General features: G+C 72.1%; 48 protein-coding genes (1 of these 48 running past the window's edge). 22 read left to right on the forward strand and 26 right to left on the reverse strand.

Translation table 11 applies throughout. From position 1 onward, the window contains the following. From ON36_RS19375 to ON36_RS19385, 3 genes are all read right to left on the reverse strand, one after another. The coding region (locus ON36_RS19375) for an aminoglycoside phosphotransferase family protein (protein ID WP_043655588.1) at positions 1–831 on the reverse strand (831 nt) is incomplete at its 3' end. A gap of 147 nt (positions 832–978) precedes the next feature. After that, positions 979–1,935, reverse strand: a complete 957-nt coding sequence (locus ON36_RS19380; RefSeq protein ID WP_043655457.1) for an electron transfer flavoprotein subunit alpha/FixB family protein — start codon at positions 1,933–1,935, stop codon at positions 979–981. Positions 1,936–1,977: 42 nt separating this feature from the next. Next, positions 1,978–2,763 carry an electron transfer flavoprotein subunit beta/FixA family protein gene (locus tag ON36_RS19385; RefSeq protein WP_043655459.1) on the reverse strand — a complete coding sequence of 262 codons (786 nt, stop codon included), beginning with the start codon at positions 2,761–2,763 and terminating at the stop codon, positions 1,978–1,980. A 192-nt stretch (positions 2,764–2,955) separates the two neighbouring features. Here ON36_RS19385 and ON36_RS19390 point away from each other — a divergent pair, with 192 nt between their 5' ends. Genes ON36_RS19390 through ON36_RS19400 form a run of 3 tightly spaced genes read left to right on the forward strand, consistent with a single transcriptional unit; the run spans position 2,956 to position 6,541 of the window. Beyond that, positions 2,956–3,744, forward strand: coding sequence for a class I SAM-dependent methyltransferase (locus ON36_RS19390; RefSeq protein WP_043655461.1), 789 nt, complete (start codon positions 2,956–2,958; stop codon positions 3,742–3,744). Then, on the forward strand, positions 3,741–5,291 hold the full coding sequence (locus ON36_RS19395) for a 1,4-alpha-glucan branching protein domain-containing protein (RefSeq protein ID WP_043655463.1): 1,551 nt from the start codon (positions 3,741–3,743) through the stop codon (positions 5,289–5,291). Before ON36_RS19390 ends, ON36_RS19395 begins: the two co-directional genes overlap by 4 nt. Further along, positions 5,288–6,541 carry a glycosyltransferase family 4 protein gene (locus ON36_RS19400; protein WP_043655464.1) on the forward strand — a complete coding sequence of 418 codons (1,254 nt, stop codon included), beginning with the start codon at positions 5,288–5,290 and terminating at the stop codon, positions 6,539–6,541. Before ON36_RS19395 ends, ON36_RS19400 begins: the two co-directional genes overlap by 4 nt. Before the next feature lies 1 nt (position 6,542). On the opposite strand, the gene ON36_RS19405 is transcribed toward ON36_RS19400, so the two are convergent. After that, positions 6,543–7,844 (reverse strand): outer membrane protein assembly factor BamB family protein, encoded by a 1,302-nt coding sequence (locus ON36_RS19405; RefSeq protein WP_043655467.1) that lies wholly within the window; start codon positions 7,842–7,844, stop codon positions 6,543–6,545. 148 nt (positions 7,845–7,992) lie between these two features. On the opposite strand from ON36_RS19405, the gene ON36_RS19410 reads away from it, so the two are divergent. Both ON36_RS19410 and ON36_RS19415 read left to right on the forward strand, forming a co-directional pair. Continuing rightward, entirely contained in the window at positions 7,993–8,733 is a 741-nt protein-coding gene (locus ON36_RS19410) for an acyltransferase (protein ID WP_043655469.1), read from the forward strand. Between the two features lie 52 nt (positions 8,734–8,785). Continuing rightward, positions 8,786–9,322 carry a DUF1697 domain-containing protein gene (locus ON36_RS19415; RefSeq protein WP_043655472.1) on the forward strand — a complete coding sequence of 179 codons (537 nt, stop codon included), beginning with the start codon at positions 8,786–8,788 and terminating at the stop codon, positions 9,320–9,322. A 10-nt stretch (positions 9,323–9,332) separates the two neighbouring features. Here ON36_RS19415 and ON36_RS19420 read toward each other — a convergent pair whose 3' ends face one another. The 8 genes from ON36_RS19420 to ON36_RS19455 all read right to left on the reverse strand — a co-directional run bounded on the left by ON36_RS19420 (position 9,333) and on the right by ON36_RS19455 (position 15,802). Continuing rightward, a complete protein-coding gene (locus tag ON36_RS19420; RefSeq protein WP_043655475.1) occupies positions 9,333–9,542 on the reverse strand; it encodes a helix-hairpin-helix domain-containing protein in 210 nt (69 codons plus the stop codon). Positions 9,543–9,568: 26 nt separating this feature from the next. Then, positions 9,569–10,768 (reverse strand): class I SAM-dependent methyltransferase, encoded by a 1,200-nt coding sequence (locus tag ON36_RS19425; RefSeq protein WP_043655477.1) that lies wholly within the window; start codon positions 10,766–10,768, stop codon positions 9,569–9,571. Continuing rightward, positions 10,769–11,746, reverse strand: coding sequence for a class I SAM-dependent methyltransferase (locus ON36_RS19430; protein ID WP_043655480.1), 978 nt, complete (start codon positions 11,744–11,746; stop codon positions 10,769–10,771). Between the two features lie 147 nt (positions 11,747–11,893). Further along, the gene (locus tag ON36_RS19435) at positions 11,894–12,670 is read right to left on the reverse strand and encodes an enoyl-CoA hydratase-related protein (protein WP_043655483.1); all 777 of its coding nucleotides are present in this window, start codon (positions 12,668–12,670) and stop codon (positions 11,894–11,896) included. 10 nt (positions 12,671–12,680) lie between these two features. After that, the gene (locus tag ON36_RS19440; protein ID WP_052314146.1) at positions 12,681–13,544 is read right to left on the reverse strand and encodes an NUDIX hydrolase; all 864 of its coding nucleotides are present in this window, start codon (positions 13,542–13,544) and stop codon (positions 12,681–12,683) included. A 119-nt stretch (positions 13,545–13,663) separates the two neighbouring features. Continuing rightward, positions 13,664–14,506 (reverse strand): ABC transporter ATP-binding protein, encoded by an 843-nt coding sequence (locus ON36_RS19445; RefSeq protein ID WP_043655593.1) that lies wholly within the window; start codon positions 14,504–14,506, stop codon positions 13,664–13,666. A 56-nt stretch (positions 14,507–14,562) separates the two neighbouring features. Next, on the reverse strand, positions 14,563–15,336 hold the full coding sequence (locus ON36_RS19450; RefSeq protein WP_043655486.1) for a peptidyl-tRNA hydrolase: 774 nt from the start codon (positions 15,334–15,336) through the stop codon (positions 14,563–14,565). 16 nt (positions 15,337–15,352) lie between these two features. Further along, positions 15,353–15,802, reverse strand: a complete 450-nt coding sequence (locus ON36_RS19455; protein WP_043655489.1) for a protease inhibitor I42 family protein — start codon at positions 15,800–15,802, stop codon at positions 15,353–15,355. 586 nt (positions 15,803–16,388) lie between these two features. Between ON36_RS19455 and ON36_RS19460 the strand changes: the two genes are divergently transcribed. Both ON36_RS19460 and ON36_RS19465 read left to right on the forward strand, forming a co-directional pair. Continuing rightward, on the forward strand, positions 16,389–17,216 hold the full coding sequence (locus tag ON36_RS19460; RefSeq protein ID WP_043655491.1) for an MHYT domain-containing protein: 828 nt from the start codon (positions 16,389–16,391) through the stop codon (positions 17,214–17,216). Positions 17,217–17,410: 194 nt separating this feature from the next. Further along, complete coding sequence (locus tag ON36_RS19465) at positions 17,411–18,166, forward strand: dienelactone hydrolase family protein (RefSeq protein WP_043655493.1); 756 nt, start codon at positions 17,411–17,413, stop codon at positions 18,164–18,166. Between the two features lie 3 nt (positions 18,167–18,169). On the opposite strand, the gene serB is transcribed toward ON36_RS19465, so the two are convergent. Continuing rightward, complete coding sequence (serB, locus tag ON36_RS19470) at positions 18,170–19,396, reverse strand: phosphoserine phosphatase SerB (RefSeq protein ID WP_043655496.1); 1,227 nt, start codon at positions 19,394–19,396, stop codon at positions 18,170–18,172. 121 nt (positions 19,397–19,517) lie between these two features. Beyond that, on the reverse strand, positions 19,518–21,260 hold the full coding sequence (ctaD, locus tag ON36_RS19475) for an aa3-type cytochrome oxidase subunit I (RefSeq protein ID WP_083885243.1): 1,743 nt from the start codon (positions 21,258–21,260) through the stop codon (positions 19,518–19,520). 257 nt (positions 21,261–21,517) lie between these two features. Between ctaD and ON36_RS19480 the strand changes: the two genes are divergently transcribed. The 7 genes from ON36_RS19480 (at position 21,518) to ON36_RS19510 (ending at position 39,965) form a co-directional block, all read left to right on the forward strand. Next, positions 21,518–22,318 (forward strand): VOC family protein, encoded by an 801-nt coding sequence (locus tag ON36_RS19480; RefSeq protein ID WP_043655502.1) that lies wholly within the window; start codon positions 21,518–21,520, stop codon positions 22,316–22,318. Positions 22,319–22,465: 147 nt separating this feature from the next. Beyond that, positions 22,466–22,873: an AMP-binding protein gene (locus tag ON36_RS19485; protein ID WP_043655506.1), complete on the forward strand. Its 408-nt coding sequence runs from the start codon at positions 22,466–22,468 to the stop codon at positions 22,871–22,873. A 147-nt stretch (positions 22,874–23,020) separates the two neighbouring features. Then, the gene (locus ON36_RS19490) at positions 23,021–36,187 is read left to right on the forward strand and encodes a non-ribosomal peptide synthetase (protein ID WP_043655507.1); all 13,167 of its coding nucleotides are present in this window, start codon (positions 23,021–23,023) and stop codon (positions 36,185–36,187) included. After that, positions 36,184–37,185, forward strand: a complete 1,002-nt coding sequence (locus ON36_RS19495) for a daunorubicin/doxorubicin resistance ABC transporter ATP-binding protein DrrA (protein ID WP_052314147.1) — start codon at positions 36,184–36,186, stop codon at positions 37,183–37,185. Before ON36_RS19490 ends, ON36_RS19495 begins: the two co-directional genes overlap by 4 nt. Next, positions 37,182–38,000 carry an ABC transporter permease gene (locus ON36_RS19500; protein WP_043655509.1) on the forward strand — a complete coding sequence of 273 codons (819 nt, stop codon included), beginning with the start codon at positions 37,182–37,184 and terminating at the stop codon, positions 37,998–38,000. Before ON36_RS19495 ends, ON36_RS19500 begins: the two co-directional genes overlap by 4 nt. After that, positions 38,000–38,788, forward strand: a complete 789-nt coding sequence (locus ON36_RS19505; protein WP_043655511.1) for an ABC transporter permease — start codon at positions 38,000–38,002, stop codon at positions 38,786–38,788. Before ON36_RS19500 ends, ON36_RS19505 begins: the two co-directional genes overlap by 1 nt. Before the next feature lie 103 nt (positions 38,789–38,891). Then, entirely contained in the window at positions 38,892–39,965 is a 1,074-nt protein-coding gene (locus ON36_RS19510) for an ABC transporter substrate-binding protein (RefSeq protein ID WP_043655514.1), read from the forward strand. An 18-nt stretch (positions 39,966–39,983) separates the two neighbouring features. On the opposite strand, the gene ON36_RS19515 is transcribed toward ON36_RS19510, so the two are convergent. Further along, entirely contained in the window at positions 39,984–40,553 is a 570-nt protein-coding gene (locus ON36_RS19515) for a TetR/AcrR family transcriptional regulator (protein ID WP_043655517.1), read from the reverse strand. Positions 40,554–40,635: 82 nt separating this feature from the next. On the opposite strand from ON36_RS19515, the gene ON36_RS19520 reads away from it, so the two are divergent. Continuing rightward, on the forward strand, positions 40,636–41,073 hold the full coding sequence (locus tag ON36_RS19520) for a DoxX family protein (RefSeq protein ID WP_043655519.1): 438 nt from the start codon (positions 40,636–40,638) through the stop codon (positions 41,071–41,073). Between the two features lies 1 nt (position 41,074). Here ON36_RS19520 and ON36_RS19525 read toward each other — a convergent pair whose 3' ends face one another. From ON36_RS19525 to ON36_RS19535, 3 genes are all read right to left on the reverse strand, one after another. After that, positions 41,075–41,701 carry an ABC-2 transporter permease gene (locus tag ON36_RS19525; protein ID WP_043655521.1) on the reverse strand — a complete coding sequence of 209 codons (627 nt, stop codon included), beginning with the start codon at positions 41,699–41,701 and terminating at the stop codon, positions 41,075–41,077. A gap of 161 nt (positions 41,702–41,862) precedes the next feature. Then, complete coding sequence (gene nrdF / locus ON36_RS19530) at positions 41,863–42,825, reverse strand: class 1b ribonucleoside-diphosphate reductase subunit beta (protein WP_043655524.1); 963 nt, start codon at positions 42,823–42,825, stop codon at positions 41,863–41,865. Positions 42,826–43,435: 610 nt separating this feature from the next. Further along, entirely contained in the window at positions 43,436–43,894 is a 459-nt protein-coding gene (locus ON36_RS19535; RefSeq protein ID WP_043655526.1) for a hypothetical protein, read from the reverse strand. 210 nt (positions 43,895–44,104) lie between these two features. On the opposite strand from ON36_RS19535, the gene ON36_RS19540 reads away from it, so the two are divergent. Together ON36_RS19540 and ON36_RS19545 are read left to right on the forward strand one after the other, a co-directional pair. Beyond that, a complete protein-coding gene (locus ON36_RS19540; RefSeq protein ID WP_043655529.1) occupies positions 44,105–45,055 on the forward strand; it encodes a hypothetical protein in 951 nt (316 codons plus the stop codon). A gap of 82 nt (positions 45,056–45,137) precedes the next feature. Next, positions 45,138–46,082 carry a hypothetical protein gene (locus ON36_RS19545; RefSeq protein ID WP_043655531.1) on the forward strand — a complete coding sequence of 315 codons (945 nt, stop codon included), beginning with the start codon at positions 45,138–45,140 and terminating at the stop codon, positions 46,080–46,082. Between the two features lie 3 nt (positions 46,083–46,085). Here ON36_RS19545 and mgtE read toward each other — a convergent pair whose 3' ends face one another. Both mgtE and ON36_RS19555 read right to left on the reverse strand, forming a co-directional pair. Then, positions 46,086–47,555, reverse strand: coding sequence for a magnesium transporter (mgtE, locus tag ON36_RS19550; RefSeq protein WP_083885244.1), 1,470 nt, complete (start codon positions 47,553–47,555; stop codon positions 46,086–46,088). Positions 47,556–47,911: 356 nt separating this feature from the next. Further along, positions 47,912–48,418, reverse strand: a complete 507-nt coding sequence (locus ON36_RS19555; RefSeq protein WP_043655534.1) for a hypothetical protein — start codon at positions 48,416–48,418, stop codon at positions 47,912–47,914. A gap of 149 nt (positions 48,419–48,567) precedes the next feature. Here ON36_RS19555 and ON36_RS19560 point away from each other — a divergent pair, with 149 nt between their 5' ends. From ON36_RS19560 to ON36_RS19570, 3 genes are all read left to right on the forward strand, one after another. Continuing rightward, entirely contained in the window at positions 48,568–49,560 is a 993-nt protein-coding gene (locus ON36_RS19560) for an LLM class F420-dependent oxidoreductase (protein WP_043655536.1), read from the forward strand. A 175-nt stretch (positions 49,561–49,735) separates the two neighbouring features. Beyond that, positions 49,736–51,253, forward strand: a complete 1,518-nt coding sequence (locus ON36_RS19565) for an endoglycoceramidase I (protein ID WP_083885245.1) — start codon at positions 49,736–49,738, stop codon at positions 51,251–51,253. Between the two features lie 96 nt (positions 51,254–51,349). Beyond that, positions 51,350–51,823 carry an RDD family protein gene (locus ON36_RS19570; RefSeq protein ID WP_043655539.1) on the forward strand — a complete coding sequence of 158 codons (474 nt, stop codon included), beginning with the start codon at positions 51,350–51,352 and terminating at the stop codon, positions 51,821–51,823. A gap of 63 nt (positions 51,824–51,886) precedes the next feature. Here the strand turns inward: ON36_RS19570 and nrdE are convergent, their stop codons facing one another. The 4 genes from nrdE to ON36_RS19590 form a co-directional block, all read right to left on the reverse strand. Continuing rightward, on the reverse strand, positions 51,887–53,992 hold the full coding sequence (gene nrdE / locus ON36_RS19575) for a class 1b ribonucleoside-diphosphate reductase subunit alpha (RefSeq protein WP_043655542.1): 2,106 nt from the start codon (positions 53,990–53,992) through the stop codon (positions 51,887–51,889). 35 nt (positions 53,993–54,027) lie between these two features. After that, the gene (gene nrdI, locus ON36_RS19580; protein WP_043655605.1) at positions 54,028–54,495 is read right to left on the reverse strand and encodes a class Ib ribonucleoside-diphosphate reductase assembly flavoprotein NrdI; all 468 of its coding nucleotides are present in this window, start codon (positions 54,493–54,495) and stop codon (positions 54,028–54,030) included. Positions 54,496–54,536: 41 nt separating this feature from the next. Beyond that, positions 54,537–54,770: a glutaredoxin-like protein NrdH gene (nrdH, locus tag ON36_RS19585; protein ID WP_043655546.1), complete on the reverse strand. Its 234-nt coding sequence runs from the start codon at positions 54,768–54,770 to the stop codon at positions 54,537–54,539. Positions 54,771–55,166: 396 nt separating this feature from the next. After that, a complete protein-coding gene (locus tag ON36_RS19590; RefSeq protein WP_043655548.1) occupies positions 55,167–55,733 on the reverse strand; it encodes an NAD(P)H-dependent oxidoreductase in 567 nt (188 codons plus the stop codon). Positions 55,734–55,830: 97 nt separating this feature from the next. On the opposite strand from ON36_RS19590, the gene ON36_RS19595 reads away from it, so the two are divergent. Both ON36_RS19595 and nadE read left to right on the forward strand, forming a co-directional pair. Beyond that, on the forward strand, positions 55,831–56,481 hold the full coding sequence (locus tag ON36_RS19595; RefSeq protein WP_083885247.1) for a TetR/AcrR family transcriptional regulator: 651 nt from the start codon (positions 55,831–55,833) through the stop codon (positions 56,479–56,481). A gap of 4 nt (positions 56,482–56,485) precedes the next feature. Then, positions 56,486–57,310 carry an NAD(+) synthase gene (gene nadE, locus ON36_RS19600; protein WP_043655551.1) on the forward strand — a complete coding sequence of 275 codons (825 nt, stop codon included), beginning with the start codon at positions 56,486–56,488 and terminating at the stop codon, positions 57,308–57,310. 68 nt (positions 57,311–57,378) lie between these two features. On the opposite strand, the gene ON36_RS19605 is transcribed toward nadE, so the two are convergent. Beyond that, positions 57,379–57,621 (reverse strand): MoaD/ThiS family protein, encoded by a 243-nt coding sequence (locus ON36_RS19605; RefSeq protein ID WP_043655555.1) that lies wholly within the window; start codon positions 57,619–57,621, stop codon positions 57,379–57,381. Then, positions 57,614–57,671, reverse strand: partial view of a GTP 3',8-cyclase MoaA gene (gene moaA / locus ON36_RS19610; protein ID WP_043655559.1) — the end only. 1,001 nt of this gene lie beyond the right edge of the window; 58 of the gene's 1,059 nt are visible here — the last part of the coding sequence; the start codon falls outside the window, past its right edge — the gene reads right to left on this strand; it ends in the stop codon at positions 57,614–57,616. The genes ON36_RS19605 and moaA overlap by 8 nt, the downstream gene beginning before the upstream one ends.

A 57,671-nucleotide genomic window follows, 5' to 3' on the forward strand; every position in this document is an offset into this window, starting at 1 on the left:
CCGCGCCCGCGCCGGATCGACGCCGAGCGCCGCGGCCGTGCGCTCGACCACCGCGGCGGCGTGCGCGGGCGCCGGATCGGACTGGACCTGGATCATCACCAGGAACCCGGCGTCGAACGCGGCCTCGCCCAGGTAGGGCTTGGGATCGATGAGCAGCCACGGTTCCCGGCGCGCGGCGAGGATGTTGCCGAGATGGGTGTCGCGGTTGACCACCAGGCCGGGCCCGGCCGGGGACCGCAGCAGCGCGCGAGCCTGCCGCACGCGCGCCCGCAGGGACGCGTCGACGACGGCGCCGACGCCGGGCGCGGCCAGGCCCGCGACGACCTGGTCCAGGATCGACACCGCCGCGGGGAACGCGGGGAATCCGGCGGGCAGCGCGCCGGGCGGCCGCCGCAACCTGCGGTACAGCGAGCAGCCGAGTTCGACGAGCCCGGCGTTCTCGGGGCGGCCCTCCAGGCTCGGGAAACCGGGCTGCCGCAACAGCTCCGGGCCGCACGCCCGTTCGATCAGCATCGCCCCCGTGCCCGGGTCGTAGGCGTACAGCCGCACCGCGCCGTCGCCGCCGTAGACGTACAGCGCCGACGCCTCCGCCCGGTTCTCCTCGTCCACCAGCGGCACCTTCAGCACCGCCTCGGACCCGCCGGACCGCCGGACCGGCGCCACGTACGCGTGCGTACCGCCCGAGAACGGTGCGCCCCGCGCCACCAGATCCCACCGGACGCACAGCGCGTCGACGATCGCGGGCAGCTCCTCGATCCACCGTTCCCCCGCCGGACCGAACGCCGCGCGGATCGTCTCGGCCACTGCGGACGGCAGGCACACCGGCGACATCGACACACCCCCATCCTGCCGGGTGGCCGAGTTCCGGGATGTAGACGCGCAATGCGGCGACACCGCTCAGGTCCAGAACCCGCCCGGTCCCACAACGAGCACCGCCCCGGCTTCGCGGGGAAGCCGGGGCGGTCGGTCCGTGCGGGATCAGCCCTTGTGGGCCTTGACCGCCTCGGTCAGCTGCGGGGCGACGTTGAACAGGTCGCCGACGATGCCGTAGTCCGCGATCTCGAAGATCGGGGCCTCTTCGTCCTTGTTGACCGCGACGATGGTCTTCGAGGTCTGCATACCGGCGCGGTGCTGGATGGCGCCGGAGATGCCGAGGGCGATGTAGAGCTGCGGGGAGACCGTCTTACCGGTCTGACCGACCTGGAACTGGCCCGGGTAGTAGCCCGAGTCGACGGCGGCACGCGAGGCGCCGACGGCGGCACCGAGCGAGTCGGCCAGCTCCTCGACGACCGAGAACTTGTCGGCGGAACCGACACCACGGCCACCGGAGACGACGATGCTTGCCTCGGTCAGCTCCGGACGGTCGCCACCGACGACCGGCTCACGGGAGACGACCTTGACGACGCCCTCTTCCTGGGCGGGCACGGCCACGGCGACCTGCTCGCCCGCGCCGGCGGCCGGAGCCGCCTCGATGGCGCCCGGGCGCACCGAGATCACCGGCACGTCGCCGGTGGCCTTGGCGTCGACGGTGAACGCGCCACCGAAGATCGAGTGCACGGCCGAGCCGTCGCCGTTGACGCCGATGACGTCGACGAGCAGACCGGAGCCGATGCGCGCGGCGAGGCGGCCCGACACCTCCTTGCCCTCGGCGGTGGCGGCCACGATCACGGCGGCGGGGCCTGCGGTCTCGACCAGGCCGGCCAGGACGTCGACCTTCGGGGTGACCAGGAAGTTCTCGACCTCGTCGGACTCGGCGACGTAGATCTTCTCGGCGCCGGCGGCGGCCAGCGCGGCGGCCAGCTTCTCGGCGGTGCCGGGGGCACCGGTCACGACGGCGGCCGGGGTGCCCAGGCTGCGGGCAGCGGTGAGCAGTTCGGTGCTGACCTTCTTCACGGCACCGTCGGCGTGCTCGACGAGCACAAGTACTTCAGCCATTGTTCTTTCTCCTTGAACGGGCGCGGCAGTTCGTGGGCCGGATCAGATGATCTTCTGACCGATGAGGTAGGTGGCGATCTGGTTGCCGCCCTCGCCCTCGTCAGCGATCTTCTCGCCCGCGGTGCGCGCAGGCTTCGGGGTCGCGGCGGTGACCGCGGTGCCGGCGTTGGCGACGCCCACGGTCGACGGGTCGATGCCCAGGTCGGCCAGGGTGAAGACCTGAACTTCCTTCTTCTTGGCGGCCATGATGCCCTTGAAGGAGGGGAAGCGCGGCTCGTTGATCTTCTCGTTGACCGAGACGATGGCGGGCAGGCTCGCCTCGAGCTTGAAGACACCCTCGTCGGTCTCGCGCTCGCCGGTGATCTTCTCGCCGTCGACGGTCAGCTTGCGCAGGTGGGTCAGCTGGGGGATGCCCAGGTACTCGGCGATGATCGCCGGCACGGCGCCCGCGCGGCCGTCGGTGGACTCGTTGCCCGCGATGACCAGCTCCACGCCCTCGACCTGGCCCAGCGCGCCGGCCAGCACCCACGCGGTCTGCACGGCGTCGGAGCCGTGGATCGCCGGGTCGTTGATGTGGATGGCCTTGTCGGCGCCCATCGACAGCGCCTTGCGGATGGCCTCGGTGGCGCGGTCGGGACCCGCGGCCAGCACGGTGACCTCGCCGCCCTGCGCCTCCTTGATCAGCAGCGCTTCCTCGACGGCGCGCTCGTTGATCTCGTCGAGGACGGCGTCGGCGGCCTCGCGGTCGAGGGTGTAGTCACCATCGGTGAGCTTGCGCTCGGACCAGGTGTCGGGAACCTGCTTGATGAGTACGACGATGTTCGGCATCGGTCTTCGTCGACCTCCTTCTGAGTACACGTGGTGGCGGGCCGCACGAGCGGGGCTCGGACGTCCGGGTGGATGCTCAGTGCGAGACACTACCCTACGTTAAGTTACTCGTGGGTAACTTGAATGGCCAGTGCCGTGCGGAACCAATCCCTGACGACACGACAGACCACCGGTACCAGTAACGTCGGACGAATGAGCGAGGCTGTGATCCCTGCCGCATCTGTGGACGACACCACATCGGAACCCCTGCCGCTGACCGGTGAGCGCACCGTGCCCGGCATCGCCGAGGAGAACTACTGGTTCCGGCGGCACGAGATCGCCTACGCGCGCCTGCTCGACCGCTGCACGGGAAAGACTGTGCTGGAAGCGGGTTCGGGCGAGGGCTACGGCGCGGACATGATCGCCGGCGTCGCGGAGCGGGTCGTCGGCCTCGACTACGACGCGGGCGCGGTCGCGCACGTACGCGCGCGCTACCCGCGCGTGGAGATGATCGAGGGCAACCTCGCCGACCTGCCGCTGGACGACGCCTCGGTCGACATGGTGGTGAACTTCCAGGTCATCGAGCATCTCTGGGATCAGGGCCAGTTCCTGCGCGAATGCCTGCGCGTGCTGCGCCCGGGCGGGCAGCTGCTCATCAGCACCCCGAACCGGATCACCTTCTCCCCCGGCCGCGACACCCCGCTGAACCCGTTCCACACCCGCGAGCTCGACGCGGCCGAACTGACCGAGCTGCTCGTCGAGGCGGGCTTCGCCGTCGAGGAGATGCTCGGCGTGTTCCACGGGGAGACCCTGCGCGCCCTGGACGCGAAGCACGGCGGCTCGTTCATCGACGCCCAGATCGAGCGCGCGCTGGCCGGCGAGCCGTGGCCGGCCGACCTGACCGCCGACGTGGCCGGGATCGGGATCGACGACTTCGAGCTGCGCGCGGGCGACATCGACGCCAGCCTCGACCTGGTGGCGATCGCGAGGAAGCCGTCGTGAGCGAGAGTTCGCCCGTCCCGGGCCAGTTCACGCTGGTCCTGCACTCGCACCTGCCCTGGCTCGCCCATCACGGGCGGTGGCCGGTCGGCGAGGAGTGGCTCTACCAGTCCTGGGCCGCGTCCTACCTGCCCGTGGTCCAGGTGCTGAAAAACCTTGCCGCCGAGGGCCGCACGAACCTGCTGAGCCTGGGCATCACCCCGGTGCTCGCCGCCCAGCTCGACGACCCGCACTGCCTGGCGGGCATGCACCACTGGCTGGGCAACTGGCAGCTGCGCGCCGACGAGGCGTCCATGGCGGGCAATCTCGCGCTGGGCCGCCACGAGCACCGGCTCGCCGCCGAGGCGCTGACCGACTTCGAGACGCACTGGCGGCACGGCGCCGCGCCGGTGTGGCGCTCGCTCATCGACGCGGGCGCGATCGAGCTGCTCGGCGGACCCCTCGCCCACCCGTTCCAGCCCCTGCTCGACGACCGGCTGCGCCGCTTCCAGCTGACCGAGGGCCTGGCCGACGCCCGCCTGCGCTTCGGGACCACCCCCACCGGGATCTGGGCGCCGGAGTGCGGCTACACCCCCGGCATGGAGCGCGGCTACGCCGACGCCGGTGTGACGCATTTCATGGTCGACGGGCCCTCGCTGCGCGGCGACACCACACTCGGCAGGCCCGTGCACGACTCCGACGTGCTGGCCTTCGGGCGCGATCTCCAGGTCAGCTATCGGGTGTGGTCGCCCAAATCGGGGTACCCGGGGCAGTCGGCCTACCGTGATTTCCATCACTACGACCACGCCACCGGCCTCAAACCGTCGCGCGTCACGGGCAAGACGGTGGCCGGTCCGGACAAGGCTCCCTACGATCCCGAGCTCGCCGCGGCGGCCGTCACGCGCGATGTCGCCGACTTCGTCGAGACCGTCCGGCAACGCCTGATCGACGAGTCCGAGCGCATCGGCAGGCCCGCCCTGGTGGTCGCCGCGTTCGACACCGAGCTGTTCGGGCACTGGTGGCACGAGGGCCCGCAGTGGCTCGAACAGGTGCTGCGCGCGCTGCCCGAGGCGGGGGTCACCGTGGGCACCCTGGCGGACGCCCGCGACCGCGGCTACGTGGGAGAACCTGTTCCACTCGCGGATTCGTCGTGGGGTTCGGGCAAGGACTGGCGGGTCTGGGCGGGCGATCAGGTGGCCGATCTCGTCGAGCTGAACGCCGATATCGTCGCGCTCACCCTCGACACCCTGGACAAGCTGCGCGGCGACCGCCCGGACGCCCCCGCGCTCCGCGATCCGGTTGCCGACCAGTTGCTGCGCGAGGCCATCCTGACCGTCTCCAGCGACTGGGCGTTCATGGTCAGCAAGGACTCCGCGGCCGGATACGCCCGCGACCGGGCACACCAGCACGCGCACGCGGTCCGCGAGATCGCCGCCGCGCTCGGCGCGGGACAGTTCGCCAAAGCGGCCCAACTCGCGGCAGGATGGAGCACGGCCGACGGCTTCTTCCCCGGAATGGACGCCCGGCGGTTGCACCCCGCCGCGTCGGCCGGCTCAGAAGGACTCGTATGAAGATTTTGATGGTGTCGTGGGAGTACCCGCCGGTTGTGGTCGGCGGGCTGGGACGGCATGTGCACCACCTGGCCGTGGAACTGGCCGCGGCCGGGCACGAGGTGGTCGTGCTGGCGCGGCGCCCGACGGGCACCGACGCGACCACCCACCCCACGCACTCGTTCATCGCCGACGGCGTCCTCGTGGTCGCCGTCGCCGAGGACTCCCCCGCCTTCGACTTCGGCGAGGACATGCTCGCCTGGACCCTCGCGATGGGCCACGCCATGGTCCGCGCGGGGGTGGCGCTGGGCAAGCCGGGCATCGGAGAGGGCTGGACGCCCGACGTCGTGCACGCGCACGACTGGCTCGTCGCCCACCCGGCCATCGCCCTTGCCGAGTTCTACGACGTGCCGCTGGTCTCGACCATCCACGCCACCGAGGCGGGCCGCCACAGCGGCTGGGTGTCGGGCCGGGTCAACAAGCAGGTGCACTCGGTCGAGTGGTGGCTGGCCAACGAGTCCGACCAGCTCATCACCTGCTCGGCCTCCATGCACGACGAGGTCGAACGGCTCTACGGGCCGGAGCTGCCGCCGATCACCGTGATCCGCAACGGGATCGATGTCGGCGCCTGGACCTTCCGCCCGCGCGCGCCCCGCTCGGGCCCGCCCCGGCTGCTCTACGTCGGCCGCCTCGAATACGAGAAGGGCGTGCAGGACGCGATCGCGGCGCTGCCGCGCATCCGCCGCGCGCACGCCGGCACCACGCTGACCGTCGCCGGCGTCGGCACCCAGATCGAATGGCTGCGCGAACGCGCCCGGGTGCACCGGGTCGCGCGCGCGGTGCAGTTCGTCGGCAAGCTGGATCACTCCGAACTGCTCGGCTGGCTGCACGGGGCCGACGCCATCGTGCTGCCCAGCCGCTACGAACCCTTCGGCATCGTGGCGCTCGAGGCCGCCGCCGCGGGCGTGCCGCTGGTGGCGTCCTCGGCCGGCGGGCTCGGCGAGGCGGTCGTCGACGGCGTCACCGGCGCCTCCTTCGAGCCCGCCGACGTCGACGGCCTGGTCGAGGCCGTGCGCGCGGTCCTCGACGACCCCGCCGCCGCCCAGGACCGCGCCTACAACGCCCGCGAACGGCTCACCGCCGACTTCGCCTGGGACGTGGTCGCCGCCGAGACGGCCCAGGTCTACACCGCCGCCAAGCGCCGCGTCCGGGTCCCGATGGGCCGCCCGGTCATCGTCGAGCGGCCGCTGCCCGAACGGGACCCCACGTAGCTCAGCGCCGGTCGTCGGGGGCGAAGGAGAAGACCTCGCCGAGGCGGGTGGCCACCACGACGTCGCCCTCGGCGGAGATCGCGGTGCCGGTCGTCGTGCCCTCGGCGCCGCGCAGGACGTCGGAGTCGAGGGTGTTGCCCGTCGTCGTGTCGAAGGTGATCAGGCTCAGGCCGGTGCCGATCGCCGCGACGACGTACCCCAGGTTGCCCGCCGCCTGGGCGGGGATGCCGCGCAGGGCCAGATCCTTGCGCTCCCAGACGGTCTCGGCGTGGTCGTCGCGATCGCGCAGCGCCATGAGGTAGCCGTCGTCGCCCGCCGGGACGATCAGGCCCCCGGGCGACACCGACAGCGCGCCGCGCGGCTTCCACGGCAGCGGCTGGACCCACCGGGTGCTGCCGTCGGCGGCGTTCAGGGCGATGAGCCGGCCCGAGTTGTCGCCGACGTAGAGGGTCGCGCCGTCCTTCGACAGCGCCGGGCTGGTGGCGCTGCCGCCGGTGAGGATGTCGGCGCTCCACTCTGTGGTCAGCCGGTCACCGGCGTAGCGCACCGCGACCAGCGAGGCGGCGGCCTTGCCCGGCTGCCATACCGTGACGAAGAAGCGACCCGAATCCCCGTCCACCGCCGTCGCGTTGGCGACCGCGCAGCGCGGGCCGCCGGTGTGGCAGTCGGCCAGGCCGTCGCCCGAGGCGGGCCGGGTGAGGTCCGGGTACTTCAGGAAGTCGGGCTCGCCCAGCAGCTGCAGCGTCGGGACCTCGCGGTCCCCGGTCTGGCGGTCGAGCACGTCGACCTGGCCGGACTGCGTCACCGACAGCACGCGGCTGTCCCCGGTGAACTGCAGCGACACCGGCACCCCCGCGACCGGCGTGCGCCAGCGCGGCTGGCCGAGGTAGTTGAAGGAGCTGACCCCGCCGTCGTCACCGACGTAGACGTTGGTGACGCCGTCGACGACCGTGGGCGCCTCGACGGCCGAGGGGCCGAGCTGATTGCAGTACCGCTTGCGGCCGGTCGGCATCTGCAGCGACAGGATCGAGCAGGGTCCCGCGCTGGTGGTGACGAACAGCTGCCCCTCCGGGCCGATGGTCGGCGGCTGCGCGATCGGGCCGCCCACCGGTCGCGACCAGTTCAGCGACACGGCCTGCGCGCCGGTCACCGGGCTCGACGCGCCGTTGCGCGCGTCGTGATACGCCGCGGGCCAGCCCTTTCCGGGTCCGACGGTGATGTCGTCGACATCGGTACCGCACCCTGCCACCGCCAGCGCACCGGCGGCGACCAGCGCGGCCGCCACACGCGTCCGGGTTCGCACGTGCCGTTCTCCCCTCGGCCACGGCCATCGCGGGTCGACGGCCGCTCGCAAGAATACGGGCGCGAGGGTATCGCCACGGTGACAGGTCCCACGAAAGTAGGCTGTCGTCTCGAGAAACACCGCAACCACCGACGGGAGTACCAGGGCAGTGACGAGCATGTGGGGCGCACCGGTGACCGCACGCTGGCGGGGTTCGCGCCGCCGCGATCCGCAGCAGGCGAAATTCCTGACCAGGGAGTCGCTGCGCTGGGTGCTCGCCAACCGCGCCTACACCCCGTGGTACCTGGTTCGCTACTACCGGCTGTTCAAGTTCCGGCTGGCCAACCCGCACATCGTGCTGCGCGGCATGGTCTTCCTCGGCCGCAACGTCGAGATCCACGCGACCCCGGAGCTGGCGCGCATGGAGATCGGCCGGTGGGTGCACATCGGCGACGGCAACGCCCTGCGCTGCCACGAGGGTTCGCTGCGGATCGGCGACAAGGTGGTCTTCGGCAAGGACAACGTCGTCAACACCTACCTCGACATCGAGATCGGCGAGTCGACCCTGGTCGCGGACTGGTGCTACATCTGCGACTTCGACCACCGCATGGACAACATCGACATGCCGATCAAGGACCAGGGCATCGTGAAGAGCCCGGTGCGCATCGGCCCCGACACGTGGATCGCGGCCAAGGTGACGGTGCTGCGCGACACCCGCGTCGGCCGCGGCTGCGTGCTCGGCGCGCACGCGGTGGTGCGCGGTGACATCCCCGACTACTCGATCGCCGTCGGCGCGCCCGCCAAGGTGGTCAAGAACCGCAAAGAGGCGTGGGAGTCGACCGCGGCCCAGCGGGCGGCCTACGAGGCCGCCCTGGCCGACATCGAGCGCAAGAAGGCCGCCGCGAACTGACCTCCGCGCGTACCCATCGCGCGGTGTCGGTCGCGGTGGGTACCGTCTGCCCATGACCAGCTATGCCGCCCTGCTGCGCGGGATCATGCCGTCCAATCCCCAGATGGCCAACGACAAGCTGCGCGGGGTGTTCACCGGCCTCGGCTACACCGACGTCGCCTCGGTCCTGGCCAGCGGGAACATCGTCTTCCGCACCGCCGAGACCGACCACGGCGTGCTCGAGGACCGGATCCAGGAAGCCCTCGGCGCCGAACTCGGCATCCCCGGCGGGACGATCGTCCGCTCGATCGCCGAGCTGCGGGCGCTGCTGGACACCGACCCCTTCCCCGGCCTCACCCACGGCCGCGGCACCTACCTCATCGCCACCTTCTTCAAGCACGACGTCCCGGACACGCTGCCCGAGTTCGACGACCCGCTGGCCCGGGTGGTCGGCATCGACCGTCCCGCCCGCGCCCTGCTCGCCGTCGTCGACAACAGCACCCCGCGCACGCCGGACTTCATGGCCTGGCTGGAGAAGCAGTACGGCAAGGACATCACCACCCGCACGTGGCTGACCGTCCAGCGGGTGGTGAAGAAGATCGGGGTGTGAGCGCCGCGGTTCAGGCGCCGGGCGCGAAGGCGAGGCCGCGGGCGGCGAGTTCCTCGGTGAGGACGCGGACCGCCTTCGGGCCGACCCCGTGGAGGGCGAGGAGCTGCTGCGCGGTCACCTCGGTCAGCGACGCGTAGGTGGTGCGCCCCGCCGCCGTCAGGGCGCGGGTGGCGGGCCTGCCGATCGCGCGGGGGAATTCGGTGGGGTTCTCGTCGGGCACGGTCGGTCCTTGTCGGTGGGTGCCGGTCAGGCCGCGTGGGCGGTGCAGAGGAACGCGGTGCCGGTGCGGCCGATGCGGGTCAGGACCAGGGTATAGGGCGTGCGGCCTTTGAGTTTGAGGCGTTTGCGCAGGGCGTCGGGGTCGACGTCGACGCCCCGCACGAGGATCTCCAGTCTGCCGCAGTCGCGGCGGGACAGCTCCTGGCGCAGGGTCTTCTCGTGCAGGGGGAAGCGGTCTTCGACGCGGAAGCCGCGCATGCCCGCGGGCACGGTGTCGCCGGTGAGGTAGGCGATGTGGGGATCGAGCTGCCACAGCCCGTGTCGCGCGGCGTAGTGCCGGACCAGCCCGGCGCGGACGACGGCGCCGTCGGGGTCGACGATCCAGTCCCCCGGCGGCCGCTCGGCGATGTCGTCGGGGTCGGCGTCGGTGAGGGTGTCGTGCGCGCCGGCGCCGCGCAGGACGGTCGCGCGGCGGGTCACGCCGGGTTGGGTGAGGCCGGGCGACCAGAGGCAGGCTTCGCGGACGGCGCCGTCGAGGGAGACGACCTCGATCTCGCCGTCCCAGCCGAGGCGGTCGAAATCCAGCCCGGGCGCGGACTTCACGGCGAGGTCGCGGCCCGCGTAGGCCGTCAGGAGGTCGGGCAACGGGGGCTGGAGTCTCGCCGGGTCGTAGGTGCGCTTGCCGTCGGCGCGGCGGGCCGGGTCGGCGATGACGACGGTGTCGCGGGAGACCGGCACGGTCGCGTCGGCGCGGAGCAGCGCCACCGCGCCGGGTGCCGCGGCCGGTTCCGCGCCCGCCCGGGCCGACGCCAGATTGTGCGCCGCCATGTCCAGGCGCACCGGATCCAGGTCGCTGCCGAGGACCGCCGGGCACACCCGGACCAGCTCGGCCAGTTCGGCGCCGATCGAGCAGGTGACGTCGTGCACGGCGCGCCCGGCCAGCCGCGCGGCCCGATGCCGGGCCACGGCCGAGGGCGTCGCCTGTTGCAGCGCGTCGTCGGTGAACAGCCAATCCCGGGCTCCGGGGAGTTTGGCGCGGGCTCTGCGGCGCAGCACGACGGTGTCGATGAGCGCCGCGGCCCGGTCGCCGTGGTCGCGGCGCACCCGCTCGAGGTCGCGCAGGTGCGTCGCGGAGGTCAGCTCCAGCCGGTCGACCCCGGTGAGCGCGGCACGTCCCGCCGCGCTGCCGAGATAGGCGACGTCGTCGCGGCCGAAGCGGTACCCCACCTACTTCTGCGCGGCGCCCGGCTTCACGCCGGTGATCATCGCGTTGTAGAAGAACTCGCGCGGCACGACGTGGCGCAGGACCTTCTCGTCCAGGCGGCTCAGCGCCAGCCAGGCCTTGTACTGGGCCATGCGGTAGCCGATGGTCAGCTTCTCGTCGGGCACGGCGGCCTCGAAGGTCCGCACGGGCCAGCCCCACAGGGCGGCGGCGAATTCCTCGGTGGTGGCCTTGACGTCGACCGCGCCCGCCGAGCGGGCCATCTTCTCGAGGTCGCTCGGGTCGAAGGTGTGCAGGTCGACGACGGCCTCGAGCGCGGCCGCGCGGGACGACTCGTCGAGCTCGGTCTGCGGGCGCCGCCATGCGGACAGGAACGGCAGCCGGGTGACCTCGGTGGTCACCTTCCAGGTGATCTGGCCCAGCTTGCGGGCGTAGAAGTTGCCGACGGTGGTCGGCTCACCGGCGAAGACGAACCGGCCGCCGGGCTTGAGCACCCGCAGGCACTCCTTGAGCGCCAGCTCGACGTCGGGGATGTGGTGCAGCACGGCGTGGCCGCACACGAGGTCGAAGGTGTCGTCCTCGTAGGGGATCGTCTCGGCGTCGGCGACGCGGCCGTCGACGTCCAGGCCGAGGTGCTCGGCGTTGCGCAGCGCGACCTTGACCATGCCGGGCGACAGGTCGGTGACCGAACCCGACTTCGCCACCCCGCCCTGCATCAGGTTCAGCAGGAAGAAGCCGGTGCCACAACCCAGTTCGAGCGCCCGCTCGTACGGCAGCGGGGCGGGACCGACGGCCAGGTCGAACCGGCCGCGGGCGTACTCGATACAGCGCTCGTCGTAGGAGATCGACCACTTGTCGTCGTAGGTCTCGGCTTCCCAGTCGTGATAGAGGACCTGGGCGAGCTTGGTGTCCTTGAGTGCTGCTTCGACCTCGGCCTCGGTGGCGTGGGGGTTCGGCGCCGGGTCGTCGGGGTGAACCGTCATAACCCGCAACCCTAGCTGGCCGAGCCCGCCGGTTGTGTCCGCGGGTCCCGTTCCTGGGCAGGTGTTCAGCGCGACCGCCGGTACCGGCCGGCACCCGGGCCGGTGATACCGATCGGGCATGACCGGCGCGGACCCGGAAACCGCAGGTCAGCGCCCGGTGAACCCCTCGATTCCCGGGCCCTGCGCGAGGTAGCCCAGCGTGCCGCGGCGCACGTCCTCGGTGTCGAACAGCGCCGACCATTCGGCGACCGCGCGGCTGTGCCCGTGCGGGCCCGCCTCGAAGACCGCCTTGGCCGCGGCCAGCGCGCGCGGCGCGGCCGTGACGAACTGGGCCGCCCAGGCCCGCGCCGCGGAGAGCACGTCGTCGGGCGCGACGACCTCGTCGACGAGGCCGAGCCGCAGCGCCTCGTCCGCACCGACGAAGCGGCCGGTGTAGACGAGGTCCTTGGCCGCGGCCGAGCCGATCAGCAGCGACAGCCGCCGGATGCCCGAGAGCGGGATGAGCCCGGCCTTGATCTGGTTGAGCCCGAGCTTCACGTTGTCGCCCACGATCCGGTGGTCGGCGCCCAGCGCCAGCTCGAGGCCGCCGCCCAGGCAGTAGCCCGTGATCGCGGCGACCGTCGGCTGCGGCACCCGGGCCAAACAGCCGAGCGCGGACTGCAGGTCGGCGGCCAGCGCCGCGGCCTGGCCCGCGTCGAGGGCGGCCAGCTCGGCCATGTCGTCACCCGCGGAGAACACCCGCTCGTCCCCGTAGACGATCAGCGCCGAGACCCCCGGATGCGCCGCGACCCGCTCGGCGGCCGCGGCCACCTCGCGCGCCAGTTGCGCGTCGACCAGGTTCAGCGGCGGGCGGTCGACGCGCAGCACGGCCACGCCCCGGGTGGTGGCGTCCGCGGGCAGGTCAAGGGTGACGAATTCGGCCATGGCGGAGAGTTTATGGAGCCGTGGCGGATCCGGCCGCGCTCGGCCCCGTGGCCCCGCTCAGCGCCGCCGGGTCCGGCAGGTCGGCGAAATAGCGCTCGATGCCGGGGAAGTTCGACAGCGGATGCCGGCCGATCCTGGCGTGGAAGTGCGGCATGATCGGCTCGATCTCGCGCTCGGCGGCGAGCACCGCGGCGGTGTCGGGGTAGGCGAGCAGCGCGTCGAGCTGCGACCAGGTCGGCGGCAGCAGGATGTGCTCGCCGGAGCGCCACGCGGCGAGGGCGTCGGCGGCGGTCCGCCAGGACACCTGCGCGGCCTCGGTGGTCGCGCCGTCGGCGAGCTGCCCCTCGGGCAGCACGGCCACGAAGAAGCGGGTGTCGTAGCGGCGGGGCTCGGCCTTCGGGGTGATCCAGTTGGCCCACGGCCGCAGCAGATCCGCGCGCAGCAGCAGGCCCTCGGCGGCGAGGAACTCCGCCAGCGACAGTTCGCGGCGCTCCAGCCTGCCGCGGGCCTCGTGATAAACGGTCGAATCGGCGACCACGGTGTCGGCGGCCGGGCCGGCCAGCAGGACGCCGCACTCCTCGAACGTCTCGCGCACGGCGGCGGCGACGAGCGCCTTGGCCACCGGTTCGGTGGTGGCGAAGCGCCGCGCCCACCAGGCGGGATCCGGTCCGGCCCAGGCGATGTCGGCGACGCCGTCGGTCGGGTCGACGCCGCCGCCGGGGAACACGGTCATGCCGGCCGCGAAGGCCATGGCGCCGGTGCGCCGCTGCAGGAAGACCTCGGGCCCCCGCGCGCTGTCGCGCACCAGGATGACCGTCGAGGCGTCGCGCGCGGGCACCTCGGGGCTGTCGGTGTTGTTCACGGGATCGCTCATCGCTGTCCTTCCCGCACCCCCACGCCGGTGTGGCGGTGCGCCGCGGGGCGGGCCGTCCCCGGCCCCACCCTGCACCCTAGCGGCCGCTTGGTGAGGCGTTCCGTCTTCGGCCGGACGTATCAGTCCACGCGGGCGCGGCGGTGCTGGCCCGAGCGGCGCGCCCGCCGGGCGAACCAGCGCCCGTCGACCCGGTCCAGCGCGATGGACTGGCTGAACGCGGCGGAGAGGTTCTCGGCGGTGAGCACGTCCTCGAGCAGGCCCTGCGCGACCACCTCGCCCTCCTTGAGGAGCAGGCCGTGGGTGAAGCCGGGCGGGATCTCCTCGACGTGATGGGTGACCAGCACCATGGCGGGCGCGTCCGGGTCGGCGGCCAGGTCGCCGAGCCGCTCGACCAGTTCCTCGCGGCCGCCGAGGTCCAGGCCGGCGGCGGGTTCGTCGAGCAGCAGCAGTTCGGGATCGGTCATCAGCGCGCGGGCGATGAGGACCCGCTTGCGCTCGCCCTCGGACAGGGTCCCGTAGGCGCGGTCCGAGAGGTGCTCGGCGCCCAGTGTCTCCAGCATGTCGACGGCGCGGACGGTGTCGATGTCGTCGTAGCGTTCCCGCCAGCGGCCCAGCACCGCGTACCCGGCCGAGACGACCAGGTCGCCGACCTTCTCGTCGGGCGGGATGCGGCTGGCCACCGCCGCCGAGGACAGGCCGATCCGCGGCCGCAGTTCGGAGACGTCCACCTTCCCCATGGTCTCGCCGAGCAGGGTCGCGACGCCGGAGGTGGGGTGCACCTCGGCGGCGGCCATGCGCAGCAGCGAGGTCTTGCCCGCGCCGTTGGGTCCTAGGACCACCCAGCGTTCGTCGAGCTCGACCTGCCAGCTGACCGGGCCGACCAGGGTGTGGCCGGAGCGGCGGATGGTGACGTCGGAGAAGTCGATGAGCAGATCGGGATCGGGTTGCGACACGCGCTCCATCTTGGCCCACGCGACGCGTTCGCGGAACGACCCGCCCCGGTCGAGTTCGTGAAGAGTCACCGCCCGCCCGCGGGGACGGCGATGATCGTCAGCGAACCGGGGGCGACTTCGGTGAAGCCCGCGTCGCGCACCGCCACCGCGCGCCCCGCGGCGACCTCGGCGGTCAGCCCTGCCCACCGCTCGGGGCCGGAATCCCGCACCGCGCAACGGTATCCGTCCAGCGACCAGGCGCGGGCGGCGTCGGCGGACAGCGCGCCCGCCAGCAGCATGCTCGCGTGCCCGACCTGCGCGGCGGCCTTGCCGACCGACATCTCCAGGGTCGCGTTCACCCACAGCACGGGGTACCGGGGGTCGGCCGGGCCGGGCTCGTCGTGCGCGAGGTCGGTGCCGCCGATCTGCAGCCGCCGGATCCGCGGGTCGACCGCGCCGACCGGTCCCGGCACGAACGCCCGCGCCTGCGCGCCGTCGACGTCGACGGTGATCCCGTCGACGTCGCCCGCCGCGACCCACTGCGCGCCCCTGGCCCGCCGCGCGACCTTCCGGATCCGGGACCGCTTCCACGCCAGGTAGCGCTCCTCCCACTCCCCGCCGGACCCCGACCGGGGGTCGAGGCACACCGCCACCGCCGCGGCGGCCGCCGCTTCGAGCAGGGCGCTGCGCGCGGGCGGGTCGGCCTTGGGGATGTGCAGCACCATCTGCATGGCCTGCACGAGCGCCGGGTCGGCCGGGTCACCGCCACCGCCGTACCCGCGCGCGAGTTCGGCGTGCCGGAGGGCGAACGCCGCGGGATCGTCGACGTCGGGCAGGGCGCAGATCGATTCGTCACTCATCGAGCACCGAGCCTAATCAGCCACCGAGCACGCGCACCTGCAGCGTCCAGCGGATGCTGGCGGCGTCGGGCTGCTGACCCGGCTGCACCGAGACGAACTGCAGCTGGGTCGGTCCCGCGTTCGCGGCGCGGAAGGCCCAGGTGGTGGCGCCGTTCGCGGTGTCCGGGTCGCCGCTGGGCAGCAGCGCGTTCTGGTCGAGGGTGCCGACGGACCAGGGTTGGCCGGTGGCCGAGGTCTGGGGCAGCTGGACGACCAGGCGCTGGCCGGTGAACAGCGGCAGCGCGGTGCCGTTGGCGCTCTCGTCGACCAGGACGGCGGCCAGGGGCACGTCCGGCAGCGCGGTGGGCAACGCCGCGGTGGGGCAGGGCGTGGAGGACGGAGCGGCGGTGTCGTCGTCGTTGCCGCCGCAGGAGGTCAGCAGCAGGACCGCCGCCGCCGCGCACAGGACCGGAATCGTTCGACGCATCGCGCTCTCCTGCCTTCTCACCCTGCGGGGACCTCGACTGTAGGTCCGCGGGCCGGTGCGTCCGGGGCGGCGCGCCGGTCGTCGCGCGCATTCGGCCGCCACGGTCGGCAATTCACCGGTGACGACCCGGAACCGCGCCCGTCGCGCCGCCTCCTTCCGGTCGGCACATTTCCATCGGACCATTTTCCGGACGGAATCGCCCCGCCCGTCCGGGCCGCCCGGACGGACGGGTCGAAGAATGGCGGCGGCGTCCGGGAAGAAAGCATTCTCCGACAACGGGATCCGTCCTTCTCCCGCGCGTGCCCCGATCGGCGGGACCCGCGCCGAGGGCGGCAACAGGGAGCGCCGAACTGCCGATACACCCGCCTGCGCGCCCCGTCGCGGGCGATCGGATCGCGAACACGCGGGGCGCGGATCGCATTCGGAACCGAACGGACGGTACGTGACAGGAAATTCACGGAGCCGTCCAGGGTGGAATACAGGAATTCACACCGAAATTCGTGCGGACGCGCGGGATCGGAGTAGGTTGCCGTTGTCCCGAGACGAGCGGCACCGCGTCGGTATCAACCATTTCTGGGAGTCTGTCGTGCAACACCTCGAGCATTTCAGCAACGGCTGGGTGAACCCCGTTCTGGCGTATCTGGTCTCGTTCATCGGCGCGGTGCTCGGCCTGCGCTGCGCGGTGCACGCCGAATCCGCCGCGAACCCGGCGGGCTGGCTGACCGCAGCCGCCGTCGCCCTCGGCGGCACCGGCATCTGGGTCATGCACTTCACCGCCATGATCGGCTTCGCCATCACCGGCGCCACCGTCCGCTACGACGTGGGCCGCACCCTGCTCAGCGCGGTCATGGCGATCGTGGTGGTGCTCGCCGGGCTGAGCATCGTCACCCGCGGACGCCGCGAGGAGATCGCGCTGCCGGTCGGCGGGACCGTCACCGGGCTCGGCGTGGTGGCCATGCACTACCTGGGCATGTCGGCGATGAGCACCGGCACGGTCATCACCTACCGGGTGGTGCCGGTCGCGCTGTCGGTGATCATCGCCGTGGTCGCCTCGACGGCGGCGCTGTGGTTCATGCTGCACGTGCGCGGCTCGCTGACGACGCTCGGCGCCGCGGCGATCATGGCGCTGGCGGTGGTCGGCATGCACTACACCGCCATGGCCGCGGTGCGCAGCCACGCGCCGCTCACGAGCCAGGCGGTCGACGGCGTCGCGCCCAAGGCGCTGCTGCTGCCCCTGATCTCGGCGGTGGCCGCGGTCGTCGTCACGCTGGTGATCATGGTCGGGCTGGCCGAGATCGAGACCGCCGACACCGGCGAGGCGGCGGCCGACGAGCCGTCGCGGACCCCGATGTTGTCGGGCACCGACCCGGCGGCCCTGTCCACCGACGGACGCGCCTGGCCCCGCAGGCCCTGAGCGCCACGGCCGCCGCACGCGCGTCGACGCCGTCCTCCGCTCCCCCCACTCCCCCTCTCCCCGTGCGGCAATACGCTCACCGCGCACCGAACCCGGCACGTGCGGCGATGCCGCGGGCGGCGGACCCGGACACCGGAGGGCGCGGTGCGGGCTCAGTAGGGTGTGCGCAGTTCGATGCGCAACAGGAGGTCCCCGTGGTCGTTCGCAGTCACACCCTGGCAGTGCCGACGGCCGACGGGGTCGCCGACGCCTTCCTCGCCCACCCGGGCGACGGGGCGCCCCATCCGGCGGTGCTGGTGTTCGGCGACGCGTTCGGCCCGCGCCCGGTCGTGCGCGCCTACGCCGAGCGCCTGGCCGGGCTCGGCTACGTGGTCCTCGTGCCGAACGCGCTGTACCGGGCGGGCGCCGCGCCGGTCGTCGAGCTGCCGGACTTCATCGACACCGTCCGGCGGGACGAGATCTTCGCCCGGTTGCGACCGCTGCTCACCGCCCTCACGCCCGACCTCGTCGTCCGCGACGCCGCGGCGTACCTGCGCCTGCTCGCGGACTCCCCGCTGACCACCGAGGGACCCGTCGGGCTGACCGGCTACTGCATGGGCGTGCGCCTGGCCCTGCACACCGCGGCCGCCTACCCCGACCGGGTGGCGGCGGTGGCCGGCTTCCACGGCGGGCGTCTCGCGACCGACGACGCCACGAGCCCGCACACCGTGGTCGACCGCATCCGCGCGGAGGTCTACCTCGGGCACGCCGACACCGACCCGGGGCTGCCCCCGGAGCAGATCGACCGGCTCGACGCCGCCTTCCGCGCCGCCGGGACGACGTTCCGCACCGAGGTGTACGCGGGCGCCGGACACGGATTCACCCAGCCCGACACCGACGTCTACGACGAGAAGGCCGACGACCGGCACTGGCGGGAACTGACCGGGCTCCTCGCCCGGACGCTGGGCTGAGGGCTAGTTGCGGCCGAGCAGCGGGACGCGGCGGATACCGCCGTCGCGGGCGTCGGCGGCCTCGACCTCGTCACGGGTGACGCCGAGGATGAACAGCACCGCGTCCAGGTAGGGGTGCGACAGCGCGGTGTCGGCGACCTCGCGCAGCGCGGGCTTGGCGTTGAACGCCACGCCCAGACCCGCCGCGTTGAGCATGTCGATGTCGTTGGCGCCGTCGCCGACGGCCACGGTCTGTTCCATCGGCACGCCCGCCTCGGCGGCGAACTTGCGCAGCGCGGTGGCCTTGAACGCCCGGTCGACGATCTCGCCGGTGACGCGGCCGGTCAATTTCCCGTCGACGATCTCGAGGGTGTTGGCCTGCACGAAGTCCAGCTCCAGCTCGTGGGCGAGCGGCTCGATGACCTGGCGGAAGCCGCCCGACACCACGCCGCAGCGGAAGCCGAGCCTGCGCAGGGTGCGGATGGTGGTGCGCGCGCCCGGGGTCAGCTCGATGCGGTCGGCGACCTCCTCGATGACCGACTGGTCCAGGCCCTCGAGGGTGGCCACCCGCTGCCGCAGGGACTCGGCGAAGTCGAGCTCGCCGCGCATGGCGGCCTCGGTGACCTCGCGGACCTGCTCCTCGACGCCCGCGTGCGCGGCCAGCATCTCGATGACCTCGCCCTGGATGAGGGTGGAGTCCACGTCGAACACGATGAGCCGCTTGGCGCGGCGCGCGAGGCCCGCGCGCTCCACGGCGATGTCGACCTGTTCGGCCACGGCCACGTCGGCCAGGGCGGTGCGCAGGCGCGAGTCGGTGTCGGCGCCCGCGTCGGTCGCGGTGACCATCAGCTCCATGCCGGTCACCGGGTAGTCGGCGATGCCGCGGATGGCGTCGATGTTGGCGCCGAGGGTGGCCAGCTGCCGGGAGATGGTGCTGAAGGCGCGGGCGGTGACCGGGGCGCCGAGCACGACGACGGCGTGGGTGGAGACGGGCTGCTTGCCGATCTGCGCGTCGACCGACACGTCGACCTGCATGCCGACGGTGTTCATGGCCTCTTCGAGCTCGTCCTGCAGCGCCTCGGGATCGTTGGGGCACGAGACCAGCACGCCGAGGGTGAGCCGGCCGCGGATGACCACCTGCTCCACGTCCAGCAGGCTCACCTGATGGCGGGACAGCGCCGAGAGCAGTACGGACGTCACACCGGGCCGGTCGGGTCCGGTGACGGTGACGAGAACTGTGGTGTCGGCCAAGACGATGCGCTCCGTTGTCTGTTCGCCCGCCGCGGGGCGATCTGCTCGTTTACCCACATAAACAAGCATGCACCTGCTGGATCACCCAGCAGGTGCATACCCGTCGATGACTCGAGTGAGTCTAGTGCTTGGCCAGCGCGCCTTCGCTCACGTGGCTGGCGTGCTTGCCCGAACCCCAGCCGACGTGGGCCTCGGCCCGCATGCGCTCGACCATGTGCGGGTAGTGCAGCTCGAACGCGGGACGCTCGGAGCGGATGCGCGGCAGCTCGTAGAAGTTGTGGCGCGGCGGCGGGCAGGTGGTGGCCCACTCCAGGGAGTTGCCGTAGCCCCACGGGTCGTCCACCGTCACGACCTCGCCGTAGCGGAAGCTCTTGAAGGTGTTCCAGATGAACGGCAGCATCGACGCGCCGAGGATGAAGGCGCCGATGGTGGAGATGGTGTTCAGCGTGGTGAAGCCGTCGCTGGGCAGGTAGTCGGCGTAGCGGCGCGGCATGCCCTCGGCGCCCAGCCAGTGCTGGACGAGGAAGGTGGTGTGGAAGCCGATGAAGGTGGCCCAGAAGTGCCACTTGGCCAGGCGCTCGTCCATCATGCGGCCGGTGATCTTCGGGAACCAGAAGTAGATGCCGGCGAAGGTGGCGAACACGATGGTGCCGAAGAGCACGTAGTGGAAGTGCGCGACGACGAAGTACGAGTCGGTGACGTGGAAGTCCAGCGGCGGCGAGGCGAGGATGACGCCCGACAGACCACCGAAGAGGAAGGTCACCAGGAAGCCGATCGACCACAGCATGGGCGATTCGAAGGTCAGCTGACCCTTCCACATGGTGCCGATCCAGTTGAAGAACTTCACACCGGTCGGGACCGCGATCAGGAAGGTCATGAAGGAGAAGTACGGCAGCAGCACGGCGCCGGTGGCGTACATGTGGTGCGCCCACACCGCGATCGACAGGGCCGCGATACCCAGGGTCGCGTAGACCAGGGTGGTGTAACCGAAGATCGGCTTACGGCTGAAGACCGGGAAGATCTCGGACACGATGCCGAAGAACGGCAGCGCGATGATGTAGACCTCGGGGTGGCCGAAGAACCAGAACAGGTGCTGGTAGAGCAGGATGCCGCCGGTGGCCGGGTCGTAGATGTGGCCGCCGAGGTGGCGGTCGTAGGCCAGGCCGAACAGCGCCGCGGTCAGCAGCGGGAAGGCCAGCAGCACCAGGACCGAGGTCACCGCGATGTTCCAGGTGAAGATCGGCATGCGGAACATGGTCATACCGGGCGCGCGCAGGCAGACCACGGTGGTGAGCATGTTGACGCCACCCAGGATGGTGCCGAGGCCGGAGACGGCCAGGCCCAGGATCCACAGGTCGGTGCCGACGCCCGGCGAGTGCAGGATGTCGGTCAGCGGGACGTAGGCGGTCCAGCCGAAGTCGGCGGCGCCACCGGGGGTGACGAAGCCGGCGACCGCCATCGAGCCACCGAACAGGTACAGCCAGTAGCTGAACGCGTTCAGGCGCGGGAAAGCGACGTCGGGCGCGCCGATCTGCAGCGGCAGCACGATGTTGGCGAAGCCGAACACGATCGCGGTCGCGTAGAACAGCAGCATGATCGTGCCGTGCATGGTGAACAGCTGGTTGAACTGCTCGGGCGAGAGGAACTGCAGACCCGGCCGGGCCAGCTCGGCGCGCATCAGCAGCGCCATCAGGCCACCGACCAGGAAGAAGCTGATCGCCGTCACCAGGTACATGGTGCCGAGCACCTTGGGGTCGGTGGTGGTGACCATCTTGTAGAGGAACGAGCCCTTGGGCCCGGTCCGAGCCGGATATGGCCGCGTCGCTTCCAATTGAGGGACTGGCCTGGGCTCAACCGCAGTCACTGATCCTCCTGAAGATGCCTGTACGTCACTCGCAACGCCGACCGCGCTCTCGGGAGAGTGCCTCGGTGGACATGCGTCGAAGTGAATCGTAAACCGTGCTGCCCCAGCATTCCGCGCGGGTCCTACTCTGTGTCGTATTAGATCTTCCCTCGCAGGTCCCGGCGGTGCAACGCCGCGCGGCGATGAATTTGCGTGAGCATCGTCGTCGGCACTGTCAGATCCCGCCGCCGTCCGGCGGCCAGACGCGAGGAGTCGACATGAGCTACACGGCACGATCCGGCGATCCGACCTGGGTCGACCTCTACACCGCCGATCCCGACCGCGCGATCGCCTTCTACGGCGACCTGTTCGGCTGGACGGCCGAGCGCGGCGGCCCGGAGTACGGCGGCTACATCACCTTCCGCAAGGACGGCAGGGCCGTGGCGGGCGCGATGGGCCGGGTCGGCGAGCCCGATCCGCTGCCCGACCGGTGGACGGTCTACCTGGCGGCCCCCGACGCGGACGCGGTGACCGCGGCCGCGAAGGTCTGCGGCGGCGAGGTGATCGTGCCGCCCATGCCGGTGGCCGATCTCGGCGTGATGGGCGTGCTCGCCGATCCGGGCGGGGCGGGCGTCGGCCTGTGGCAGAAGGGGACCTTCGGCGGTTTCGAGACGATCGGGCAGGCCACCGGCGGCGTGTGGAGCGAGCACGACGGCATCCCGACCTGGTTCGAGCTGATGACCCGCGACTACGACGCCGCCCTCGGCTTCTACCGCCAGGTCTTCGACTGGGACGACACCTTCGTCGTCGCCGACACCCCCGAGTTCCGCTACACCACCCTCCACGCGACCTCGCCCATGCTCGGCGGCGTCATGGACGGCACCGGCCATCTGCCCGACGGCGTGCCCGGCGCCTGGACGGTGTACTTCGGCGCCGAGGACGTGGACAAGGCCGTGGCCAGGGCCGTGGAACTGGGCGGCGGGGTCTCGTTCGAGCCCATGGACACCCCCTACGGCAGGCTCGCGGGCCTGACCGATCCCACGGGCGCGCATTTCAGCGTCGGCGGCACCGCGCGCTGAGCCGCGGTTCGACCACCTTGGGGTGGTAATCGTTCCCCCCTGGGAGTTACCACCCCAACGCTGGGGTCGCTGTCGGATCCCCCGTCCGGCGACGACAGTGGAGTTGTACCGAAAAGCACCTCCCACCAGCACGAAGGGGACACACCGATGAGCGCTCCGGCCACCGCCTCCGCCACCGTCATCGCGCTGCCGCAGCGCGGCCGCTCCGCCGCGACGAGCGCCGCGGGACGCCTGGCCGACGCCGATCTCGACCGCTGGGCCAACCGCCTGGCCCGCCTGCTGCTGGCGCGCGGCGCCGTGGCGGGTGCCCGGATCGCCGTGGCCGTCGACCCCCGGACCGAGGCGATCGTGGCCGAGGCGGCGGTGCGCAAGATCGGCGCCGAGCCGGTGCCCGCCCACGCGGCCGCCCGGTTCGGGATCACCACCCGTGACCGCCGCGACGAGCTGTCCGACGCCGTCGACTGGCTGATCCTGGACGACCGGTCCACCCTGCGCCACTACCTGGTGAGCTCCGACGCGCCGCTCTCCGGCGCCGAGCTGCGCGCGGCCTCCTGAAAATTTCCCATTCCCGTCCGGTCCTCGCAGGTCCAGAATGGATCAGAGCGCAGTACGCAGCGGCGAGTACTACCCCCGGGTGGTTGCTCGGCGGTCGGGGACACATCGTGAACATCGAGCACCGGACATGAGAACGCAGGCTTGCTCATGACTCAGTCTTCCCCGCACACCGCGGCAGGCAGCCCCTTCCCGCTGTCCGCCGCGCAGCGCGGCATCTGGTTCGCCCAGCACATCGCGGGCGAGGTGCCGATCTCCATCGCCCAGTACGTCGAACTCTCCGGCCCGGTCGACCACGCCCTGCTCACGCGGGCGATGCGGCGCGCGGGCCGGGAGTTCGGCACCGGCTACGTCCGGCTGGTCGACGTCGACGGCGAACCACACCAGGTGGTCGACCCCACCCTCGACGACGACATGGCCGAGCTGGACTTCCGCGGCGAACCCGACCCGGTCGCGGCCGCGCACGCGTGGATGCGCGCCGAGTATTCCGCGCCGCTGGACGTCATGCGGGACCGCCTGGTGCGCCCGGCCATGCTCCGCGTCGCGCACGACCGCTGGTTCTGGTACTCGCGGATGCATCACATCGTGCTCGACGGCATGGGCGCGCTCGCGCTGGTGCAGCGCACGGGCGAGCTCTACAACGCCGCGCTCGAGGGCAGGGAGCCGCCGGCGGCCAAGGCCGAGCCGCTGTCGCGGATCGTGGCGGCCGACCTGGCCTACCGCGGGTCCGACCGGTTCGCCACCGACCGCGAGTACTGGCGCGAGCACCTGGCCGGGATGGGCGATCCGGTCACCCTCGCCGGCCGCGCCGCCGACGTCGACGGGCACCCGAACCGGGCATCGGGGTCGCTGCCCGCGGAAACCGCCGCCCTGCTCGACACCGTTGCCGCCGAGGTGAATTCGGGTGTCGCGCCGACGGTGGTCGCGGCGTTCGGCGCGTATCTGGCCGCGATGACCGGCGCGCCGGAGGTGGTCCTGAGCCTGCCGGTCTCCGCGCGGACCTCGGCGACGCTGCGCCGTTCGGGCGGCATGCTGGCCAACGTGGTGCCGCTGCGGCTGCGGCTCGATCCCGCGACGACCGTGCGGGCCGCGATCCTGGCCGTGCAGGGCGAGCTGACCGGGGCGCTGCGCCGCCAGCGCTATCGCCAGGAGGACATCGTCCGCGACCTGGGGCAGTCGATGGACGAGGCGTCCTCGTTCGGCCCCGCCGTGAACCTCATGATGGTCGACACCCGGATCGCGCTCGGGCCGGTGGTCGGCCGCCTGCACGTGCTGACCTCGGGGTTGATCGACGACCTCTTCGTCAACCTGTATCCCGGGGTCGGCGGCGAGAGCACCCACATCGACCTGCAGGGCAACGGCAACCTCTACAGCGAGGCCGACCTGGCCGCGCACCACGAGCGTTTCCTGCTGTTCCTGCACCGCTTCCTGGCGGCGGGCCCGGACGCCGAGCTGTCGGCGGTGCGGCTGCTGACCGAGGCCGAGGAGGCCGTGTCGGTGCCCGCGCGCGGCCCGGCGGGGGTCGCGATGCGCACCCTGCCCGAGCTGCTGGCCGACGGCGCGGCGCGCGATCCCGGCGCGGTGGCGCTGCGCTGGGGCGCGGGCGAGACCATGACCTATCGCGAGGTCGACGAGTACACCGACCGGCTGGCGCGGGTGCTCATCGCGGCGGGCGCCGGGCCGGAACACGGGGTGGCCCTGGCGATCCCGCGCTCGCGGGACTCGGTCCTGGCCACGGTCGCCGTGGCCAAGACCGGGGCGCCGTTCGTCCCCGTCGACCCCACCTATCCCGCCGACCGGATCGAGCACATGCTCGACGACAGCGCCGTGGTGACCGGCGTGACCGTCGCCGCCGTGCGCGACGCGCTGCCCGACCGCATCGGCTGGCTGATCCTCGACGCGGCCGACACCGCCGACCGGATCGCCCGCCTGCCCGGCGGCGCGGTCACCGACGCCGACCGGCTCGCCGCCGTGCACCCCGACCAGGTCGCCTACGTCATCTACACCTCGGGCTCGACCGGGCTCCCCAAGGGCGTGCTGGTCTCCCATCGCGGCCTGGCGAATCTCGCGACCGGTTCCGGCGCCGGCTTCGGCGTCGACGCCGGGTCCGTGGTGGCCCACGCCGTGTCGCCGAGTTTCGACATCTCCGTCGAGGAGATCCTGGTGACCCTGGCCGCGGGCGCGAGCCTGGCGATCGTCCCGCCGGCCGCCTACGCGGGCGAGGAACTGGCGACGGTGCTGCGCGCGCACGAGGTCACCCATCTCAACGTCACCCCGGCCGTGGTCGGTTCGCTCGATCCCGCCACGCTGCCGCGGCTGCGCACGATCGTCGTCGGCGGCGACGCCTGCCCGCCCGACCTGGTGACCCGGTGGGCGGGCCGCGCCCTGCTCAACGGTTACGGCCCCACCGAGACCACCGTCACCGCCACCCTCAGCGAGGCGCTCGCACCGGACGCGCCGGTCACCATCGGCGGCCCCGCCCGTGGCGTGTCGTGCCTGGTGCTCGACCCGTGGCTGCGGCCGGTGCCCGCGGGCACCGTCGGCGAGCTGTACCTGGCGGGTCCCGGCGTCGCCCGGGGCTATCACCGGCGCGGCGGCCTGACCGCGAGCCGCTTCGTCGCGCACCCGTACGCGCCGGGCGAGCGGATGTACCGCACCGGCGACCTGGTCCGCTGGGACACCGCGAGCGGCCGCTACACCCTGGACTACCAGGGCCGCAGCGACTTCCAGGTGAAGGTGCGCGGTTTCCGCATCGAGCTGGGCGAGATCGACGCGGCCCTGCACCGGGTCCCCGGTGTCGACTTCGCCCTCACCGTCGGGGCGCGGACCGGTGCCGGCGCGACCGCGCTGGCCGCCTACGTCACCGCCGAGCCCGGCGCCGACATCCATCCCGAGGCGGTGAAAGCGGAAGTCGGCAGGCATCTTCCGGCCTACATGGTGCCCGCCGTGGTCACCGTCCTCGACCGTGTTCCGCTCACCCCGCTCGGCAAGGTGGACCGCAAGGCGCTCCCCACGCCCGATTTCGGCGCGCGCGCGGCGGCGGGCAGGCCGCCGTCGACCCCGCGGGAGGAGACGCTGGCGGCGCTGTTCGCCGAGGTGCTCGGCGTCGACGAGGTCGGCGCCGACGACAGCTTCTTCGCCCTCGGCGGCGACAGCATCGTCTCCATCCAGCTCGTCTCGCGGGCGAAGGCGGCGGGCATCGTGTTCAGCGCCCGTGACGTCTTCGAACGCAAGACGGTCGCCGCCCTGGCCGCGGTCGCCGGGGACGCCGAGGCGCACGTCGTCGAGGAACTGCCCGGTGGCGGCATCGGCCCGATCGAGCCGACCCCGATCGTGCGCGCCATGCTCGAGCACGGCGACACCTGGGGACGCTTCGCCCAGGCGGTCCTGATCGGCCTGCCCGCGGACATGACGAGGGACCGGCTGGCCGCCGCGCTGACCACCCTGATCGCGCACCACGACATCCTGCGCAGCACCCTGCGGACCGACGGCGCCCCGGAATGGACCGTCGCCGAACCCGGTGCGGTCGACGCCGACGCCCTGATCGAGGTGGTGCCGGCCGGTCCCGACCCCGAGACGGCCGTGGACGCGGCGCTGCGCGACGCCGCGGACCGGCTCGATCCCGCCGCGGGCGTGGTCGTGCGGGTCGTGCTCGTCGAGGGCGCGGCGGACGGCACGCTGTGCTGGCTGGTGCTGCACCACCTGGTCACCGACGGCGTCTCCTGGCGCATCCTGCTGCCCGACCTGGCGACCGCCGCCTCGGGCGGGACCCTCGCGCCCGTCGGCACCTCCTTCCGCCGCTGGGCCGCGGCCCAGCCCGGGCAGGCCCTGGCCAGGGCCGGGGAGCTGCCCCTGTGGCAGCGGATCCTGGCGACGCCGGATCCCGCGTTCGGGTCCACCGGCTTCGACCCGTCCCGCGACGTCGTCGCCACCCGCGTCCCGTGGCGCTCGACCGTCCCGGCCGACCTGGCCGACCGCGCGGTGACCGACCTTCCGGCGCGGTTCCACTGCGGCGCCGACGACGTCCTGCTGGCCGCGCTCGCGCTGGCGGTGTGCCGGTGGCGCGACCGCACCGGCGCGCTGGTCACGCTGGAGGGCCACGGCCGCGAGGAGTCCCTGCTGCCCGGCGCCGACGTCGCCCGCACCGTCGGCTGGTTCACCAGCGTGTACCCCGTGGCCGTCGACCTGTCCGGTCTCGATGTCGCCGAGGCGTTCGCCGCGGGCCCCGCGGCGGGGTCGGCGATCAAGACGACCAAGGAACAGCTGCGGGCCGTGCCCGATCGCGGCGTCGGCTTCGGCCTGCTGCGCCACCTGAACGAGGAGACCGCCGCCCGGCTCGCCGACGCCCCGGTCCCCCAGCTGAGCTTCAACTATCTCGGCCGCGCCGTCACCGGCGAAGCCCCCTGGCTGCCACGGCGTTTCGACGCCACCGACGACGACCGCGCGCCCCTGCCCGCCACGGTCGACATCAACGCCGTGCTCACCGACGCCGGCCTCGAGGTCACCTGGGCCTACGCGGGCAGGCTGCTGGCCGAGACCGACGTCCGGGACCTGGCCGAGCTGTGGACGCGGGCCCTGCGCGCGCTCGTCGCCCACGCCGACACGCCCGGCGCGGGCGGCCGCACGCCGTCGGACTTCGACCTGGTCGCCGTCGACCAGCCGCAGATCGACCGCTGGGAACGCCGCTACCCGGACCTGGTCGACGTCTGGCCGCTGTCCCCGCTGCAGTACGGGCTGCTCTTCCACGCCCTCTACGACTCCGACACCGCCGACGGCTACACCGTCCAGTCGCTGCTCACCCTGGCGGGCACCGTGGACGCCGCCCGCCTGCGCGCCGCCGCCCAGGCCCTGGTCGACCGGCACGACAACCTGCGGGTCGCCTTCGTGGAGACCGACGACGGGCCCCGCCAGCTGGTGACGGCCGCGGCCGAGATCCCCTGGACCGACCTCGATCTCACCGGCGCCGCCGACGACGACCGCGCCCGCGAGCTCGACCGGGTGATCGAGCTCGACGCGCTGACCCGGTTCGACCTCACCCGTCCGCCGCTGCTGCGCTTCACCCTGGTGCGCACCGGCGCGGACAGCTTCCGCCTGATCATGACCAACCACCACCTCGTGCTCGACGGCTGGTCGACCCCGCTGCTGGTGCGCGAGCTGCTCACCCTCTACGTCACCGGCGGCGACCCGGCGGTGCTGCCGCAGGCCCGCTCCTACCGCGGCTTCCTGTCCTGGCTGGACGGCCAGGACGAGCAGGCCTCGGTCGACGCCTGGCGCCACGCCCTGGCCGGCGTCGACACCCCCACCCGCGCGGTGCCCACCCTCGCCGGGATCGCGTCGACCGAGACCGCCATGCTGTCCGAGGAACTCCCGCCGGACACCGTCGCCGTGCTCGAAGCCGCCGCCCGCGAGGCGGGGGCCACGGTGAACACCCTGGTCCAGGCGGCCTGGGCGATGCTGCTCGCGATGCTCACCGGCCGCACCGACGTGGTGTTCGGCAGCACGGTCTCGGGCAGGCCGCCGGATCTGGCAGGCGTCGAGGAGATGGTCGGGCTGTTCATCAACACCGTGCCCGTCCGCGTCACCCTCGACCCGGCGGAGAAGGTGTCGGACCTGCTCGGCCGGGTGCAGGCCGAACAGGCGCGGCTGATGGACCATCAGCACATCGGGCTGGCCGCCATCCACCGCGCGGTCGGGCTGGCCGAGTTGTTCGACACCCTCACCGTCTTCGAGTCCTATCCCATCGATCGGGAGGCGCTGTCGCAGGCGCTCGACATCGCCGGGATGCGGGTGCTCGACGTCGAGGGCACCGACGCCACGCCGTATCCGCTGAACCTGATGGTGATCCCCCTGCGCACCGACGCCGGTGACGCGCTGCGGATCACGGTGAAGTTCATGGCCGACCAGCTCGCGCGCGGGGCGGCGCAGGACCTGCTCGACCGCTTCGTGCGGCTGCTCCGGAAGCTGGCGGAGAACCCGCACGCGCTGGTGTCGCAGCTCGGGTACTGCAGCGACGCGGAACTGGCCGCCCTCGTCCCGGTCCGCGGGCCCGCGGGCGTCCCGATGCGGACCCTGGCCGAGATCCTCACCGCGGGTGCCCGGCTGGACCCGGCGGCCGTCGCGGTGTCCTCGGGCGAGCTGCGGATGAGCTACGGCGAACTCGACGCCTGGTCCAACCGCTATGCGCGGGTCCTGCTGTCCCGCGGGGTCGGCCCCGAGGTGTTCGTGGTGCTGGCGCTGACCCGCTCGCTGGAATCGGTGGTCGCGGTGTGGGCGCTGGCCAAGACCGGCGCGGCGTTCGTGCCCCTGGATCCGAGCTATCCGGTGGAGCGGATCGAGCACATGCTCAGCGACTCGCGGGCGCCCATCGGCGTCACCGTGACGGCGACCGGCGAGACCCTGCCCGGCACCGTCGACTGGCTGCTGCTCGACGACCTCAACACGATGCGCCGCGCCATGCTCGTCTCCGACGCCCCCCTCACCGACGCCGAGCGCGGCGGCCCGATCGACCTCGACCACACCGCCTACCTGATCTACACCTCCGGGTCCACCGGCAAGCCCAAGGCGGTGCTGCTGAGCCATCGCGGCATCGCGAATCTGGTCACCGCCCAGCGCGAGACCCTCGCGCTGGACCCGACGGCCGCCGCGCTGCAGGTCGCCTCACCGAGCTTCGACGCCTCGGTGTTCGAGATGCTCACCGCGCACGCGGCGGGCGGCAGGCTCGTGGTGTCGCCGCCGGAGGTCTACGGCGGCGCCGAGCTGGAGGCCCTGCTGCGCACCGAACGGGTCACCCACGCGGTGATCACGCCCTCGGCGCTGGCCACCATGGAACCGGCCGAACTCACCGACCTCCGGGTGCTCTCCGTCGCGGGCGAAGCGGCCACGCCCGAACTCATCGAGAAGTGGGCCGTCGGCAGGCGGATGCTGAACCTGTACGGGCCCACCGAATTCAGCATCTGGGCCACCGGCCCGGCCGAGCTGCGGGCCGGCGAACCGGTCACCATCGGCGGCCCGATCCGCGGCGCGGCGGTGGTCGTGCTCGACACCTGGCTGCGCCCGGTGCCGATGGGCGTCCAGGGCGAGCTGTACCTGGCCGGTCCGGCGCTGGCGCGCGGCTACTTCCAGCGGTTCGCGATGACCGCGGCCCGCTTCGTCGCCGATCCCTTCGGCGCGCCCGGCGACCGCATGTACCGCACGGGCGACATGGTCCGCTGGGTGATCGACGGCGACGGCGAGCTGGCGCTGGAGTACCTGGGCCGCAGCGACTTCCAGGTCAAGATCCGCGGCCTGCGCATCGAACTCGGCGAGATCGACGCGGTGCTGTCCCGCGACGACGAGGTCGAGTACGCAGTCACCATCGGGCGCGCGGGCCCGGCCGGGGCGACGGTGCTCGTGTCCTACGTACTGCCCGTACCCGGCGCCGCGCTCGACCCCGAACGGTTGCGCGCGCGGGTGGCGGCCGAGCTGCCCGGCTACATGGTGCCCGGCTACGTCGTCCTGCTCGACGACATCCCGCTGACCCCGGTCGGCAAGCTGGACCGCAAAGCCCTTCCCGTCCCGGACTTCTCGGCCGCGCAGCGGCCCTACCTGGCGCCGCGCACCCCGGTCGAGGAGGCCGTCGCCGCCGTGTTCGCCGAGGTGCTGGGCACCGAGCGGGTCGGCGTCGAGGAGTCCTTCTTCGAACTGGGCGGCAATTCGCTCAGCGCGACCAAGGTGGTCGCGCGGGTCAACTCGGCGCTGGGATGCGCGGTGGCCCTGCGCGACCTGTTCGACGCGCCGAGCGTGGCCCAGCTCGCGGCGCGGATCGTCCCGGCCGCGCCCGGGCTGCCCGGCCGCCCCGCACTCGCGGCCCGGCCGCGCCCGGACCGGATCCCGCTGTCGCCCGCGCAGCAGCGCATGTGGGTGCTCAACCAGCTCGACCCGGACTCGGCCGCCTACAACATCGCCGTCGCGCTGCGCCTGACCGGCGAGCTGGACGTGGCCGCCCTGCGCGGCGCGCTCGCCGACGTCGTCGGCCGCCAGGAGACCCTGCGCACGCGCTACCCCGCGGACGCCGACGGCCCACGCCAGGTCGTCGTCGGCGCGGACACCGTGCTGCCGGACCTGCCGGTCACCGCGACCGAGGACGGCGCGCCGCTGCGGGCCCGGATGACCGACCTCGCGGCCGCGGGCTTCGACCTGACCAGCGAACCGCCGCTGCGCGTGCGCCTGTTCCGGGTGGCGGCCGACGTCCACGTCGTCGTCCTCGTCGTCCACCACATCAGCGCCGACGGCGCCTCGATGGCGCCCCTGGCCGCCGACCTGGTGACCGCGTACTCGGCGCGCGTCGCCGGGGCGACGGGTTCGCCCGGCCTGCCCCCGCTCACCGTGCAGTACGCCGACTTCGCCCTGTGGCATCGCGACCTGCTCGGCGCGGCCACCGACGCCGAGTCCCTGGCCGCCCGTCAGATCGGCTTCTGGCGCGAGACCCTCGCGGGTGCCCCCGACGCCCTGGAACTGCCCGCCGACCGGCCGCGGCCCGCGGTGCAGTCGATGCGCAGCGCCGACGTGGACTGCGCGTTCGACGCGCGGACCCATCGCGCGCTGGCGTACTGCGCGGCGGCCAACGGGGTCAGCGTGTTCATGGTCGTGCACGCGTCCCTGGCGGTGCTGCTGTCCCGGCTCGGCGGGACCGGCGACATCGTCGTCGGCACCCCGGTCGCCGGGCGCGGCGAGCAGGCGCTCGACGAGCTGGTCGGCATGTTCGTCAACACCCTCGCCCTGCGGACCCGCGTCGATCCCGGCGCCGGCTTCCGCGACCTGCTGACCACGGTCCGCGGGGTCGACCTCGACGCCTTCGCCAACGCCGACGTCCCCTTCGAGCAGCTCGTGCAGGCCCTCGACCCGACCCGGTCGACGGCGCACCACCCGCTGTTCCAGGTGTCGCTGTCGCTGCAGAACTTCGTCGAGCCGGTCCTGGAACTGCCGGGGCTGCGCTTCGAGGTCCAGGATTTCGACCGCCGTTCCTCGGCCTTCGACCTGAGCTTCGACCTGCGCGAACGCTTCACCGACGGCGGCCCCGCCGGGATCGACGGCGTGCTGACCTACGCCACCGACCTCTTCGACCACGCGACCGCGGCGTCGTTCGCCACCCGCTGGCGGCGGGTCGTCGACGAGGTCGTCGCCGACCCGGACCGTCCGCTGGCCGACATCGACCTGCTGACCGACGCCGAACGCGCGGAACTGGTTCCGGTGCGCGGCCCCGCGAGCGCGGGCACCGTCACCCTGCCCGCGCTGCTGGCGGCCACCGCCGCCGCCTTCCCGGACCGCCCCGCGCTCGTCGCCGGGACGCCGCTGCCCGGCGCGGCGGGCGCGACGGCGACCTACCGGGAGCTCGACGCCTACGCGAACCGGCTGGCCCGGCTGCTGATCGGCGTGGGCGCCCGCGCCGAAACGGTCGTCGCCCTCGGCCTTCCCCGCTGCGCGGAGCTGCACGCGGGCATCTGGGCCACGGCGCGGTCCGGCGCGGCCTTCCTGCCCGTCGACCCGAAGCATCCGGCGGATCGCCTCGAGCACATGCTCACCGATTCGGGCGCGACGGTCGGCCTCACGCTGGCGGCCTTCCGCGACCGGCTGCCGGACACCGCGCGGTGGCTCGTGCTCGACGACCCCGCGACCGCCGCCCTCCTGCGCGACGCCGGCGCGGGCGCGTTGACACCGGACGAACTCCCCCGCCCGGTCCGGCCGGAGCACCCGGCCTGGATGATCTACACCTCCGGCTCGACGGGCACGCCCAAGGGCGTCGCGGTGACCCATCGCGGCCTGGCCGACCTCGTCGCCGCCCAGCGCGCCGACCTCGACCTCGACTCCGACGCGCGGGTCCTGCAGGTGGCTTCGCCGAGCTTCGACGCCTCGGTCTTCGAGGCGCTCATGGCCTTCGGCAGCGGCGGCGCGTGCGTCGTGGCGCCCCCGGAGGTCTTCGGCGGCGCGCCGCTGGCCGAGCTGATCGCCGCCGAGCGCGTCAGCCACATGGTGATCACGCCGTCCGCGCTGGCCACCATCGATCCCGCGACCGTGTCGAGCGTGCGGGTCCTCGCGGTGGCCGGGGAGGCGGTCGGGCCGGACCTCGTGTCGCGATGGTGCGGGGACACCGGGCGCCGGATGGTCAACCTGTACGGCCCGACCGAGTACACGATCTGGGCGACCGGATCCGCGCCGCTGTCGGCGGACGTGCCGGTGACCATCGGCGGGCCCGTGCGCGGGGCGGCCGTGCTCGTCCTCGACGACCGGCTGCGGCCGGTGCCGGTCGGGGTGGTCGGCGAGCTCTACCTCGCGGGCACCGCCCTGGCCCGCGGCTACCACGCGCGCCCCGCCCTGACCGCGGCCCGATTCGTCGCCCATCCTTTCGGCGGGCCCGGCGAACGGCTCTACCGCACGGGCGATCTGGTGCGGTGGACCCGCGCCGCGGGCGCCCTGGCGCTGGAGTACCTGGGCCGCACCGACTTCCAGGTGAAGGTGCGCGGTCAGCGCATCGAGCTGGGCGAGATCGACGCGGTACTCAGCGGTCTCGACGGCGTCGACGTCGCGGTGACGCTGGGCGTGCCGGGCCCGACCGGCGCCACCGCGCTCGCCGCCTACCTGGTGCGCCTGCCGGGCGCGGACCTCGACATCGCCCGGATCCGGGCGGCGGCGGCCGACGCGCTGCCCGCCTACATGGTGCCGTCGGCGTTCGTGGTCCTCGACGAGATCCCGGTCAACGCGGTCGGCAAACTCGACCGCCGGGCGCTGCCGGACCCGGTGTTCGTCACCGACGACACGCCCTACCGGGCGCCGGAGACGCCGACCGAGCAGGTGCTCGCCGAGGTGTACGCCGAGCTGCTCGGCCGCGAGCGGGTGGGCGTCGACGACTCCTTCTTCGCGCTCGGCGGCGACAGCATCCTGGCGATCCAGCTGGTCACCCAGGCCAAGCTGCGCGGGGTCCAATGCACCCCGCTGCAGGTCTTCGAGCACCGCACCGTCGCCGCCCTCGCCGCCGTGGTCGATGCCGCGGGCGTCGTCGAGACCCTGGACGAGCTGCCCGGCGGCGGCACGGGCGACCTGCCGCCGACGCCGATCGTGCGGTACATGATCGAGCGCGGCGGCGATTTCGGCCGCTTCGCGCAGACCGCCGTGCTCGACCTGCCCGCCGGCATCGACCGAGAGCGGCTCCTCGCCACCCTCACCGCCGTGGTCGACCGGCACGACATGCTGCGCTCGCGGCTGTGGCGGGCCGAGGACGACTGGCGGGTGACGGTGACCGCGCCGGGCGGCGTCGCGGTGGACGAGCTGGTGCACCGCATCCCCTTCGATCCCGGCATCGACCCGGCCGAGTTGCGCGAATACGCGGCCACCGAACTGGATTCCGCGCTGAACCGGCTCGATCCGGCCACAGGCATCGTGTCGCAGTTCATCTGGCTCGACCCCGAGAGCGGTGCGCCCGCGCCGCCCGGCAGGCTGATCGTGGTCGCGCACCACCTCGCCATCGACAGCGTGTCGTGGCGGATCCTCGTGCAGGACCTCATCGCCGCCTGGGCGCAGGTCGCCGCCGGTGCCGTCCCGGTGCTCGCCGAGGTCGGCACCTCCATGCGCCGGTGGTCGCACGCGCTGACCGAGCAGGCGCACTCGCCGCGCCGCCTCGCCGAACTGGACTACTGGCTCGGCGTCGCCGACAGCCCCGACCCCCCGCTCGGACCGCGGGCACTCGACCCCGCGATCGACCGGGGAGACACCGTGCGCCGCTTCGGGATCGAGGTCGCCGAGGACACCACCGCGGCCCTGCTGACCACGCTGCCCCGGCTGTTCCAGGGCGGGGTGACAGACGCCCTGTTCGGCGCCCTCGGCCTCGCCCTGGTGCGCTGGCGGTCGCGGCGCGGGGTGGACGAACGCTCGGCGCTTCTGCGGCTGGAGGGGCACGGCAGGCAGGAAGAGGTCGTGCCCGGCGCCGACCTCTCCCGCACCCTCGGCTGGTTCACCAGCCTGTACCCGGTGCGCCTCGACCTGGCCGGGGTCGACGTCGAGGACGCGTTCGCGGGCGGGCCGGCCATGGGCACGGCCATCCGCGCCGCGAAACACGACCTGCTGGCCGTCCCGGACCGCGGCATCGGCTTCGGCATGCTGCGCTACCTCAACACCGCCACCGCCGCGCGGTTCGCGCGGGGGCTGCCGGGCCAGATCACCGTCAACTACCTCGGCAGGCACACCTCGGTGGAGACCCCCGCCGGGCTGGAGGGGCTGGGCTGGCTGCCCACCGACGCGTTCGGCGACCTGGACGCCGCCGAACACGCCGACGTGCCGCTGCAGTCCGCGATCGACATCAACGCCCTGGTCAGCGGCGACCGGCTGCACGCCGAATTCGGTTACGCCGCCGAGCTGCTGACCGAGAAGGACGTGGCCGAGCTCGCCGCGCTGTGGGTCGAGGCGCTCACCGCGGCGGCCCGCTTCGCCGGAACACCGGCGGCCCAGGCCGCCGCCGCGGCGGAGACGGCGGCGTCCGCGCCGTCCGGCCCGGGCGGGCTCGGGCTCGACGTCCTGCTGCCCATCCGGCCCGACGGGGACCGGCCCGCGCTGTTCTGCGTGCACTCCTCGTCCGGCATGTCCTGGAGCTACCTGGGACTGGCCGAACAGCTGCGGCCCGGCCGCCCGATCTACGGGCTGCAGGCGCCCGACCTCGGCGGCCGCGAGCCCTCGGCCCGCTCCATCGAGGAATTCGCCAGGCGCTACGTCCGCGAGATCCGCGCGGTACAGCCCAGCGGCCCCTATCACCTGCTCGGCTGGTCCTTCGGCGGCCTGATCGCCCAGGCCATGGCGGTCCAGCTGGCGGCGGCGGGCGAGCGGGTCGGGGTGGTCGCGCTGCTGGACACCGACACCGCCGACATCGACGGCGACAGCATCGAACGGCTCACCGCGGGCGCGTTCATCCACACCTTCGGCGCGATCTTCGGCATCGACGACGTCGCCCCCGACGCGACCGCGCAGGAGGCGGCCGATCTCATCACCGCCCACCTGGGCGGCGTCGAACTGGTCGACGCCGCCACCCTCGAGCGGATGGCCGCCTCCTACAACGCCTCCGCAGGCACCCGCACCGGCTATGTCCGTCCGGTCTACGACGGCGACATCGCCTATTTCCGCGCCACCGTCGACCCGTCGGAATGGATGGGCCCCGACGGCTGGCGGCCCTACGTGACCGGCGACATCGTCACCCACGACGTGGCCGTGACCCATGACGAGATGACCAATCCCTACGCACTGTCGGTGATCTCGCCGGTGCTCGACGATCTGATGGAAGCAGGAGACCGGAAATGAGCGTCGAACCAACACTCGCGCCGAGCGTCGCGCGCACCGGCGGTGTCGTGGTCGAGGGCATCGAGAAGTCCTTCGGCGACGTGCGCGCGCTGCGCGGCGTCGACTTCGAGGCCGCGCCCGGGGAGGTGCTCGGCATCCTCGGGCCCAACGGCGCGGGCAAGACCACCACGGTCAACATCCTGTCCACGCTGGTCTCGCCCGACCGGGGACGGGCGGTGGTCGCCGGCCACGACGTGGTCGCCGATCCCGCGGCCGTCCGGCGCTCGATCATGCTGACCGGGCAGTACGCGGCCCTGGACGACATGCTCAGCGGCTACGAGAACCTCGTGATGTTCGGCAGGCTCATGGGCCTGCGCAAGCCGGCCGCCCGCGCCAGGGCCCGGGAGCTGATCACCGAGTTCGACCTCGAGGGCGCCGCCGACCGGCGGGTCGGCACCTATTCCGGCGGCATGCGGCGCCGCATCGACATCGCCTGCGGCCTGGTCGTGCGCCCCGACGTGGTGTTCCTCGACGAGCCGACCACCGGCCTCGACCCGCGCAGCAGGCAGGGGGTCTGGGACCTGGTGCGCGGCTTCTCCGGCGCCGGGATCACCACCCTGCTGACCACCCAGTACCTGGAGGAGGCCGACGCGCTCAGCGACCGGATCATCGTCATCGACCACGGGGTGGTCATCGCCTCGGGCACCGCCGACGAGCTCAAACACCGCACCGGCGGCAGCTACTGCGAGATCGTGCCCCTCGACCTGTCCGGCATCCCCGCGATCGCCGAGGCCCTCGGCCCGCTGCTGCCCGCGGAGAACCTGGCCGCGCTGACCCGGGAGTCGGACCGCCTCACCATTCCGGCGCCCGACGGCGCCAAGACCCTGGCCGAGGCGTTGCGCCGCCTCGACGACGCCGGGGTCGAACTGGTCGACATCGCGCTGCGCAGGCCCTCGCTCGACGACGTGTTCCTGCAACTCACCGGGCACCCGGCGAGCGCCGAGGAGGCCGCGTCGTGACCGCGATCGCCTGGCACACCCCGACCAGGGCCACGCCGGAGACGGTGCAGCAGTGGTGGGTGCTGACCACCCGGCTGATCGTGCCCTCGGTCCGGTCCGGGGAGGTGCTGTCCTCGGTGCTGGCGCCCGCGGCGTTCACGGCCAGCTTCTACATCCCGCTCAAGACCGTGATGATGTTCTCCGGCAACGGGTTCAGCAGCTACGCCCAGTACATGATGCCGCTGGTGATCCTGCAGGCCGCGGCGTTCACCGCCATCTCGGCGGCGTTCCGATCGGCCACCGACGCCGTCGCCGGGCTCAACCGGCGCTTCGGCGCGATGCCGCTGCGGCCGCTGGTCCCGGTGGCGGCGCGGATGTCGGCCAACCTGTTCCGGCTGGTGATCGCGCTGGCCGCGGCCGTCGCCTCGGGGTACGTGATCGGGTTCCGGTTCCACCTCGACGCCGCGCACACCCTCGGGTTCCTCGGCTTCTCGCTGCTGATCGGGGTCGCGTTCACCCTCGGCGCCGACGTCATCGGCACGGTGTCGAGAAGCCCGGAGGCGACCTCGCAGGCGCTGGTGCTGCCGCCGTTGATCTTCGGCATGCTCTCGACGGGACTCGCGCCGGCGAGCCAGTTCCCGGAGTGGATCCAGTGGTTCGTCCGCAACCAGCCGGTGTCGCAGTTCGCGATCGTGCTGCGGGCGCTGGCGGGCGACCCGGCGGGCAACGCGGGGGTCGTCAGCTGGTCGCTGGTGCTGCCGTCCCTGCTGTGGCTGGCCGCCATCCTGGCGTCGTGCGCGCCGCTGGCCGTCCGGCTGAGCGCGAGGAGGGCGTGATGACCGTGCGGACCGAGAACTCGCCGGGCGCCCTGGTGCGGCACACGGCGATCCAGACCCAGCGGCTGCTGCTGCGCTGGGCGCGCAACCCGATCACCCTGCTGGAGACGCTGCTCATCCCGTGCCTGCTGCTGATCATGCTCGACATCGTGGTCGGCGGGCAGATCGAGAAGTTCACCGGCAGCGACGCCCTCTACGGTTCGGTGCCCATGGTGGCGATCGTCGGCGCCCTGTCCGGCGCGGTGGCGAGCGGCGTCCTGCTCGGCCGCGAACGCGACGCCGGGTTGCTGGCCCGGTTCTGGGTGCTGCCGGTGCACCGGGCCTCGGGCATCGCCTCGCGCGTGCTGGCCGAGGGCTGCCGGATCATGCTGGGCACCCTGGCCGTGGTCGCGGTGGGCTACCTGCTCGGCTTCCGCTTCCACCACGGCCCCCTCGCCGCGCTGGCCTTCCTGCTGATCCCGGTGATCTTCGGGCTCGCCTTCGCCACCATCGTCACCGCCGTCGCCGTCTACACGGCCAAGGCGGCGCTGGTCGAGGGCATCACCATCCTCACCTCGCTGATGATGTTCTTCAGCACGGGTTTCGTTCCGCTGGTGGCCTTTCCCGCCTGGATCCAGCCGATCGTGCGCAACCAGCCGATGTCGGTGGCGGTGGACGCCATGCGCGGGCTCGCCGACGAGGGACCGGTCGCCCGGCCGCTGACGCTCACGCTGATCTGGTCGGCGGGCGCGGTGGTGCTGTTCGCGGTGCCCGCCGCCGTCGGTTACCGGCGCGCCAGCAGGCGGTGAGGGCGGCGTCCCCGGCCCGCCGTGACCCCGGGCGGGCCGGGCCGGGTTCCCCGGCGGCGCACCCCCCGCCGGCCCGGCGGGCGGGCCCAGTACCCTCGTGCGCATGCCGGTGAGCCTCCGATTCCGCCGCACGTCCGCCTCCCGCCGTCCCGCGCGGACCCTGGCCGTCGCCGCCGCGGCGGTCGGCGCCGTCCTGGTCGTGGCCGGCTGCTCGGACGCGCCGGACGACGCCGCGAGCATCGTGCGGACCACCACCAACATCGCCGGCGCGGGCGTGGTCGGCACCGACCGCGACACCGCTACGGCCTGCCCGCTGCCCAGCGCGCCCGACACCACCGGCGGCACCCGCGCGGTCACCCACACCGCGGGCGTCGCCCAGGTGCCCGCCGACCCGCAGCGGATCGTGGTGCTGTCCGCCGCGGCGCTCGACGCCGCCTGCGCCCTCGGCCTGTGGGAGCGGGTGGTCGGCGCCTCGACCCTGCCCGGCCCGCGCCCGCAGCCGATGTACCTCGGCACCGGGGTGCTGAAGGTGCCCAGCGTCGGCGTGCTCGGCGGTCAGCCGGACCCGGCGCAGATCGCCGCGCTGAAGCCCGATCTCATCCTCGGCGACGTCGCCCCGGCCGCGGGCTACGACGCCCTCGCCGCCCTCGCGCCGACCGTGCTGGTCGGCGGCTACGGCAGCTGGCAGTCCGACTTCGCCGCCTACGCGGCGGGCATGAACCGCGCCACCGCCGCCCGCGCCGCGCTCGACGCGTACCTCGCCGAGGCCCGCGACACCGGCATCGCGATCAACGCGAGCCAGTCCCAGGCGTCGGTGCTGCGCTTCTCCCCCACCGCGACCCAGGTCCAGGGCGCCGACACCTTCGCCGCGCAGGTCCTGTCCGACACCGGCGTGCAGCGGCCGACCGCCCAGCGCGCGGGCTCCTTCGACATCCCCGCGGGCGAGCTCGACACCGAGGCCGAGGGCGACATCATCTACGTGATGTTCGACAGCGCCGAGGGCGAGGACCACGGCAAGAAGGTCATGCGGTCGGACGAGTGGAAGAAGCTCGGCGCCGCCACCGACCGCCGCGTCTTCGCCGTCGACGACACCGTCTGGCACGCCCACGGCCTCACCGCCGCCCGCGCGGTGGTCACCGACCTGCGACGCAGCCTCAACGGCTACGTCACCGACTGATCCGGCCGCGACCGGCGGTCAGCCCAGGCGCACGGTCGCCAGCATGGCGCGGGCGAGGTCTTCGGGGTCGGCGGTCGTGGCCAGTTCGGAGCCGGCGAGGGCGCCCTCCTGCCACAGGCTGGCGAAGCCGTGGACCAGGGACCAGGCGGCCAGGCGCGCGGCGCGCTGCCGGTCGGGCGACGCGCCGGGGTCGAGTCCGGTGACGCCCGCGCGCAGCGCCGCCCCCGAACGGGTCCGGGCGGCGCGGAGTTCGGGGTCGTCGGCGTGCAGGACCTCGCCGCGGTACATGATCGCGAATCGGCCCGGTTCGGCCAGCGCGAACCGGACATAGGCGATCGCGACCTCGCCGAAATCGTCTCCCGCAGCCGCCAATTCGGCAGCGAGGCGGTCGAAGCCCTGCACGGCCAGCGCGGTGAACAGCCCGGCGCGGTCGCCGAAGTGGTGCGCGGGGGCCGCGTGCGAGACGCCCGCGCGCCGGGCGAGGGCCCGCAGCGACACCGCCTCGATGCCCTCGGCCGCGATCTGCTCGGCGGCCGATTCGAGCAGGACCGCGCGCAGATCGCCGTGGTGATAGCCGGTCTTGGTCATTCCCCGATCCTGGCCGACGAACTTGTCATTGACAAGTTCCCGCTCCGGTGCCAATCTAGTCAGTGTCAAGATTGGAGTTCCGATGGCCCCCTTCGTCGTTCTCGCCGCCGTCACCGTCCTCACCCGCCTGCTCGGCCTGCTCACCGACCTGAGCTGGCCCGACTCCTGGCCCCACGCGCTCGCCGCCGGACTCGCGGCGATGTTCGCGCTCACCGCCTCGGCGCACTTCCTGCCACCCCGCCGCGACGCCCTCGTCGCCATGGTGCCGCCGCGGCTGCCGAACGCGGCCGCGCTGGTCACCCTGACCGGCGTCCTCGAACTGGCGGGCGCCGTCGGGCTGCTGATCCCGGCGACCTCGGCGCTCGCGGCCTGGTGCCTGTTCGCGCTGCTGCTGGCGATGTTCCCGGCGAACGTGCGCGCCGCGCGCGCGGACGTGGGCGTCAAGAGCATGCCGCTCCCCGCCCGCACCGCGCTGCAGGTGCTGTTCCTTGCCGCGTGCGCGGTGGTGGCGCTCGGCTGACCTAGCCGTTCGGCCAGCCGCCGTTGTACTTGCTCGGGTCCTTGCGCTGATCGTCGTCGCCCGCCAGGTGCTGGATACCCAGCCGCTCGGCGAACAGGTGCCGCTGGGTGACCCAGCCGGCGACCGACAGCGCGATCCAGCACAGCGTCGAGGCGACCTGCTGCCAGCCCTCGGCGGGATGGCTCAGGAAGTTCAGCGAGTCGTCGAACCGGCTCACGCCGGCCAGGATCATGCTCGCGCCGCCGATCGAGGTCAGCCACAGCAGCGCCCGCGCCCGGAACTTGTCGGCCAGGAACGCGCCCGCCACGCAGACCGCGAGCACCACGATCATGCTCAGCGCCCAGTTCGGGTCGCCGGGCTGCAGCACCGCGGCCAGCTTCGCGCCCGCCATCGCACCGGTCAGGCCGCCGATGAAGTACGCGGAGAACTTGAACACCAGCGTCGTCACCACCCAGGCGGTGACCGCGCCGATCAGCGCGAACAGCAGCGAGGTCCAGAACGAGGTGGTGAACAGGTCGGTGATCAGCCAGCCGAGGCCGAAGCCGATCGCCAGGATCCCCAGGTGCACCGACCGGACCCCGTAGAAGCACAGCAGCAGGCCGACGATCGCGATCACGAGCCCGTTCATGGCGTCCCTCTCCACACCCCCGGCGACTGGTCCGCTCCCACGGTAAGCCCGGCCGCGGTCACGATGCGGCACCGACATCGGCCCTGTCCGGTGACGATCCGGTCCCGGAGACGCCGAACGGCGGCACCCGAGGGGCGCCGCCGTTCACTGCCGGACAGGACTCAGAAGTCCCAGTCCTCGTCCTCGGTGTTGACCGCCTTGCCGATGACGTAGCTCGAGCCCGAGCCCGAGAAGAAGTCGTGGTTCTCGTCGGCGTTGGGCGACAGGGCCGACAGGATCGCCGGGTTGACGTCGCACTCGTCCTTGGGGAACAGGCCCTCGTAGCCGAGGTTCATCAGCGCCTTGTTGGCGTTATAGCGCAGGAACTTCTTGACGTCCTCGGTCAGGCCGACACCGTCGTAGAGGTCCTGGGTGTAGTCGACCTCGTTGTCGTAGAGCTCGAACAGCAGCTCGAAGGTGTAGTTCTTGAGCTCGTCGCGCTCGGCCGCGGAGACCTGCTCGAGGCCCTTCTGGTACTTGTAGCCGATGTAGTAGCCGTGCACGGCCTCGTCGCGGATGATCAGGCGGATCATGTCGGCGGTGTTGGTCAGCTTGGCCCGCGAGGACCAGTGCATCGGCAGGTAGAAGCCGGAGTAGAACAGGAAGCTCTCCAGCAGCGTGGAGGCGACCTTGCGCTTGAGCGGGTCCTCGCCGTTGTAGTACGAGAGGACGATCTCGGCCTTGCGCTGCAGGTTGCGGTTCTCCTCCGACCACCGGAACGCCTCGTCGATCTCCTTCGACGAGCACAGGGTGGAGAAGATGGAGCTGTAGCTCTTGGCGTGCACCGACTCCATGAACGCGATGTTGGTGTACACCGCCTCCTCGTGCGGGGTCAGCGCGTCGGGGATCAGCGAGACCGCGCCGACCGTGCCCTGGATCGTGTCCAGCAGCGTCAGGCCGGTGAAGACCCGCATGGTCAGCTGCTTCTCCTCGGCGGTGAGCGTGTTCCACGAGGGGATGTCGTTGGACACCGGCACCTTCTCCGGCAGCCAGAAGTTTCCGGTCAGCCGGTCCCAGACCTCGGCGTCCTTCTCGTCGGGCACCCGATTCCAGTTGATGGCGCTAACCCGATCGATCAGTTTCATTCCGCCTCCACACCTTTCCGACCTCGCCCGACGCGCGACACACCCGTGCCTCACCCCGGAACACTACACCTTGTGGGCTCGATCAATTCGTGGCACAAGGGGTTGTGTCGCACCCGCGTTTCGCCCCGGCTCCGAACCGTCCCGCGCGCCCACGCGCGGCCCCCTATTGTGCGGCACGCGCCGAACCATCCAAACACCGACACCGCGGGACCACACGTTCCGGGCGACAGCGCACCGGTGTGCCACGCTCCCGCGTGCTACTCCGTCTCCTTCGGGTGTCCCGATCCCGCGAACACGACCCAGACAACACGGTTGACGGAATCGGGGCAGTACCAGATCCGGCCGCCGGCGGTTACCTCGTACTGCCACTGGGGCAGATCGCGTCCGCCGACCGCGCGTTTCGCGAACGGACCACGTAACCGATGTTGACGAGCCGGGTTCTCGGGGTCCTCGGGACGCTCGGTCAATACGATCCGAGCCTCCCAGGTATTGGATCGCGCGGACCGGCACAGGTCCTCCCATCCCTTGGCGGCTTCGGACGTCGCGAATCGCGCGTCCCAACCACCCGGCCGAGCGGGCGGGGTCACCCGATCGCCACGCTCGGCAGGCATCACTCATCCACCGGTGCGAGCACCGCGCCGAAATCACCTTCGATAGGTTCACTCAACGCTCTCGCCAGCGCCGGATCGGCAAAGACCGCTGCCGTACTACGCCATTCACGGATCGTCTGGGCGAGCACCGACCACTCTCCCAATTCCGCGGAGGCCTGGAAAGCACGGGCGAAGTCGTGGACGAACTGGCGGGCCGAGTCCTCGGGCAGCACATCCACCCAGGGAAACTCATCCACCAGAGCACGGGCGGCGATGTCGTGCGGCAGGTGCGCCAGCACATTGCGCAAGGCTCGCGCGGCGGTGACCGAGCCCTCGGACGCCGCCGTGACCTGGTCCTCGCGGACCAGCAGCAACGGCGCACCGTCTCGCCGACGCACCCGCACCGTTCCTTCGTCGGCCAGTTGCGCGACCTGTTTGGGATCTCGTTGCAGGTCGCTCCACTGCACTTCGGTGGCCATGCCACCAATTATGAATTTTTTCAGAAGTTGTGCCAAGTGCCGATCGGCATGCGACGCTGACGGCTGCTCCTGGCCGGCGCGACCCCTCCGCCCGGCCCACCGCGACGCGCGTGAATCGCCGCGCCGTTTTTGCGCGCCGACGGCCTCGCGGGGCACACTCCACGCGCGTGCCCGTCCGGGCACCAGCGGTTTTCGAGCATGGGGGTATGGATGTATCGCAAGCTCGTTCTCACCGTGGCGGCCGTGTGCGTGGTGGCCGGGTGTGGTGGGTCGGAGGAGACCACGTCGGCGGCGGCCGGGGCCGGGGCGCCGGACCCGGCGTTCTGGTCGGCCCCGGCGACGACCGAACAGCAGCGGGCCGCGGTGGCCGGGGCGGCCCGGCAGATCGACGTGTGCGCCCTGCTGCCGCGCGACGCGCTGGCCGAGGCCGGGGCGGTGCAGTCGGTCACCGGCGACTCGCTGTACTCGTGCGACGCGAAGCTGGCCGGCGGCACCACGCTGACCTGGTCGTCGATGGTGCTGCCCGATCCGGTGCCCGCCGATCGCGGCACCGAGAAGAAGATCGGCGACGTCGCGGTCCGCACGGTGCCGGGCACCGGGTGCGGGGTCACCGCCCGCTATCCGTCGGGCGCCGCGATCTACCTGGGCGCCACGACCACCGATCCGGCCGCGGCGTGCGGCGTCGCCGAGAAGCTGATGCCGGGCATGCTGAAGCGCTGGGTGGCCGCGCCCGCCCAGGGCACCGCGCCCGAGACGGTGCGCACCGCGCTGCTCGGCGCCGACCCCTGCGCGGTACGCGAGAAGCTTTCCGGCACCGAGGATCTGGGCCAGGTCCAGCTGACCGCGTGCGGTTTCCGCTACAAGGGCGAGGACGTCGTGGTCAATCTCGAGTACCGGGCGCGCCCCTACGTCGAGCAGGGCAGGACCGCGGTCCCGGTCGGTTCCCGGACCGCCTACCGTTCCGAGGTCCCCGAGGGGACCGCGATGAGCTCCTACGCCGCGGTGGTCGGACCGGAACTGCCCGGCACGGCCACGCCCGAGGCCACCGGGGGCCCGGCCCCGACGGGGCCGGTGGTCCCGGTCATCGACGTCATCGCCGGGTCGAACGCCGTCGCCGAGGAGGTGCTCGGCCAGGAACTGGCCCTGTTCCCCGCGCAGTGACACGCGGGTTTGCGCGGAGGTTGCCCGGGGCGGCAGACTCGACGGCGGGACGAGGCGATCGAGTCGCAGACGGGAGCACGGGATGGCGCGCAAGGTGCTGCTGGCCGTGGCCGTGCTCCTCGCCGCCGCCGGGTGCGGCGGCGATCCGGCCGAGTCGGCGGCGCCCGCCGGGCCGATCCGCCCGGCCGCCTTCTGGACCACGCCCGCCCCGGAAACCGCTGATCGGTACGGGGTGGCGCAGGCCGTGCGCGAACTCGACGTGTGCGCGCTGGCCCCGCGCGAGCGGCTGGCGAAGATCGGCACGGTCGGCGAGGTGACGACCGGCCTCTACACCTGCAACGCCGACCTCGGCGACGGCGGCGCCACCCGGCTGTACTGGTCGTCGATGTTGCTGGCGGACGCGATGCCGCCGGGCCGGGGGATGGAATTCCAGACCGGCGGCGCCGCGGTGCGGGTCGTGCCCGACCGGGAGCAGGGCACGCCCCAGGCCTGCGGGGCGACCGTGCGCTTCCCGTCCGGCGCCGCGTTCTACCTGGGCACGAGCGTGCCCGCGGGCGGCGACGCGTGCGTGATCGCCGAGAAGCTGGTCCCCGACATGGTCGCCAACTGGCTGGCGGGCCCGCCGCAGGGCACCTCGCCGGACACGCAGAAGACCGTCCTGCTCGGGGCCGACCCGTGCGCGGTGCGCGCGTCGCTGCCCGGGTCCGGCGAGGTCGGTCCGCCCCGGCTCAACGCCTGCCGGTTCGGGTACCGCGGCGAGGACGTCATCGTCACCTACGAGTACCGGGTGCCCTCCTCGCTCACCGCGCGCGGGCACGGTGAGCAGATCGACGGCAGGCCCGTGCAGCGTTCGGAATCCATCTACGACGCCACGATCCCGCTGTTCACCGCGGCGGTCGGGCCCGAGCTACCGCCCGGCACCACCGATTCCGGCCCCCGGATCCCGGTGGTGGAGGTCGCCGCGCGCACCGATCCCGTGGCGCGCGAGGTGATGGGCCGGGTGCTCGCGCTGTTCCCGGCCCGCTGACCCTCAGAGCCCGAGCACCAGCTTGGCGGTGGTGAAGTAGATGATCAGGCCGGTCGCGTCGACCAGCGTGGTGACCATGGGCGCCGACACCACCGCGGGATCGATCCCCAGCTTCTTGGCGAGCAGCGGCATGGTGCCGCCGATGGTGGCCGCCCAGCCGCAGATCAGCACCAGGGTGATCCCGACGACCGCGGCGATGGCCGGACCGACGAAGAACGCGCCGATGATCGCGCCCGCCCCGGCCAGCATGGCGCCCAGCACCAGGCCGACCCGGCATTCGCGCCAGATCACCTTGAACAGGTCCGAGACCCGGACCTCACCGACCGCCAGCGCGCGCACGCACGCGGTGGCCGCCTGGGCGCCGGCGTTGCCGCCCGCGCCGATGAGCAGCGGGATGAACAGCGCCAGGCTGGCCGCCTGCTCCAGGGTGGTCTCGAAGAACCCGGTCACGCTGACCGTCAGGGTCGCGGCCAGCAGCAACAGCAGCAGCCACAGCGCCCGGTAGCGGGCCAGCTGGAAGACGCCGGCCGCCATGTAGTGCCCGGCCCACGGCGCCGAGCCCGCCTGCTTGGCCACGTCCTCGCTGTCGGCGGCCTCCAGGACCTCCATGGCGTCGTCGATGGTGAGCAGCCCGACCAGGCGGTCCTCGCTGTCGACGACCGGCAGGTTGAGGATGTTGGTGGAGCTCATCAGGCGCGCGGCCTTCTCCGCCGAGTCCGCGGCGCGCACGAACACCGGCTCGGTGACCACGAGTTCGGACACGCTCGCCTCGGGGGCGTGCAGGACCAGCTCGCGCAGCTCGACGATGCCGGTGAGCCTGCGGCCGCTGTCGACCACCGGCAGGGTGTAGACGGTCTCGGCGTTGCCGCCCTTGGCCCGCACGGTGCCCAGCGCCTGGGCCACGGTGAGGTTTCCGGGCAGCGCGACGACCTCGGGGGTCATGTACAGCCCGACCGAGCCCTCCGGGTAGCCGAGCAGCGCCGCGGTCATCCGGCGCTCGCGGGGGCTGAGGCCGGCGAGGACCTTCTTGGCCACCTTAGCGGGGGTCTCGCGCAGCATGCGGGCGCGGTCGTCGGGGTCCATGGCCTCGACGAGGTCGCGGAAGCTCTGGTCGCGCATGCCCGCCAGGATCTGCTGCTGGTCGACCGGTTCGAGTTCCTCGAACACGGTGATCGCGCGGTCCTTGTCCAGCAGCCGGAACACCACGCCTGCCTGCACGGCGTCCATGCGGGCGAGCGCGTCGGCGATGACGTGCGGCGGGCGGTTGTCCAGCCAGTCGAGCAGCGCGTCGACGCGGTGGGTGCGCACGATGTCCTGCGACGAGGCCGACAGGACCGCCAGGGCGTCGGCCAGGGCGGCGTCGTCGACCGGGTCGGTGATCGTGTTCGCCTCGCGCGCAACGGCTTCCGGTTCGGCCGGCGCGACGGCGGTTGCGGTGGTCGGACGGCCTTCTACGAGATCGATCTGCGACATGACGATTCCTCGGACGCGGAGCTCCGCGCACACCGGTCGGCCCCGCGACGGGGGGATCGGCATGCGAACGGGAGTGGATCGGGTGACGATGACGCACCGCGGGCGTCCACCCCGGCGATTGTCACGCCCGGGACCGAGCCGGGACGATCAGCGACAGATCGAAGGGGCGACGCCGCGCGGCCTTCGACTGGGGGGTTCGCTGCGCATGCAACACCACCTCCTCGTCGCCGCTGCAGGTCGGAAGACCACTGCAGATCCGCTTCGTGTGCCTGGCACACCCCTCCACCTGCAGAGTACAGGTGAGCGCCCGATGTTTCACCTTGGCACTGGCGTACCACTGGTCACAGTGGTACCGGTCACCCCCGCGCGAGGCCGAATTCGCGGGCGACGTCCGCCCAGGTCGGCGTCGGCGTCACCCAGTCGGGAGCGGGCCCGGACTGCGCGCCGAACAGGTACAGCCGGGGCACGAGGCCGCGCAGGGCCCGGTGGACGTCGAGCCGGTCGTCGATCATGTCGGTGATGCCCAGCTCGGCGCAGTGCGGCGCCTTGCCCGCGCGGGTGCGGCAGAACCGCAGGTGCCCGGCGGGGACGCCGGTGCGTCCGGCGAAGTCGTGGTGGGCGAGCCAGTCGCGGGTGCGCCGCTCGACGCGGGGACCGCACTTGGAGATGACCCACACGCGCCCGCCGAACCGCTCGGTGAGCCGGGCGAGCGCCTCGAAGGCGCCGGGGCTCGGTGGGGTCCGCATCGCCTCGTCGTCGCCGCCGGACAGGAACACCGTGTCCGCGGCCCCCGGCGCGAGCGCCGCCCCCTGGATGACCCGGCCGAAATCCACGCCGAGCCTCGGTTCACGCATATCGTTCATACACGGCCAGCATGCCCGTCGCGGCCGTGCGGCCGCCACCGTATTTCGGCCGGTCCAGGATTCGGCGCGCCCCGCGCGGAACCGTTGCCGATCGAGGGTCCGGATGGCGAGAGTGGAGTGACACCTCGAACACAGAACAGGAGAAACCTGTGCGCTTCGGCATCTTCGTTCCGCAGGGCTGGCGGCTCGACCTGGTGGGAATCGAGCCCGCCGACCAGTGGGGGGTGATGCGTGAGCTGGCCCAGCGCTTCGACAACCTTCCGGCGTGGGAGTCGATCTGGGTCTACGACCATTTCCACACCGTGCCGGTGCCCACCGACGAGGCGACCCACGAGGCGTGGACGCTGATGTCGGCGTTCGCGGCCACCACCTCCCGGGTGCGACTCGGCCAGATGTGTACCGCCATGAGCTACCGCAACCCCGCCTACCTGGCCAAGGTGGCCGCGACGGTCGATCTCATCTCGGGCGGCCGCGTCGAGATGGGCATCGGCGGCGGCTGGTACGAGCACGAGTGGCGCGCCTACGGTTACGGCTTCCCCTCGGCCGGGAAACGGCTGGGCCGCCTCGACGAGGGCGTGCAGATCTTCCGCCAGGCCTGGCAGACCGGCCGGGCGACCCTCGACGGGCGCCACTACCAGGTCGACGACGCCATCGTGCATCCGAAGCCCCTGCAGGAGAACGGTATCCCGATCTGGGTGGCGGGCGGCGGCGAGAAGAAGACGCTGCGGATCGCCGCGAAGTACGCCGACTACACCAACTTCAGCGGCGAGCCCGCCGAGTTCGCCCGCAAGTCGGAGATCCTGCGCGAACACTGCGCGGAGGTCGGCACCGATTTCGGCGCGATCACCCGCAGTTCCAACTTCAACGCCGTCGTGGGCAGCACCGAGGCCGAGGTGCGCGAGCGCCTCGAGACCGTCGTCGAGCGCTACGCCGCGTTCCTGGGTCCCGACGACGCGCGGGCCCGCGTGCAGGAGCAGTTCGGCGCCAGCGCGGCCGTCGGCACGCCGGAGCAGATCGCCGAACGGCTCTCGGCGGTCGCCGGTCTCGGGCTCGAGTACGCGATCTTCAACTTCCCCGAGGCGGCCTACGACACCTCCGGGATCGAGCTGTTCGAACGGGAGGTGCTGCCCGCCCTCGCCTGAGGGCGCCGGGGGCCGCCCGTCACCGGGCGGTCCTCCTCGCGCGTCGATCCGGGTGGGCACCGATCCCGCCGAATCCGCGCCCGCGGCGCCCGGGGCGGGCTATGTTCTGACCCCAACGGATCTGGACAACCGTTCAACTGCACGGTCGGATCCGCCGGAACGAGGTCGGACGGGCATGGGCACACGCAGGGGCAGCACGGGGGCGCGGACATCGGGGCGGCTGTCGCGGCTGGCCGGCGCGGCGGCGCTGATCATCGCGACGATGGGCACGGGCACGCCCGCGGGCGCCACCCCGGCGACGCCGCTCAGCCCGCTGCACACCGACGGCGCGGCCCTGATCGACGGGCACGGGCGCACGGTGCTGCTGCACGGCGTCAACACGGTCGACAAGGACGCGCCCTATCTGTACCCCGACGACGGCTTCACCCTCACCGACGCCGACGCCGCCCTGCTGGCGGGGCGCGGATTCGACACGGTGCGGCTCGGGGTCTCCTTCGACGGGCTCATGCCCACCGAGGGCGTCGTGGACACCGCCTACCTCGACCGGGTCGCCGCGATCGTGGACCGGCTGGCCGCGCACGGCCTCTACACCCTGCTCGACAATCACCAGGACGGGCTGTCGGAGATCTGGCACGGCAACGGGTTCCCGGAATGGGCGATCCGGGCCCGACCCGCCGACGGCGAGCCCAACCCCGGCTTCCCGCTGTACTACCTGATGCCGAGCATGAACGCGGGCTGGGACGAGGTGTGGCACAACACCTACGGCGTCCTCGACCACCTCGGCACGGCGCTCGGCGCGCTCGCCGCCCGCGTCGACGGCCACCCGGGCGTCGCCGGCATCGAGCTGCTCAACGAGCCGTGGCCGGGGTCGGCGTTCCTGTCCTGCTACCCCGACGGCTGCCCGGACTTCGACGCGAGATACCAACGCGCCCTGCAGAAGCTGACCGACGCCGTCCGGGCGCGCAACGCCGCGGTGCCGGTGTTCTGGGAGCCCAACGTGACCTGGAACGAGACCATGCCGAGCCACCTCGGCAAGAACCCGCCGATCACCGGCCGCGGCATCGTGTTCTCCCCGCACGACTACTGCATCCCGAGCCAGCTCGCCATCTATCTCGGCCTGCCCGAGGAACTGCGCGCCCTGTGCGGCCCGCAGCAGGACAAGACCTGGGCCAACATCGACGCGTTCACCGCGCGCACCGACATCCCGACCGTGGTCACCGAATTCGGTGACGGCGACCCGACGGTCCTGCACAACACCGTCACCCGCGCCGACGAGCGCTTCACCGGCTGGCACTACTGGCACGTCCGCTCCGGCCAGGACCCGTTCCACGGCGAGACCGGCGCCCAGCTGGTGCGCACCTATCCGCGGGCGACGGCCGGGACACCCGACCGCATGGTCTACGACGCCGCCACCGGCGACTTCGCCTACCGCTACACCCCGCGCGCCGCCACGGCGCCGACCGAGATCTCGGTGTCCTCGCTCGCCTATCCCGACGGCTACGAGGTCCGGGTGACCGGCGGCACCGTCACCTCCGCCGCGGGCGCCGCGGTGGTCATCGTCGTCGCCGACGGCGCGGCGCAGGTCACCGTGCGGATCCACCGTCCCGGGTCGGCGGGGGCCGAGCTGCCCTCCGGGGGCGGCGGTGGTTCGTCCGCCGGGCTCCCGCGCCTGCCCACCGGGTCGGCGGGCTGAACCTCGCGCGGGCCCGGCCCCACGTCACCCGCGCACGCCGTGCGCGAATGTCGCGGTGGCATCGCCCGATTCGACGCGCTGCTCTACCGTGGCGGTATGACCGATCAGGGGGAACGGCAGCGTGAGCACGACGCGCTGAGCAAGCGCTACGTGCGTGATGACGACGGGGGGCTGCGCTTCGTGCCGACGGGCGCGGAGGACCCGGGGCGCCGGGTGGCCGATGTCGTGATCATCCGGGCCGACGGCTCCGAACCGGTACTGCTCACCCTGTGTTCGATGCTGCTCGACATCGCGTTGCATCTAGCGATCGGCGGCGCGGTGGGCGTCGGGCTCGCGGCCGGGGCCGGACTCGGCGCCGCGGCGGCGGGCTGCGCGGGCGTGCTCGCCTGGATCGCGGCGTCGTTCACCCACCGCACCCTGATCCAGTGGCGGTGGGGCACCACCCTGGGCAAGGCGCCGTTCGGCCTCGCCCTGCGGGCGGCCGACCACTCGGCGCTGTCGTTCGGCCGCCTCGTGCGGCACTGGTTCGTGGGCGCGTTCCACGCGCTGGCCTGGATCCTGCTGCCCTGAGGACCCCGCGACGAGACGAGGGTGCGGTTCCCGGAGGAACCGCACCCTCGCCCGCACATCGCGTCAGAGCATGCAGCTCACGCAGTTCTCCACTTCGGTCCCCTCGAGGGCCATCTGGCGGAGACGGATGTAGTAGAGCGTCTTGATGCCCTTGCGCCAGGCGTAGATCTGGGCCTTGTTGAGGTCGCGGGTGGAGGCGGTGTCCTTGAAGAACAGGGTCAGCGACAGGCCCTGGTCCACGTGCTGGGTGGCCGCGGCGTAGGTGTCGATGATCTTCTCGTAGCCGATCTCGTAGGCGTCGTCGTAGTACTCGAGGTTGTCGTTGTCGAGGTACGGCGCCGGGTAGTAGACGCGGCCGATCTTGCCTTCCTTGCGGATCTCGATCTTCGACGCCACCGGGTGGATCGAGCTGGTGGAGTGGTTGATGTAGGAGATCGAGCCGGTCGGCGGCACCGCCTGCAGGTTCTGGTTGTAGATGCCGTGCTCCATGACCGAGGCCTTCAGCTCGCGCCAGTCGTCCTGGGTCGGGATGCGCACCCCGGCGTCGGCGAAGAGCTGACGGACCTTGTCGGTCTTGGGCTCCCACACCTGGTCGGTGTACTTGTCGAAGTACTCGCCGCTGGCGTACTTCGACTCCGGGAAACCGCCGAAGGCGGTGCCGCGCTCCTTGGCGATCAGGTTCGAGGCCCGGATCGCGTGGTAGACGACGGTGTAGAAGTAGATGTTGGTGAAGTCGATGCCCTCTTCGGAGCCGTAGTGGACCCGCTCCCGCGCCAGGTAACCGTGCAGGTTCATCTGGCCGAGGCCGATGGCGTGGGACTCGTTGTTGCCCTGCTCGATCGAGGGCACCGAGTAGATGTGGGTCTGGTCCGACACCGCGGTGAGCGCGCGGATCGCGGTCTCGATGGTCTGGGCGAAGTCCGGCGAGTCCATCGTCTTGGCGATGTTGAGCGAACCCAGGTTGCAGGAGATGTCCTTGCCGACCTTCGCGTAGGACAGGTCCTCGTTGAACTCCGACGGCGTGGAGACCTGGAGGATCTCCGAGCACAGGTTCGAGTGGGTGATCTTGCCCGCGATCGGGTTGGCCCGGTTCACGGTGTCCTCGTACATGATGTACGGGTAGCCGGACTCGAACTGCAGCTCGGCGATGGTCTGGAAGAACTCGCGCGCCTTGATCTTCGACTTGCGGATGCGCTTGTCGTCGACCATCTCGTAGTACTTCTCGGTCACGTCGATGTCGGCGAACGGCTTGCCGTAGATGCGCTCGACGTCGTACGGCGAGAACAGGTACATGTCCTCGTTCTTCTTCGCCAGCTCGAAGGTGATGTCGGGGATCACCACGCCGAGCGAGAGCGTCTTGATGCGGATCTTCTCGTCCGCGTTCTCCCGCTTGGTGTCGAGGAAGCGGTAGATGTCGGGGTGGTGGGCGTGCAGGTACACCGCGCCCGCGCCCTGCCGCGCGCCGAGCTGGTTGGCGTAGGAGAACGAGTCCTCGAGCAGCTTCATGATCGGGATGACGCCGGAGGACTGGTTCTCGATCTTCTTGATCGGGGCGCCGTGCTCACGGATGTTGCTCAGCAGCAGCGCGACGCCGCCGCCGCGCTTGGACAGCTGCAGCGCGGAGTTGATCGAGCGCCCGATGGACTCCATGTTGTCCTCGATGCGCAGCAGGAAGCACGAGACGGGCTCGCCGCGCTGCTTCTTGCCCGAGTTGAGGAAGGTCGGGGTGGCCGGCTGGAAGCGGCCGTCGATGATCTCCTCGACCAGGTGCCGGGCCAGGACCTCGTCGCCGCCCGCCAGGGTGAGCGCGACCATGCAGACCCGGTCCTCGAAGCGCTCCAGGTAGCGCTTCCCGTCGAAGGTCTTGAGCGTGTAGGAGGTGTAGTACTTGAACGCGCCGAGGAAGGTCGGGAACCGGAACTTCTTGGCGTAGGCCTGCTGGAACAGGCTCTTGACGAACTCGCGCGAGTACTGGTCGAGGACCTCGGCCTCGTAATAGTTCTCGTCGACCAGGTAGTCCAGCTTCTCGTCCAGGTTGTGGAAGAAGACGGTGTTCTGGTTGACGTGCTGCAGGAAGTACTGGTGCGCGGCCTCGCGGTCCTTGTCGAACTGGATCTTGCCGTCGGGACCGTAGAGGTTCAGCATCGCGTTGAGGGCGTGGTAGTCCATGACCTCGCCGGAGCTCTCACCGTGCGCCGGCGCCTCTAGGCGGGCCGACTTTCCGGCCGGTGCTGTCGTTGCTGTTGCCAAAACAATCCCAATCCCTCTCGGACGCGCGCGACGTCCTCAGCAGTTCCCATGAGTTCGAAGCGATACAGGTAGGGGACCCCGCACTTGCGGGAGATCACCTTGCCCGCATAGCAATACGTATCGCCGAAGTTCGTATTGCCGGCCGCGATCACCCCGCGCAGCAGGGCGCGGTTGTGCGGGTCGTTGAGGAACTTGGCGACCTGGCGCGGCACGAAGTCCTTGTCGGACCGGTCGCCCCCCAGCACGTGCCGACCGCCCCCGTAGGTGGGGACGATCAGCACGTACGGGTCGTCGACGCGCAGCGAGTCAGCGGTGTGCAGTGGTATGCGAGTCGCCGGGATGCCCAGCTTCTCGACGAAGCGATGCGTGTTCTCCGATGCGCTGGAGAAGTAGACCAGCGAGCCGTCCGGGGAACCGGACATGCGCTGCACCTCCCATCGGATGAACGCGGCGACGCCGCGCGTCAGGCGGCGGCGGTCGCCAGGGCCTTGATGCGGTCGGGGCGGAAGCCGGACCAGTGGTCCTCGCCGGCGACGACGACGGGAGCCTGCAGGTAGCCGAGCGCCATGACGTAGTCGCGGGCGTCGGCGTTCTCGGAGATGTCGACGACCTCGTAGGAGACGCCGACCTTGTCGAGGGCCTTGTAGGTGGCGTTGCACTGGACGCAAGCGGGCTTGGTGTACACGGTGATGGTCATGAAAGGTCCCTCTCTCCTATGCCTGATCCACAGCCTGTGATCCGTTGCGAACTGCACGATCCGTACTTGCTGCGCAAACTCCCAGATCCGGCGGAGAAAACCCTGTTCGTACCCCTTCCCGTCGGGCACGGACTGCGTCGGTATCTCACCGTCTTCCGGTAGGACAGACACTACACCTAGTGGCCGACAGAATCGACCAACACGACATGTTGCGAATGACAAAGTTCGGATTACACCGGCGTAAGCCCCAGGACAGTCGATTCCGCCCCAGGTCGGACGGTGTCCCACATCACAGAAACCGCCTCCGGCGAGTCCTCAGCTAACTCCCCACGACACGCCGAAGGGGCGCCGCGTCCGGTCCGGACGCGGCGCCCCTTCGGGGAGGCTGGGAGGAGCTTACGCACTCACCCGCGCGCGAGCGGCTTCGGCCAGCTCGTGCACGGTCGCGCCCAGCTGGGTCAGGGCCTCGGCGTCCTCGCGCGGGTGCGCGGCACCGAAGCGCTCGCCGATCCCGCCGAAGTGCGCGGTGGCGGCCTCGACGACCGTGCCGCCGGCCACGCCGACCGCCTTGACGGCGTCGCCGTGCGCCCACTTGGCCGCGTTGCCGCTGATCGAGGCGCTCACCACCGCGACCGGCTTCTCCTTGATCGCGCCCGCGCCGTAGGGGCGGGAGGCCCAGTCGATGGCGTTCTTGAGTACCGCGGACAGGGTGCCGTTGTACTCGGGGGTGACCAGGAGGACCGCGTCGGCCGCGCCGACCGCGTCGCGCAGCGCCTGGGCGGCGGCGGGCACCTCGCCCGCGACGTCGATGTCCTCGTTGTAGAACGGGATGTCGGCCAGACCCTCGAAGATGCTCACCTCGACGCCCTCGGGGGCGGTCTGGACGGCGGCCTCGGCCAGCTGGCGGTTGATCGAGGCGGCACGCAGGCTGCCGACGAGGGTGAGGATACGAATCTCGGTCATGACGACTCCTGGTGTACTTGTCGGTGGGTGTCCGAAGTTTCACGAGGTGTAACCGGACCGAAGTCCGCTTACTTCCCGGAAAGGTCGAGTGAACGGTGTGAGGTACCCCACAGCCGCGGAGGACGGGAACACGGCGGTCCCGCTCTCGGTGATCGGCACGCCGGGGGGCGAGGAACCGGCCGAACGCGCGGACGCGGCGCGCAATCGCGCGCTGCTGCTCGATGCCGCCCAGCAGCTCGTCCGCGATCACGGCGTGGACAGCCTGACGATGGACGCGCTGGCCAAGCGGGCCGGCGTGGGCAAGGGGACGGTGTTCCGGCGCTTCGGTAACCGTACCGGTCTTCTGCTCGCGCTGCTCGACCACTCCGAACAGCAGTTCCAGGGCGCGTTCATGTTCGGCCCGCCGCCGCTCGGCCCCGGCGCCCCCGCCGTCGAGCGGCTGGTCGCCTTCGGCCGGGTCCGCCTGCTCGACATCGAGGTGGAGAGCGACCTGCACCGCGCCGCGGAGAACCAGGACCGCTACAGCGGCACGCCCTACGCGCTGCACCGCGCGCACGTGATGATGCTGCTGCGCGAGGCGCACGCCTCCCCCACCCCGGCCCTGCTCGCCGACAGCCTGCTGGCCACCCTGTCCGCGCACCTGGTGACCTTCCAGATCTCGGTGCTCGGCTTCACCCGCGAGCAGATCGCCGACAACTGGGAAGAACTCGTTCGGGCGCGTGTGCCCGGCCCGGCGCCAGTAGAGTGACGGCATGGGGAACCTGCGGGAACAGATCATCGCCGAGCTGGGTGTGGCGCCGTCCATCGAGCCGAAGCAGGAAGTCCGCCGACGCGTCGACTTCCTCAAGGACTATCTGCGCGCCACCCCGGCCGAGGGGTACGTGCTGGGCATCAGCGGCGGCCAGGACAGCGCGCTGGCGGGCAGGCTGTGCCAGCTCGCCGTCGAGGAGCTGCGCGCCGAGGGGCGGCAGGCGAGTTTCCTCGCCGTCCGGCTGCCCTACGGCGTCCAGGCCGACGAACACGACGCCCAGGTGGCCCTGAACTTCATCGGCCCCGACCGGTCCGTCGTCGTCGACATCCGTCCGGGCGCGGACGCCGTCTCCGGCGAGGCCGCGATCGGGCTCGACGTCGAGCGGCTGCGTGACTTCGTCCGCGGCAACATCAAGGCCCGCCAGCGCATGGTCGTCCAGTACGCGCTGGCAGGCCAGGAGAACCTGCTGGTCGTGGGCACCGATCACGCCGCCGAGGCGGTCACCGGTTTCTTCACCAAGTTCGGCGACGGCGGCGTCGACCTGACCCCGCTCACCGGGCTCACCAAGCGCCAGGGCGCGGCCCTGCTGCAGGAGCTGGGCGCGCCGTCGAGCATCTGGTCCAAGGTGCCCACCGCCGACCTGGAGGACGACCGCCCCGCGCTGCCCGACGAGGAGGCCCTCGGCCTGCGCTACAGCGAGATCGACGACTACCTCGAGGGCAAGCCGGTGACCGACGAGGTCGCCGCCAGGCTGGAACAGATCTTCCGCAACACCCGGCACAAGCGCACGGTGCCGGTCACCCCGCTCGACGACTGGTGGCGCTGACCGGGTAGCGCTCGGCCCCGGCGTTCGGCAAACGCCGGGGCCGAGCGCTGTCGGCGCCGTTTCCCGGATCAGCCGCCCGCGAAGGGCGGCAGGACGTCGACGCGCGGCGTCAGCGCCGTGGACGGGTCGCGGGTGAGTTCGTCGCCGACCAGGTAGGCGCAGACCGTCAGCATCTTCTCCAGGTCGGCACCGTAGGTGTCGGCCAGCGTCGCGCGCAGGTCGCCGACGGTGGCCTCCGCGGGGAGATCGAGGGTTTCGCGGTCCTTGCCGACGGCGTCGGCGATGGCGGCGAAGTAGCGGATCTCAACCACCGATGGCTCCCATCGTGCGTTCGGGGGGGACGAAGCCGTCGGCGTCGATG

Origin of the sequence: Nocardia thailandica NBRC 100428, from assembly GCF_000308795.1 — a bacterium.
In the GTDB taxonomy this organism is placed as follows: Bacteria; Actinomycetota; Actinomycetes; order Mycobacteriales; family Mycobacteriaceae; genus Nocardia; species Nocardia thailandica.

Bases quoted from the DNA above. Each gene is read 5' to 3' on its own strand.
- ON36_RS19380 (WP_043655457.1), bottom strand. From the start codon at position 1,935: ATGGCTGAAGTACTTGTGCTCGTCGAGCACGCCGACGGTGCCGTGAAG.
- ON36_RS19385 (WP_043655459.1), bottom strand. From the start codon at position 2,763: ATGCCGAACATCGTCGTACTCATCAAGCAGGTTCCCGACACCTGGTCC.
- ON36_RS19390 (WP_043655461.1), top strand. From the start codon at position 2,956: ATGAGCGAGGCTGTGATCCCTGCCGCATCTGTGGACGACACCACATCG.
- ON36_RS19400 (WP_043655464.1), top strand. From the start codon at position 5,288: ATGAAGATTTTGATGGTGTCGTGGGAGTACCCGCCGGTTGTGGTCGGC.
- ON36_RS19415 (WP_043655472.1), top strand. From the start codon at position 8,786: ATGACCAGCTATGCCGCCCTGCTGCGCGGGATCATGCCGTCCAATCCC.
- ON36_RS19430 (WP_043655480.1), bottom strand. From the start codon at position 11,746: ATGACGGTTCACCCCGACGACCCGGCGCCGAACCCCCACGCCACCGAG.
- ON36_RS19435 (WP_043655483.1), bottom strand. From the start codon at position 12,670: ATGGCCGAATTCGTCACCCTTGACCTGCCCGCGGACGCCACCACCCGG.
- ON36_RS19440 (WP_052314146.1), bottom strand. From the start codon at position 13,544: ATGAGCGATCCCGTGAACAACACCGACAGCCCCGAGGTGCCCGCGCGC.
- ON36_RS19445 (WP_043655593.1), bottom strand. From the start codon at position 14,506: ATGGAGCGCGTGTCGCAACCCGATCCCGATCTGCTCATCGACTTCTCC.
- ON36_RS19450 (WP_043655486.1), bottom strand. From the start codon at position 15,336: ATGAGTGACGAATCGATCTGCGCCCTGCCCGACGTCGACGATCCCGCG.
- ON36_RS19455 (WP_043655489.1), bottom strand. From the start codon at position 15,802: ATGCGTCGAACGATTCCGGTCCTGTGCGCGGCGGCGGCGGTCCTGCTG.
- ON36_RS19480 (WP_043655502.1), top strand. From the start codon at position 21,518: ATGAGCTACACGGCACGATCCGGCGATCCGACCTGGGTCGACCTCTAC.
- ON36_RS19485 (WP_043655506.1), top strand. From the start codon at position 22,466: ATGAGCGCTCCGGCCACCGCCTCCGCCACCGTCATCGCGCTGCCGCAG.
- ON36_RS19490 (WP_043655507.1), top strand. From the start codon at position 23,021: ATGACTCAGTCTTCCCCGCACACCGCGGCAGGCAGCCCCTTCCCGCTG.
- ON36_RS19495 (WP_052314147.1), top strand. From the start codon at position 36,184: ATGAGCGTCGAACCAACACTCGCGCCGAGCGTCGCGCGCACCGGCGGT.
- ON36_RS19505 (WP_043655511.1), top strand. From the start codon at position 38,000: ATGACCGTGCGGACCGAGAACTCGCCGGGCGCCCTGGTGCGGCACACG.
- ON36_RS19510 (WP_043655514.1), top strand. From the start codon at position 38,892: ATGCCGGTGAGCCTCCGATTCCGCCGCACGTCCGCCTCCCGCCGTCCC.
- ON36_RS19515 (WP_043655517.1), bottom strand. From the start codon at position 40,553: ATGACCAAGACCGGCTATCACCACGGCGATCTGCGCGCGGTCCTGCTC.
- ON36_RS19520 (WP_043655519.1), top strand. From the start codon at position 40,636: ATGGCCCCCTTCGTCGTTCTCGCCGCCGTCACCGTCCTCACCCGCCTG.
- ON36_RS19525 (WP_043655521.1), bottom strand. From the start codon at position 41,701: ATGAACGGGCTCGTGATCGCGATCGTCGGCCTGCTGCTGTGCTTCTAC.
- nrdF (WP_043655524.1), bottom strand. From the start codon at position 42,825: ATGAAACTGATCGATCGGGTTAGCGCCATCAACTGGAATCGGGTGCCC.
- ON36_RS19535 (WP_043655526.1), bottom strand. From the start codon at position 43,894: ATGGCCACCGAAGTGCAGTGGAGCGACCTGCAACGAGATCCCAAACAG.
- ON36_RS19540 (WP_043655529.1), top strand. From the start codon at position 44,105: ATGTATCGCAAGCTCGTTCTCACCGTGGCGGCCGTGTGCGTGGTGGCC.
- ON36_RS19545 (WP_043655531.1), top strand. From the start codon at position 45,138: ATGGCGCGCAAGGTGCTGCTGGCCGTGGCCGTGCTCCTCGCCGCCGCC.
- mgtE (WP_083885244.1), bottom strand. From the start codon at position 47,555: ATGTCGCAGATCGATCTCGTAGAAGGCCGTCCGACCACCGCAACCGCC.
- ON36_RS19555 (WP_043655534.1), bottom strand. From the start codon at position 48,418: ATGAACGATATGCGTGAACCGAGGCTCGGCGTGGATTTCGGCCGGGTC.
- ON36_RS19565 (WP_083885245.1), top strand. From the start codon at position 49,736: ATGGGCACACGCAGGGGCAGCACGGGGGCGCGGACATCGGGGCGGCTG.
- ON36_RS19570 (WP_043655539.1), top strand. From the start codon at position 51,350: ATGACCGATCAGGGGGAACGGCAGCGTGAGCACGACGCGCTGAGCAAG.
- nrdE (WP_043655542.1), bottom strand. From the start codon at position 53,992: ATGGACTACCACGCCCTCAACGCGATGCTGAACCTCTACGGTCCCGAC.
- nrdI (WP_043655605.1), bottom strand. From the start codon at position 54,495: ATGTCCGGTTCCCCGGACGGCTCGCTGGTCTACTTCTCCAGCGCATCG.
- nrdH (WP_043655546.1), bottom strand. From the start codon at position 54,770: ATGACCATCACCGTGTACACCAAGCCCGCTTGCGTCCAGTGCAACGCC.
- ON36_RS19590 (WP_043655548.1), bottom strand. From the start codon at position 55,733: ATGACCGAGATTCGTATCCTCACCCTCGTCGGCAGCCTGCGTGCCGCC.
- nadE (WP_043655551.1), top strand. From the start codon at position 56,486: ATGGGGAACCTGCGGGAACAGATCATCGCCGAGCTGGGTGTGGCGCCG.